General features: G+C 45.2%; 56 protein-coding genes and 1 pseudogene (2 of these 57 cut by a window edge). 23 read left to right on the top strand and 34 right to left on the bottom strand.

From position 1 onward, the window contains the following. Together AELLOGFF_RS04005 and AELLOGFF_RS04000 are read right to left on the bottom strand one after the other, a co-directional pair. On the bottom strand, nt 1-448 hold the 5' portion of the coding sequence (locus AELLOGFF_RS04005; protein WP_159267464.1) for a cytochrome P450. The gene continues 815 nt to the left of window position 1, outside the view; only the first 448 of its 1263 coding nucleotides appear in the window; its start codon is at nt 446-448; the stop codon falls past the left edge of the window. Further along, on the bottom strand, nt 445-1839 hold the full coding sequence (locus AELLOGFF_RS04000) for an aldehyde dehydrogenase family protein (protein ID WP_159267463.1): 1395 nt from the start codon (nt 1837-1839) through the stop codon (nt 445-447). The genes AELLOGFF_RS04005 and AELLOGFF_RS04000 overlap by 4 nt, the downstream gene beginning before the upstream one ends. Nucleotides 1840-2008: 169 nt before the next feature. Between AELLOGFF_RS04000 and AELLOGFF_RS03995 the strand changes: the two genes are divergently transcribed. Both AELLOGFF_RS03995 and AELLOGFF_RS03990 read left to right on the top strand, forming a co-directional pair. Further along, nucleotides 2009-2527, top strand: coding sequence for a winged helix DNA-binding protein (locus tag AELLOGFF_RS03995; protein WP_159267462.1), 519 nt, complete (start codon nt 2009-2011; stop codon nt 2525-2527). Between the two features lie 5 nt (nt 2528-2532). Further along, nucleotides 2533-3204 carry an RluA family pseudouridine synthase gene (locus AELLOGFF_RS03990; RefSeq protein WP_200842597.1) on the top strand — a complete coding sequence of 224 codons (672 nt, stop codon included), beginning with the start codon at nt 2533-2535 and terminating at the stop codon, nt 3202-3204. 33 nt (nt 3205-3237) lie between these two features. Here AELLOGFF_RS03990 and AELLOGFF_RS03985 read toward each other — a convergent pair whose 3' ends face one another. The 6 genes from AELLOGFF_RS03985 to AELLOGFF_RS03960 all read right to left on the bottom strand — a co-directional run bounded on the left by AELLOGFF_RS03985 (nt 3238) and on the right by AELLOGFF_RS03960 (nt 9309). Continuing rightward, nucleotides 3238-3504, bottom strand: coding sequence for an amphi-Trp domain-containing protein (locus AELLOGFF_RS03985; protein ID WP_159267461.1), 267 nt, complete (start codon nt 3502-3504; stop codon nt 3238-3240). Nucleotides 3505-3547: 43 nt separating this feature from the next. Further along, a complete protein-coding gene (locus AELLOGFF_RS03980; protein ID WP_159267460.1) occupies nt 3548-4879 on the bottom strand; it encodes a metallophosphoesterase family protein in 1332 nt (443 codons plus the stop codon). Between the two features lie 99 nt (nt 4880-4978). Then, entirely contained in the window at nt 4979-5677 is a 699-nt protein-coding gene (locus tag AELLOGFF_RS03975; protein WP_159267459.1) for a histidine phosphatase family protein, read from the bottom strand. After that, complete coding sequence (locus AELLOGFF_RS03970) at nt 5665-6786, bottom strand: HprK-related kinase B (protein WP_159267458.1); 1122 nt, start codon at nt 6784-6786, stop codon at nt 5665-5667. The genes AELLOGFF_RS03975 and AELLOGFF_RS03970 overlap by 13 nt, the downstream gene beginning before the upstream one ends. Further along, a complete protein-coding gene (locus AELLOGFF_RS03965) occupies nt 6783-7673 on the bottom strand; it encodes a GAK system ATP-grasp enzyme (protein ID WP_159267457.1) in 891 nt (296 codons plus the stop codon). The genes AELLOGFF_RS03970 and AELLOGFF_RS03965 overlap by 4 nt, the downstream gene beginning before the upstream one ends. Continuing rightward, nucleotides 7666-9309, bottom strand: coding sequence for a PhoU domain-containing protein (locus AELLOGFF_RS03960; protein WP_159267456.1), 1644 nt, complete (start codon nt 9307-9309; stop codon nt 7666-7668). Before AELLOGFF_RS03960 ends, AELLOGFF_RS03965 begins: the two co-directional genes overlap by 8 nt. 239 nt (nt 9310-9548) lie before the next feature. Between AELLOGFF_RS03960 and AELLOGFF_RS03955 the strand changes: the two genes are divergently transcribed. From AELLOGFF_RS03955 to AELLOGFF_RS03945, 3 genes are all read left to right on the top strand, one after another. Beyond that, nucleotides 9549-10742, top strand: coding sequence for a GAK system CofD-like protein (locus tag AELLOGFF_RS03955; protein WP_159267455.1), 1194 nt, complete (start codon nt 9549-9551; stop codon nt 10740-10742). Between the two features lie 159 nt (nt 10743-10901). Further along, a complete protein-coding gene (locus AELLOGFF_RS03950) occupies nt 10902-11654 on the top strand; it encodes a hypothetical protein (protein ID WP_159267454.1) in 753 nt (250 codons plus the stop codon). A 31-nt stretch (nt 11655-11685) separates the two neighbouring features. Further along, the gene (locus tag AELLOGFF_RS03945) at nt 11686-12645 is read left to right on the top strand and encodes a D-2-hydroxyacid dehydrogenase (RefSeq protein ID WP_159267453.1); all 960 of its coding nucleotides are present in this window, start codon (nt 11686-11688) and stop codon (nt 12643-12645) included. Here the strand turns inward: AELLOGFF_RS03945 and AELLOGFF_RS03940 are convergent. Both AELLOGFF_RS03940 and AELLOGFF_RS03935 read right to left on the bottom strand, forming a co-directional pair. After that, complete coding sequence (locus AELLOGFF_RS03940; RefSeq protein ID WP_159267452.1) at nt 12642-13328, bottom strand: hypothetical protein; 687 nt, start codon at nt 13326-13328, stop codon at nt 12642-12644. The genes AELLOGFF_RS03945 and AELLOGFF_RS03940 overlap by 4 nt on opposite strands. After that, on the bottom strand, nt 13325-13780 hold the full coding sequence (locus tag AELLOGFF_RS03935; protein WP_159267451.1) for a VOC family protein: 456 nt from the start codon (nt 13778-13780) through the stop codon (nt 13325-13327). The genes AELLOGFF_RS03940 and AELLOGFF_RS03935 overlap by 4 nt, the downstream gene beginning before the upstream one ends. Nucleotides 13781-13910: 130 nt before the next feature. Between AELLOGFF_RS03935 and AELLOGFF_RS03930 the strand changes: the two genes are divergently transcribed. From AELLOGFF_RS03930 to AELLOGFF_RS03910, 5 genes are read left to right on the top strand one after another with little or no spacing between them, the layout of a single operon-like run. Beyond that, complete coding sequence (locus AELLOGFF_RS03930; protein WP_159267450.1) at nt 13911-14342, top strand: DUF2141 domain-containing protein; 432 nt, start codon at nt 13911-13913, stop codon at nt 14340-14342. Between the two features lie 44 nt (nt 14343-14386). Continuing rightward, complete coding sequence (locus AELLOGFF_RS03925; RefSeq protein ID WP_159267449.1) at nt 14387-15259, top strand: NAD-dependent epimerase/dehydratase family protein; 873 nt, start codon at nt 14387-14389, stop codon at nt 15257-15259. Nucleotides 15260-15263: 4 nt separating this feature from the next. Then, nucleotides 15264-16058, top strand: a complete 795-nt coding sequence (locus AELLOGFF_RS03920; RefSeq protein ID WP_159267448.1) for an SDR family NAD(P)-dependent oxidoreductase — start codon at nt 15264-15266, stop codon at nt 16056-16058. A 30-nt stretch (nt 16059-16088) separates the two neighbouring features. Next, nucleotides 16089-16901, top strand: coding sequence for a hypothetical protein (locus tag AELLOGFF_RS03915; RefSeq protein WP_159267447.1), 813 nt, complete (start codon nt 16089-16091; stop codon nt 16899-16901). Nucleotides 16902-16910: 9 nt separating this feature from the next. After that, entirely contained in the window at nt 16911-18203 is a 1293-nt protein-coding gene (locus AELLOGFF_RS03910; protein ID WP_159267446.1) for an MFS transporter, read from the top strand. Nucleotides 18204-18502: 299 nt separating this feature from the next. Here AELLOGFF_RS03910 and AELLOGFF_RS03905 read toward each other — a convergent pair whose 3' ends face one another. The 3 genes from AELLOGFF_RS03905 to AELLOGFF_RS03895 all read right to left on the bottom strand — a co-directional run bounded on the left by AELLOGFF_RS03905 (nt 18503) and on the right by AELLOGFF_RS03895 (nt 21251). Next, nucleotides 18503-19498: a DUF262 domain-containing protein gene (locus tag AELLOGFF_RS03905; RefSeq protein WP_159267445.1), complete on the bottom strand. Its 996-nt coding sequence runs from the start codon at nt 19496-19498 to the stop codon at nt 18503-18505. Beyond that, nucleotides 19495-20049 (bottom strand): hypothetical protein, encoded by a 555-nt coding sequence (locus AELLOGFF_RS03900; protein WP_159267444.1) that lies wholly within the window; start codon nt 20047-20049, stop codon nt 19495-19497. Before AELLOGFF_RS03900 ends, AELLOGFF_RS03905 begins: the two co-directional genes overlap by 4 nt. A 497-nt stretch (nt 20050-20546) precedes the next feature. After that, entirely contained in the window at nt 20547-21251 is a 705-nt protein-coding gene (locus AELLOGFF_RS03895; RefSeq protein WP_159267443.1) for an SDR family oxidoreductase, read from the bottom strand. A 92-nt stretch (nt 21252-21343) separates the two neighbouring features. Here AELLOGFF_RS03895 and AELLOGFF_RS03890 point away from each other — a divergent pair, with 92 nt between their 5' ends. From AELLOGFF_RS03890 to AELLOGFF_RS18205, 3 genes and pseudogenes are all read left to right on the top strand, one after another. Next, complete coding sequence (locus tag AELLOGFF_RS03890; protein WP_159267442.1) at nt 21344-22102, top strand: arylmalonate decarboxylase; 759 nt, start codon at nt 21344-21346, stop codon at nt 22100-22102. 288 nt (nt 22103-22390) lie between these two features. Further along, entirely contained in the window at nt 22391-22612 is a 222-nt protein-coding gene (locus AELLOGFF_RS03885) for a TA system antitoxin ParD family protein (RefSeq protein WP_159267441.1), read from the top strand. A 72-nt stretch (nt 22613-22684) separates the two neighbouring features. Beyond that, nucleotides 22685-22893: pseudogene (locus tag AELLOGFF_RS18205) on the top strand (type II toxin-antitoxin system RelE/ParE family toxin). A gap of 27 nt (nt 22894-22920) precedes the next feature. Here the strand turns inward: AELLOGFF_RS18205 and AELLOGFF_RS03870 are convergent. The 7 genes from AELLOGFF_RS03870 to AELLOGFF_RS03840 form a co-directional block, all read right to left on the bottom strand. After that, on the bottom strand, nt 22921-23187 hold the full coding sequence (locus AELLOGFF_RS03870) for a hypothetical protein (RefSeq protein ID WP_159267440.1): 267 nt from the start codon (nt 23185-23187) through the stop codon (nt 22921-22923). Nucleotides 23188-23295: 108 nt separating this feature from the next. Next, nucleotides 23296-24633 (bottom strand): tetratricopeptide repeat protein, encoded by a 1338-nt coding sequence (locus AELLOGFF_RS03865; RefSeq protein ID WP_159267439.1) that lies wholly within the window; start codon nt 24631-24633, stop codon nt 23296-23298. Nucleotides 24634-24970: 337 nt separating this feature from the next. Continuing rightward, nucleotides 24971-25288 carry a hypothetical protein gene (locus AELLOGFF_RS03860; protein WP_159267438.1) on the bottom strand — a complete coding sequence of 106 codons (318 nt, stop codon included), beginning with the start codon at nt 25286-25288 and terminating at the stop codon, nt 24971-24973. 91 nt (nt 25289-25379) lie between these two features. Next, on the bottom strand, nt 25380-26414 hold the full coding sequence (locus AELLOGFF_RS03855; RefSeq protein WP_159267437.1) for an alpha/beta hydrolase family protein: 1035 nt from the start codon (nt 26412-26414) through the stop codon (nt 25380-25382). Next, on the bottom strand, nt 26411-27364 hold the full coding sequence (locus tag AELLOGFF_RS03850; RefSeq protein WP_159267436.1) for an alpha/beta fold hydrolase: 954 nt from the start codon (nt 27362-27364) through the stop codon (nt 26411-26413). The genes AELLOGFF_RS03855 and AELLOGFF_RS03850 overlap by 4 nt, the downstream gene beginning before the upstream one ends. A gap of 22 nt (nt 27365-27386) precedes the next feature. Then, a complete protein-coding gene (locus tag AELLOGFF_RS03845) occupies nt 27387-28034 on the bottom strand; it encodes a glutathione S-transferase family protein (RefSeq protein WP_159267435.1) in 648 nt (215 codons plus the stop codon). Nucleotides 28035-28088: 54 nt separating this feature from the next. After that, nucleotides 28089-28748 carry a hypothetical protein gene (locus tag AELLOGFF_RS03840; RefSeq protein ID WP_159267434.1) on the bottom strand — a complete coding sequence of 220 codons (660 nt, stop codon included), beginning with the start codon at nt 28746-28748 and terminating at the stop codon, nt 28089-28091. Nucleotides 28749-28964: 216 nt separating this feature from the next. Between AELLOGFF_RS03840 and AELLOGFF_RS03835 the strand changes: the two genes are divergently transcribed. The 4 genes from AELLOGFF_RS03835 to AELLOGFF_RS03820 all read left to right on the top strand — a co-directional run bounded on the left by AELLOGFF_RS03835 (nt 28965) and on the right by AELLOGFF_RS03820 (nt 34084). Further along, entirely contained in the window at nt 28965-30206 is a 1242-nt protein-coding gene (locus tag AELLOGFF_RS03835) for an efflux RND transporter periplasmic adaptor subunit (RefSeq protein ID WP_159267433.1), read from the top strand. After that, a complete protein-coding gene (locus AELLOGFF_RS03830) occupies nt 30206-33322 on the top strand; it encodes an efflux RND transporter permease subunit (protein ID WP_159267432.1) in 3117 nt (1038 codons plus the stop codon). Before AELLOGFF_RS03835 ends, AELLOGFF_RS03830 begins: the two co-directional genes overlap by 1 nt. Nucleotides 33323-33527: 205 nt before the next feature. Then, nucleotides 33528-33770: a type II toxin-antitoxin system CcdA family antitoxin gene (locus AELLOGFF_RS03825; RefSeq protein ID WP_159267431.1), complete on the top strand. Its 243-nt coding sequence runs from the start codon at nt 33528-33530 to the stop codon at nt 33768-33770. Beyond that, on the top strand, nt 33770-34084 hold the full coding sequence (locus AELLOGFF_RS03820; protein WP_159267430.1) for a CcdB family protein: 315 nt from the start codon (nt 33770-33772) through the stop codon (nt 34082-34084). The genes AELLOGFF_RS03825 and AELLOGFF_RS03820 overlap by 1 nt, the downstream gene beginning before the upstream one ends. Before the next feature lie 110 nt (nt 34085-34194). On the opposite strand, the gene AELLOGFF_RS03815 is transcribed toward AELLOGFF_RS03820, so the two are convergent. The 6 genes from AELLOGFF_RS03815 to AELLOGFF_RS03790 all read right to left on the bottom strand — a co-directional run bounded on the left by AELLOGFF_RS03815 (nt 34195) and on the right by AELLOGFF_RS03790 (nt 40155). Next, nucleotides 34195-35043 carry a hypothetical protein gene (locus tag AELLOGFF_RS03815; RefSeq protein ID WP_159267429.1) on the bottom strand — a complete coding sequence of 283 codons (849 nt, stop codon included), beginning with the start codon at nt 35041-35043 and terminating at the stop codon, nt 34195-34197. Between the two features lie 412 nt (nt 35044-35455). Next, nucleotides 35456-36382 carry a polysaccharide deacetylase family protein gene (locus AELLOGFF_RS03810; RefSeq protein WP_159267428.1) on the bottom strand — a complete coding sequence of 309 codons (927 nt, stop codon included), beginning with the start codon at nt 36380-36382 and terminating at the stop codon, nt 35456-35458. A gap of 2 nt (nt 36383-36384) precedes the next feature. Beyond that, nucleotides 36385-37326: a polysaccharide deacetylase family protein gene (locus tag AELLOGFF_RS03805; RefSeq protein WP_159267427.1), complete on the bottom strand. Its 942-nt coding sequence runs from the start codon at nt 37324-37326 to the stop codon at nt 36385-36387. A 12-nt stretch (nt 37327-37338) separates the two neighbouring features. Continuing rightward, nucleotides 37339-38010 (bottom strand): isochorismatase family protein, encoded by a 672-nt coding sequence (locus AELLOGFF_RS03800; RefSeq protein ID WP_159267426.1) that lies wholly within the window; start codon nt 38008-38010, stop codon nt 37339-37341. Nucleotides 38011-38047: 37 nt separating this feature from the next. After that, nucleotides 38048-38956 (bottom strand): hydroxymethylglutaryl-CoA lyase, encoded by a 909-nt coding sequence (locus tag AELLOGFF_RS03795; RefSeq protein WP_159267425.1) that lies wholly within the window; start codon nt 38954-38956, stop codon nt 38048-38050. Then, complete coding sequence (locus AELLOGFF_RS03790) at nt 38956-40155, bottom strand: CaiB/BaiF CoA transferase family protein (RefSeq protein WP_159267424.1); 1200 nt, start codon at nt 40153-40155, stop codon at nt 38956-38958. Before AELLOGFF_RS03790 ends, AELLOGFF_RS03795 begins: the two co-directional genes overlap by 1 nt. Nucleotides 40156-40311: 156 nt before the next feature. Here AELLOGFF_RS03790 and AELLOGFF_RS03785 point away from each other — a divergent pair, with 156 nt between their 5' ends. The 4 genes from AELLOGFF_RS03785 (at nt 40312) to AELLOGFF_RS03770 (ending at nt 45059) form a co-directional block, all read left to right on the top strand. After that, the gene (locus AELLOGFF_RS03785) at nt 40312-41727 is read left to right on the top strand and encodes a 3-isopropylmalate dehydratase large subunit (protein ID WP_159267423.1); all 1416 of its coding nucleotides are present in this window, start codon (nt 40312-40314) and stop codon (nt 41725-41727) included. After that, nucleotides 41727-42395 carry a 3-isopropylmalate dehydratase small subunit gene (gene leuD / locus AELLOGFF_RS03780; protein WP_159267422.1) on the top strand — a complete coding sequence of 223 codons (669 nt, stop codon included), beginning with the start codon at nt 41727-41729 and terminating at the stop codon, nt 42393-42395. The genes AELLOGFF_RS03785 and leuD overlap by 1 nt, the downstream gene beginning before the upstream one ends. A gap of 84 nt (nt 42396-42479) precedes the next feature. Continuing rightward, complete coding sequence (locus tag AELLOGFF_RS03775) at nt 42480-43370, top strand: DUF4437 domain-containing protein (protein WP_159267421.1); 891 nt, start codon at nt 42480-42482, stop codon at nt 43368-43370. A 132-nt stretch (nt 43371-43502) separates the two neighbouring features. Further along, nucleotides 43503-45059 carry an FG-GAP repeat domain-containing protein gene (locus tag AELLOGFF_RS03770; RefSeq protein ID WP_159267420.1) on the top strand — a complete coding sequence of 519 codons (1557 nt, stop codon included), beginning with the start codon at nt 43503-43505 and terminating at the stop codon, nt 45057-45059. 1009 nt (nt 45060-46068) lie between these two features. On the opposite strand, the gene AELLOGFF_RS03765 is transcribed toward AELLOGFF_RS03770, so the two are convergent. The 7 genes from AELLOGFF_RS03765 to AELLOGFF_RS03735 all read right to left on the bottom strand — a co-directional run bounded on the left by AELLOGFF_RS03765 (nt 46069) and on the right by AELLOGFF_RS03735 (nt 54575). Then, nucleotides 46069-46989 carry a carbohydrate kinase family protein gene (locus AELLOGFF_RS03765; RefSeq protein ID WP_159267419.1) on the bottom strand — a complete coding sequence of 307 codons (921 nt, stop codon included), beginning with the start codon at nt 46987-46989 and terminating at the stop codon, nt 46069-46071. Continuing rightward, nucleotides 46989-48530 (bottom strand): mannitol dehydrogenase family protein, encoded by a 1542-nt coding sequence (locus tag AELLOGFF_RS03760; RefSeq protein ID WP_159267418.1) that lies wholly within the window; start codon nt 48528-48530, stop codon nt 46989-46991. The genes AELLOGFF_RS03765 and AELLOGFF_RS03760 overlap by 1 nt, the downstream gene beginning before the upstream one ends. A 71-nt stretch (nt 48531-48601) precedes the next feature. Then, nucleotides 48602-50317 carry a purine-cytosine permease family protein gene (locus AELLOGFF_RS03755; protein WP_159267417.1) on the bottom strand — a complete coding sequence of 572 codons (1716 nt, stop codon included), beginning with the start codon at nt 50315-50317 and terminating at the stop codon, nt 48602-48604. A 135-nt stretch (nt 50318-50452) separates the two neighbouring features. Then, a complete protein-coding gene (locus tag AELLOGFF_RS03750) occupies nt 50453-51424 on the bottom strand; it encodes a sugar-binding transcriptional regulator (protein WP_159267416.1) in 972 nt (323 codons plus the stop codon). 53 nt (nt 51425-51477) lie between these two features. Beyond that, complete coding sequence (locus AELLOGFF_RS03745; RefSeq protein WP_159267415.1) at nt 51478-52152, bottom strand: HAD family hydrolase; 675 nt, start codon at nt 52150-52152, stop codon at nt 51478-51480. Between the two features lie 615 nt (nt 52153-52767). Next, on the bottom strand, nt 52768-53298 hold the full coding sequence (locus tag AELLOGFF_RS03740; RefSeq protein ID WP_327785474.1) for a lipocalin family protein: 531 nt from the start codon (nt 53296-53298) through the stop codon (nt 52768-52770). 80 nt (nt 53299-53378) lie between these two features. Further along, entirely contained in the window at nt 53379-54575 is a 1197-nt protein-coding gene (locus AELLOGFF_RS03735) for a CaiB/BaiF CoA transferase family protein (RefSeq protein ID WP_159267414.1), read from the bottom strand. Nucleotides 54576-54705: 130 nt separating this feature from the next. Between AELLOGFF_RS03735 and AELLOGFF_RS03730 the strand changes: the two genes are divergently transcribed. Continuing rightward, on the top strand, nt 54706-55635 hold the full coding sequence (locus AELLOGFF_RS03730; protein WP_159267413.1) for a hydroxymethylglutaryl-CoA lyase: 930 nt from the start codon (nt 54706-54708) through the stop codon (nt 55633-55635). Between the two features lie 110 nt (nt 55636-55745). After that, nucleotides 55746-55970, top strand: coding sequence for a hypothetical protein (locus tag AELLOGFF_RS03725; protein ID WP_159267412.1), 225 nt, complete (start codon nt 55746-55748; stop codon nt 55968-55970). Nucleotides 55971-56110: 140 nt separating this feature from the next. Here the strand turns inward: AELLOGFF_RS03725 and AELLOGFF_RS03720 are convergent, their stop codons facing one another. Continuing rightward, nucleotides 56111-57671: the 3' portion of a TonB-dependent receptor gene (locus AELLOGFF_RS03720; RefSeq protein WP_159267411.1), read on the bottom strand. The gene runs 1382 nt beyond the window's last position; only the last 1561 of its 2943 coding nucleotides appear in the window; its start codon lies off the right edge, out of view; it ends in the stop codon at nt 56111-56113.

Here is a 57671-nt window from a genome sequence, read left to right as displayed (position 1 = left end):
CCATAAAATCCATTTCAGCATTTAACGAGCGATCTACAATCTCATTCACATCAATTCGCAAGCGATCAACGATATCATCGTGAATTCGCTTGGGAGTGAAAGCCATTTTTGCCAGATTTCTCAATGAGGTATGACGAGGCTTATCGTGATTCACCAACATTAGGCTTGGCGCACTAGAGTTAGCCTGCATCGGATCTTCTGAAGAAAATATCTCTGGGTTGCGCAATACATAATCAACATCTTCGTATCGTGTTACCACCCATGCAGGGTACGGCGTATCTACACCCGGTACTGTGCCTGGCGGATAATCCAACAAACCATTTACTGGTGGCTGGGTACGTAGCTGCTTATAAACTGGATACGGATTGCTAATACACTCCGGCGATAACATATTCTTAATGAGGTTATCGATATCTATGTCTGCAGTATTCATCGCGTTATTATTCATATTTTCCTCATTAATTTATTAACCATTCTGAACACATCTGTATAAGGAGGTGTTACAAAGCCAGACACATCGATAAATCCAGATTTGTACACTGCCCTACTGTTTGAAAATTCTTTAAATCCATATTCACCGCGATATTTGCCCATACCGCTACCGCCAACACCGCCAAAGGGTAAATCATCATTGGCGTATTGAAAGATAACGTCATTTTTCACCAAGCCACCGGAGCTTGTCTCACAAGCAACACGTCGGAACTCCGCTTCGCTGCGGCCAAAGTAATAAATAACGAGGGGATGTGATGATTTATTGATATAAGCAATTTGCTCAGAGAGGCCACCCATTGTTTTAATCAACAATACTGGCCCAAATATCTCTGAGGTATTAATTCCTGCCTCATCCGCGGGATCGATGACAACCGTTAGTTCATAAGCAGATTGATTGTTCCCGGATAGCTTAATAACACGACCGCTTTTACTTTCACCTTCAGAGACCAAATTTTCCAAGCGCTGACGATGACGATTATTAACAATAGATACCGAATCAGCCGACCCTTGGGAAGAATCTGTATTTTCAACAGCACTTTTAAGCTCACTCAAGAATGGCTCTAAACGCTCAGCATCAATTAGCAAGTAATCTGGTGCGATACAGATTTGGCCAGCATTAAAATACTTACCAAAAGCCACCCGCTTAGCTGTCATCGCTAAATCCGCAGAGGAACTTACGATGACCGGTGATTTACCACCTAACTCCAGTGTTAATGGCACAAGGTTTTCAGCCGCGTCTCGCATAATATGACGCGCTACTGTTTCACCGCCGGTATAAATAATATGATCAAAGGGTAGCTTCACAAATGCCTGGGCAACATCCACATCACCACACGCCACCGCAACCTCATCTTCAGAAAAATAGTCTGAAATCAACTTTTCTAACAACGCAGACGTTGCAGGTGTGGCTTCTGAAGGCTTGATATAAGCGCGGTTGCCCGCGGCCAACACAGAAACCAGCGGTGATATTGCTAAGTTAATTGGGAAGTTCCAAGGGCTAACAATACCCACAACCCCTTTTGGAAAGGCTTCCACATAGGTCTTAGCACCACTCATTCGTAAACTGAGATCCGGCGTTCTGCGCTCAGCCTTCATCCAAAATTTCAAATTCTTTAAGGCGTGATTGACCGATTTAATACTGGTGGTGATATCGGCAAACGAACTTTGATCTGCTGAGCGATATCCAAAATCTTCTGACAGCGCCTCACACCACGCCGACTCATTTTCAATAAGCATGGCGCGTATACGACGCAAACGGTCTAAACGGGTCGCCAGCGATGGAAAACGCTCTAAATGATAAGCACAGCGCAGGGTGGTGAACTGTGTTTCTAAATTGGTGATACTCACATCAGTAACCTGTATCTTCACATTATTGTTTCAGCAAAGATTACAAGCCAAAAGAAACAGTGTCAACAGGACACTATTTCTTTTGCGTACAATGTCTCATTTCAAATATCTTGACATGACGCCAAATCAACCCTAAATTTATATATAAATCAGTATTTTGGATAGAAAATTGAGAAGTAACTGGAAAAAACACGACGACGTACCCGTCACCAAAGAAACTGCACCCAATATGTTTTTGGACTATTTCTACCCTATTCACTTCTCTATTGGGATGAAAATAGAAGCAGGACTTATGGAGTGCGGACGGCTTGATCGTCACCAAACAGTCATTATGTGGATATTGCGATCGGAATCTCTTCGCAATGAAGGCTCAACGGCTATCAGCCGCAAAGATATCGTAAGAATGATGACCAACTGGTATGACATTACCAGCAGTAGCGTCTCCAAGGCTCTTCGCGCGCTCTCAAAAGCCCCATTAAATTATATAGAGCTGGAAGAAGACCCCAACTCTGGAAGAGAGAAGCTCATCACCTTAACACCTGCCGGTGAACAACATTGTGAAGAAATGATTGCAAGCGCATGCAATGTCATTAAACGCATAACCGAAAACTTCTCTGACGAAGAGAACAAAATGGGTGTGTACATGTTTATGCGCATGGACGATGAATTTTCTAAAATCAGAAGCTGACATCATTGACTAAGCAAGGCGACAACTTCATTGCGCCTCCCTGTAAAGAGGATATTCGTATTCTCTTTCAGGACGATGATATTTTGCTACTCAACAAACCCAGCGGGTTGTTGAGCTTATCGGGCAAGAACCCGCTAAATCAAGACTCCGTTCACTTCCGAATGCGCAAGGCCTTTCCTCAAATCACCATGGTTCACCGCCTAGACTTTGGCACCTCGGGTATTATGATATTGGCTTTAAATAAAGCGGCTAATGCTAACCTAGGCAGACAATTTCAAGAGCGGAAAGTCAAAAAGACCTATACCAGTGAGCTAATGGGACATATCGACGAGGACGAAGGCATTATCAATGCAGGCATTGCCAAAGACCCCGAGCAGTTTCCGAAACTAAAAATATGCAACACCCTAGGTAAGCCAGCACAAAGTCACTTTAAGGTAATCTCTCGCTTACACGCCCCCACAAGAACCCGAGTCCTTTTTACACCGCTAACAGGAAGAACCCACCAATTACGCCTACACAGTCACTTAATAGGCCACCCCATATTGGGCTGTGATTTGTATTATTCTGAAAATTCAAACACGCTCGCATCAAGGTTATGCCTTCATGCCAGTTCCTTAGACTTCAATCATCCCGTCACTCATGAGCCCTTGTCCATTCACTGCCCATGCCCGTTTTAGATCGATATAACTGAGTATTTTGGTATTTAACCATTAGGAAATGGTCAGCGTCTTTTTATCAATTTCACCGTCATCAACCTGCCAGCTAATTCGCAAATCAATAACATGCTTGGCCTCATCTTGGCTCGCTGTTAATTTCACATTCAACAAGCCCTCAGGTTTCATAACAATTTTACCGTCTTCATCACTAAACTGTAGCGAGCCCTTATTTAACCCCTTAGATATCGCTTTCAAAAAATCCTGTATCGACTTACTGTCTTGCAGCGACTCGTGACGAAAACTGGTTTTGGCTTGACGCATAAATGGCTTATTCCTAATTCTTTTTAACTGCAAGACACAGCAATTACTGTAAATACCGTGCTGGTGAAAACACCTTAATGGCAGGGTAATCATTGCTAATACCCAATACCCAGCCCTGAGGTTCTATAATCGTAGCACCAATACCAATTCCACTCAGCCCTTCTTTTATACGAGAATTGCGGTCCATGGTGATATCGCCTTCAATATGCAACATCCCCTGCCTAAGCATTAAGCGCTGCCCTTCAAGACGATTTCTGTGCCCATGCACGACGGCATGAATACCTTCACGAAATGCTGACTTAACAGCCTCTTTCGTCAATGGCATATCAACATCACGATATTTGGTCCGCATCGTATTGGCGACCGAACCGTAATAAAAGTCGAATAGATTTTTCTCAATCTGCTTTTTATAAATTTTATTCACTTTTTTTACGCCATCGCTTTCGATGATGCTAATAACCTCATCATCCAAACCGGCGTGAATAAACAAAAATGAACCACTACGGTATGCCAACTGCATGGTTTTAAAGAACCACGAAAACTCACCTTTTCGTTTTAAAAATAGCTTTTGACAGACCTTAGCCGTGGCATACACCTCACGTATATTCATACCTGCGTCTAAAAATGCGTTTTCTAGGCCCGCAATTTTTTTACGCATCCGCGCCAATTCACGCTGCAAGTTATCAGCAGACATTCGCCCCTGCGCAGAAGCTGAGAATCTTTCAGCCCATGCTTCGGCAGGCATTAGATGTTGTCGACATATTTCGGCAGAAGGCACACCTTTCAATGCTGATTTCTTTCCCTGAACATACTCTTGGTAAATTTCTAATAAGAGCGGGATCACCTTTGGCGACATACGCGCAAACATATGCTCCGTGTCACAGTGCTTTGGCAAACTCAATGCTCGCAAACCCACCAATAAGCGGACATCATGATTTCCCGCTAACAACTTTACCTTAGCGCGACAATCTATCAGCATTTTTATACGCCGCAACAGCGCGAGATTACTCGGACCTTTATCCAGACAATCGCCACCAATCACAAAAACGGCTTTACGCCCCAAAGCGGTAAGGATAAAGCCGCCTCGCCGATTCAGGCGTACGCCTCCCGATGCAAGAAGCGACTCAGAAAAGGCCTCCGCGTCGGCATGGGCGTCCGAGACAAAAATAATAGGTTGTTTAGGCCACTGCCAAGGATGTTCCGCAACGGCAGTTTCTAAGGTCTCCCTCATTAACACGCGGCGCTTAGCTAGCTTAAGCGGGTCACTTCCGCTTCCCAACTCCCAAGGTTCATAGGCAATTTCGTGCGAGTCTAAATTGTAGCTATCACTATTCATCGCAGATTGTTGAATGTTCTGTGCGGCGGTTATGGCCATGATATTTACACCCTTCATCTTCAGCCTACAGTTATATTTCAGCACTGTGACATTTCAATGAATCGCGGTGAAATTTATTGATTTTCTTTGTCAGGCAATTCAATCCAAAGGCGTATCATTACCCTGCCGATGCTTCCATTCACCACCAATATGCTGCCAAACACCTTCTATCAATTCGATATAAACCGGCTTAGCGTGGTGCATACTCAATGCCGCAATGTCTTCAAATTTCAGCACACCTAACTGACAGGCAGCATGACGAAAAGCCGCACCGTGGCCGACAAAAATCTTTAGAATATCCTGCTGACCACCCTCACACTCACGCATTCTAACGCTAATATGATCGGCAACACGCTGTCCTGCATCCATCAGAGATTCCGATCCCACCAAGGGCAAACGATAATGGCTGTCCGACTTCCAATTTGGAGGAAGCTCAGCAAAGCGTGGATCATCTCTTATAACTTGATTAATCTCATTTAAACTTAAATTTGCCGCGCTACCCACACTGCGCTCACACAAACTATCAAAACTATCTACATCAGTAAAAACTGAAAGACGAGCATCTATTTTCTCTCGATAGTATTGAGCCGTTTGCCAAGCTCTAAGCAAGGAAGAACAATCGATGCTATTACAAATCGTTAGGCCGTGACTGCTAGCAAACTGCAACAACTCATCAGCTGCCAACCTAGCTTGCTGCCGCCCGTTTGCGCTTAAGGGAAAGGGTTGTAGAGCACTTGGTGTACTCTCGCGCTGCTTATAATCACCGTGTCGAACAAGCGCAGCGACTAAGCGTGGCATACAAGATCTGCTTCTAGCTGCTCATTGATAAGCATTACACCCTGCTCAATATCTACTTTTCCAGACAACTCCCACACCTGAATTCGCTTGAGTGCAGCCAAGTACGGCGTGCTATCAATACGGAGTTCATCGCTTAGAAACCGCCCATCAGTACTTTGATAAAATGGCCCTGGCGACTTTTGTACAGCACTTATCAGCTCCTGACGCTCAGTAATATCAACGGGATTAATTGCGGTTGCTTGCTCACTATCATGGCGCCAATTCAAAATCACAATGGCCGATAATGGCGCAGCAGCAAGAATCCGCTTAGGGCCATAAAGTGCAGCAATAGGAACATCGTATTTCTGCTCGACATCCCATAACTCAGGCATGGACATCTCGGCAAAATAGCGGCATTCATCGTCCGTCATCAATCCACGTAAGCGAGGATTATTCAATAGCGTACCCGGATTTACCCGTGGTAATTTAGGCACACCCACGGCCTGTACACCGTCACCATCTTCTCGCAAGAACAAGCGGTCATTGCTGATAAACTTACTGTCTGAGTGCTCCATAAGTTTCAACATTAAAGTGGACTTTCCACCACCAGAGAAACCCGCAAAGGCGACCCCACAACCGTTGATATACGCCGCGGCGGCGTGGCCAATAAGGTAATTTTGCTGCTGTAGATGATTCATTATCTGGGAATTGATAAAGTTGACTACCTGGTTGCTATTGGCAATACAGGGACCTGCCGCCAGCAAGACACTTTGGCTTTGTAAAAACACCATACCAGTGCGAACTTTTCGCAATAATCTACCGTCATCCAGCGCGAAAAAGCTATCTTTACGCCCTTTTTTACCAGGCTCACGTTGCCAGTCTTCAAATGTAACGGGAAGCTCTGGCGCCGCCATTTCAAGCGCCACAAGATTAATGACTTTTGACGCGTTTGAAATTTCTGCAGCAGACGCAAGGCAAAATGAAAAATAGTCCCTTAAACCGGTTAGAAGGTCAGCAGAATTAGTCTGTACATTGACGGTGATATCAGCCCACGCCAATGTCAAAACAACCTCTTCAAGCTCCACATTATTAAGAAAATAATGGTACATCTCTTCACTAGATTTAATCATATCTGAATCTTCTCAATGGCATATTTACTATAAAGTGTTGCGGCATCAATACCCGCTCCATCCAGCGCGCCGCGAAAGCCGCCAAAAGCAGACACTTCAAAGACAATCGGACCATTATCGGTATCGGCTACATCCACCGTGGTAAAATCTAGATCAAAAGCGGCTTGTGCGCGCTGCGCCATCGCAATCGTGGTAGCCGGTGGCTCAGCAAGAGCATAGCGCCCACCGCTATTAATGGTGGTATTCCAGCTGTCACTTTGCGATACCCGTGCGTAACTGCCCAGATACTCTCCCCCCAAGAACACCATGCCCATATCCCGCCCCGGTAATTCAATTTTGCGCTGCAGATACATAACAGGATTAAGCGCTTGAAACGCCCTTAGCTCGGCGGCCAAGGCTTCGTCACTCTGATTAGCATCAATAACGCACATGCCCCGCGCCTTTGTAGAAAATAATGGCTTACATACCGCTTCGGAAAAGGAGCGAACCGCAAACATGGCCTCATCAATATCTTCTGTCACCACCGTATCAGGCATAGGGATATCGTGCTGGCGTAACGTCACCGTACAACTTAAGCGGTTTATTAAACCCAGCATACTTGAGGCAGGGCTAAATACCCTTACCCCTTTAGCCTCTGCAAAACGCAGCATTTCCAATCTATTTAAGGTATCTGGGTTATATTCAGCACTGATCTTTTTCACCACAATGCCATCTAAATCACAGAGGTTAGCCCCGCGATACATTAGTGCTCCAAGACTCAAGTCCAAGCTCACTTCTGCCATATCGACCACTAAGCGAAAACCCGTTTGCGCCTCTAGGGCATCTGCCAATACTTCCGTCGACCACTTTCCGGGAATGCCGACCACGGCAATTTTTAACTCAGGCAATGAAAATCTCCTTAATGGGTACTTTAAATGACGCCACATCTTTAATGGGGGTATTCAGTACCAACTCAATCAAATAACACGAGCGCTGAAACATACTCCGCGCCTGTGACTTATCTAGCGTAAATCGGGTAGATGTAATAAATGAACGTGCCAACCCCAAGGCCAGCCGAATTTCAAAACTGTCATCACCCTGCTGAACAGCAAAACGACGCGCTGATTCACAAAACTCTCGGGCCACAGCCATAATTCGCTGACGTACTTTGTGATCTAAAATCTGTAGGCGATAATTAGACACCATGAACACAGATACATCTTGAACATAATCCATATACCGTGAGCGGTGTAAATCGATAAAATTGATACGCTCTTCGGCGGGGTCATAAATAATATTATCGACATTAAAATCGCCGTGAATGTATACCGAAAAAGGCGCTTTTAGTTCTTTTTCATAGGCATCCGCGCTTGCTAACAAATCAGCAAATGACGGTTTTTTTAAACCGCAGATCTCACTTGCACTCTGCTGAAACTCCGGGTGAATTTTATAAATTTCTGGGAGTCGCTTGCGGGTTTGGGCAATAAATCCGGCCGCAACAGGCTTTTTATTACGGGTTTCGGTCCACACTGACTGCAGGGTTTCATTGAGCCTTTCAAGACAAGCCGCAAGTTGCCGTCGGTTACCATTCAATAAGATTTGTTCAAAAGTTAAGCCAGGTAAATGCTCAATAAGAAGCGCGGCAGACTGGCCACGTTTTTTGTAACTCAAAATTCTAGGTGCTAAGCCAGGGTAAATCTCGTGCCAGCTTTCTACACCCTGTCGCTCTTCTTTTAACTTGCTCTTTTGACCTTCTTTGAAGATGGCAACCGTTTCTCGATCACGACCCGAGCCAGCATGAACCCCAGATATCGCACTGCCAGAACGGGTTTCAGCAATCGGCACCACCTTTAATGGCCCTTTTAACACTGCTGTTTCTAAGTGCTCCACTGACTCTTGCAAGGCGTGATAGCGTTCAAAATTAACTGGCTGACCAATATTGGCAGAGATAATCGTTTCACTCATATTGCGCAGCGCATCGCCCATCTGCTCAATATTATGAGCAATAAAGAGGGCTGTCACCAAGCTTTCAGTACGTTTATGCTTTGCATTCAAGGCAGTGATATAACGCTTATACAGGGCGTGATACGCTCTATCAACCTGGGGTTCTAGCTGACCAATTTGAAGTGCCTGCCGGCTATCGCTAGCCCGCGCTGCGCCGCCTATCATCGCAATACCTTCACGAATTAAGGCCAGCATCGGTGGATAAGCCTCTGGGTGTAACTGCCGGATATCTTCAAGGTAGTTAATTTGTTTTACACTCTCACGGCACAGCTCTGCAATACGCTCTAGATCCGTGGCAATAAACTCGGCGCCACGCAAACTCATAATACTGGCATCACCGGTGTTTAACCCTGATAGCTCAGTCAATGAGGCATTGTGTATACGCACTTTCAAGTTATATGCATAGCCGCCTCTATCGAGAATACGCCGCCCCTGCACTGCAACGTCGCCAAGAAAACACGACTCCAAACTTTCTAAGAGCGAATCAATTTCGATACATAAAAATCGCAAATTATCGCGTATATTCTTGGGGAGCTTCATAAACTTGTGTCATCACGCTTACATATCAAAAGGGCTATTGGGGATTTCACTACGTTATTTTCACATTTGTTACACAATGAGTGAAACGAATAGTTGAGCGTTTACAGGTGATCAACACAGAAAACCGTCATAATATAGCGATATCATGTGCCAATTCTGACCGATAGAACACCTATTGTCTGTTACAGAAATAAGACAACCGTCATATTATCAGCCACAAACACAATGAATTTATTGCTATGACCAGTATTCGCGTTACCCGCAGCCTCACCATTCCAGACGCCCTACGCATCAGCCGCTATAAAAAAATACCTGAGCTTGGTCCTCGTGTTTTATTTTTTAGTGGCGGGTCTGCTCTCAATAGCCTGTGTAAAACGCTCAAGAACTACACACATAATTCCGTACACCTCATAACGCCCTTTGATTCTGGCGGCAGCTCAGCTGAATTACGCAAAGCTTTTGACATGCCATCAATAGGAGATCTTCGCAGCCGTTTAATGGCCCTGGCTGACGAATCGGTATTAGGTCACCCTGAGGTGGTCGCGCTATTTAATCACCGGCTCGACAAACACTTATCCCAAGAGACCTTAAAAGCAGAGCTAGCCGAACTGATCCGTGGTAAATCACCGCTGATTAATGACATTGCCAACCCCATGCGAAAATTAATTTGCAATCAACTGGGGTACTTCTTTAATGCGATGCCAAAAAACTTTGACTTGCGCGGTGCAAGTATTGGCAACCTTATTTTAACGGGAGGCTATTTAAATAATCACCGCCATTTAGACCCCATTATTTTTCTGTTCTCAAAGCTCGTCAATGTACAGGGTACGGTAAGGGCCATTGTTAATGATGACCTGCATCTGGGGGCCGATCTTGAAGATGGCAGTGAATTAATAGGCCAACATTTACTAACCGGTAAAGAAGTGCCGCCATTAAACTCTGCCATCAATCAGATTTTTTTATCTGAACACCCAGACATTAAGTCGATTAAATCAACCGCAATACGCAAGAAAACCCGCAAGCTCATCGAGTCAGCCGAATTAATTTGCTATCCACCCGGCAGCTTTTTTTCATCACTATTAGCAAACTTAATCCCAGAGGGTGTAGGTAAAGCCATTGCTGAGAACGACTGTCCAAAAGTATATATCCCCAACTTAGGCAGCGACCCAGAGCAATTCAATATGGACTTAACCAGTTCAGTAGAACGCTTACTAGCTCAACTTCACGCGGGTTGCGATCCCGATACAAGTAATCAGCAGTTGTTAAATTTTGTCTTGCTCGACAGCCGCAATGGCATCTACCCCTCTCGATTATCAACCGCGGTACTTAAGTCCTTAAATGTCGAACTTATTGATACCCGCCTTGTTAGCAAACAAAGTGCACCCTACTACGATAATGAACTGTTGGTCTCGGCATTAATGTCACTGACGTAAGCTCACCGCAAATTTATCTCAACATGATCAAGTTTGAATTAAACGAGACCTTAGTAACACGGCAGTGATTTATAAACGAAGCGCGCGCCATCATTACCGCCTTGACAGAAGATGATGAGCAGTTAACACTCTGTGGCATGTACAAAGTGTGAGCTTGCTGTGTCTACCTTCCCCTTCTTTACCCCGCCTGTATTCTCCTTAGATAGTTGGCACACCCTATACACGCTTATATTGGTGATAACCGCTGCTATTAGCTTTATTGGTTTAAGAAATAACCGTGGCGATATAAATCACTATTTGCCGAGCAATGCATGGCGAAGAGCCATTATCTATTTCTGCGTTTGTTCATTGCTTAGTGTATTTACCGGTGTCACTGATGCTTTATTACTTCGCCCAGTTGCCAGCACAGAAAATATTAACGATCCACTTTGGCTATGTTCATTTCTCGTATGCACTGGGTTTATTATTTTTGCGTATGGCTATATTTGGGCCAGAGGCACTTATACAGCGGGTCGGCCATGGCACCCTGTTAGCTGTTCGCTATTTGGAATTATGTGGGGATTAAGTCAGGGCCAACTCTTTTTGAGCTTTTGGGCGCTATGTGAAATCTTCAATATGAGTTTATTGCTTACCGCTTTACTCACAGCCGTGACGATCTCCATTTACAATGGACTTTGGCAGCAACATTACTGGGATCACTATGTATCGCCTGACCACAACATTGCAGAATGGAATCTGCGCAAAGTACTTTTATGCCACGTTCCTAACTTAATTTTGACGCTTTCTTTCTTGAGTGTTTACGGTAACATCCAGTTGTATCTATTTTTGCAAACCACTGCACTGCTTATTTCAAGTCATCGCATGCACTTTCCTCATTGGGCAGATCGCAGCGTTTCACTTAGCAAGACCTAAAGCCAAGTAATTCACCTAAGGTAAAACAACTATGCACGGCGTTTTTTTAGATACCGACAGCTTTTCACCGTCGGATATTCATTGGCAAGGCTTAAAAGACAGCATAGAAAGCTCAGAGATATATGCACATACATTGGCAACAGAGACAGCGGCCAGAATCGCAAACGCCGATATTATCTTCACCAATAAAGTACACATCAACCGTGATCATTTTGCACACGCTAAGAATCTGAAATTGATTGTTGTGCTAGCCACCGGCACCAACAATATCGACCTCGTCGCAGCCGCAGAACATAAGGTGACGGTATGCAATAACATTGCTTATTCAACGACCGCGCTTGTAGAGCATAGCGCCATGTTAATGCTCGCGCTTATGCGCCAACTAAGCAGCTATCACCACAGCGTACAACAGGGAAAATGGCAGCAGCATGATCAGTTTTGCATGCTAAACCCACCCATACGGGAATTGCGTGGCAAGACCTTGGGCATTATAGGCTATGGCGCATCCGGCAAAGGTGTCGCTGATTTTGGCCGCGCGATGGGCATGAATATTCTTGCATGGCAATCCTGCCGCAGCCAAGCAAGTCATCAACAACCGCCTCGTTTACCACTCACTGAACTGCTACCACAGTGCGATATTGTCAGCATCCACTGCCCGCTTACTTCAGAAACAAAACACCTTATCGATTATGCCGCCTTAACCTTAATGAAACCCAGCGCAATGTTGATCAACACGGCGCGGGGTGGGATTGTTCACGAACATGATTTAGCACACGCCTTGAATCAAGGTCTCTTAGCTGGGGCTGCTGTAGATGTATTAAGTGAGGAACCGCCGCGCAACGGCAATCCACTGCTAGATTGCCATCACCCAAATTTAATTATCACCCCTCACAATGCATGGGCAAGCTGCGAATCTCGGCAAGTACTGATCGATCAATCTATCGAGATTGTAAAGGCCTTTCGAGCGGGAAAACCCATCAATCAAGTTTAGGTTTTACTTCCGCTTATTGAATGACGCAATTCTACCCGCCACTGGGACTGACTATCTTGCTGCCAACAATAGCGCGCTAATATGCCAGCACGGTTGATATAAAACAGATCACCGCTGCTGTATTGGTCGCCCTTAAACGTCCAACGTTCACATGGTATTTCCATTGTCTCAGTGCTAATAACTTCGTCCCCCAAATATTCACACTGTCTAGACGTTAGCAAAGGTAATAACTTTTCCTGCGCTGAACTAGCCGGCCGAATGTCTGGAATAACGACCTGAGTATTGCCACCACATTTTGCAATGTGTTGAATTAACGCAGCGGTATAAATGCGCATCAAAGGGTAAATTGGCCCCGCAGGAAGAACTGTTTCCGGTTGCTCTTGGCCATCAATTTGGCGATAACACACACCGGCTTCATTGTCATAGAACACATCAACATCTTGCTCGGCTCGCCATTGAATACGAACTTGCTTGAACATCCCTTCGCTTAAAATAGCCTGACTACGCAACTCAAATACATCGGTGAGTGCTCGACTACTTTCAATTAACTCAATGCCACCATCTTGCTCATAACGGCACCACTGTTCTTTAATTGCTTGCAACTCGTCATTGAGATAATAGACGTATTCACCCGCTGCCAATGCTTTTCCGCCGCCAACAAAGGTGTAATCAACGCTACTCATTCTGCAATTTCTATCAATTCAATCAAATGCCCACCCGTGGTTTTTGGGTCTAAATACACCAGAGTTTTATTGCCAAATGTGACCGGGCCAGCGGGGGTCACATGGCCCGGCACAATCCCTTTGTCGGCGAGTAGCGACATAACCTTGTCCAGTTCTCTAACCCGCCAAGCGGTGTGGTTAATGCCCCCCGCGCCTGAGGGATAGGTCTCGATTAACGCCTTCAAATCAGGATCACAAGCCTCAATCAACTCAAATTCAGTACCCGCAACGCTGAAAAAAGCAAAGCGGCTAGGACTGTCCACCCCAGCCTCTGGCTCCAAGCGCACTGACGTTAGGTCCACACCATAAATCTGTGCGAATTCGGCCAATGATGTTTCAAGGTCATCGACAACATAGCCAATATGCTGAAGACCAAGAAAGTAGTCCTGTATGGTTGCCGCGATATTTCTCATATTTTTCCAATGACACGCTAGATATCAAACCAATAATGTATTAATGTTATATCATTAAGCGAAGAAAGTAACACGAAAACATCGTTTCAACTCATATTATCGGCATGTCACTTATTGAGAGAGTAATTACATGATCACCCGCGCTATTACCCTGCTTGCCCTCAATCTCTTTTTTGCTTCTCCCTCTGAAGCCGACAGCGTGAATCTAAACGTGCTAGTTGACGGTATAAAACAAGAGACTGGCACCATAGTGGTTAGGGTATACAACAAAGACAATTGGCTAAGTGATGCCCCCCTTCAAACTGCAAGCCTAGCGCTGCCAGCTGATTACAGCGGAAGCGCCGTCACCATCCCTATGGACATTGCATTGGGCAATTACGCTTTTACCGCTTATCACGATCTCGACGACAACGGCCAAATGAATAAAACCGTGATTGGTCTGCCTGCTGAGCCAGTCGGATTATCCAATGATCATAAACCCCGTTTTGGTCCTCCACGCTACCGCAAAGCTGAAATCACCATTGGCAGCGACACTAGCGAAATACGTATTAGCTTAGATTAATCATGTTTCGATTTTTACGCTCAAGAACAAAAGGCAACGTTAAGATGAAAGTTTTCATACTCGGCATGGGTCATGCTGGAAAAGCATTGGCAAATCGCTTACGCAGCGATGGCCATCAAATTATTGGTAGCACCACCACCCCCGAAAAAGTAAATGATCTCTATAATTATGCCGACGAAGTCGTGCTGCTCAAAGGCAGTGACACGGCAAAAGTCGCGGCTGCCGCCACCGGCTGCGATGCGATTATTGTCACCGTTGCCCCCAATATTCGCAAAACGCGAACCCGAGAAGAGCGCGAAACTGAATACCATGAAACGCTGGAAAAAAGCTGTATTAACGCAGCAAAAGCCTCGCCGCGAGTGATTTTCTTATCCTCATTTTCTGTTTACGGTAACGGTGGTAGTGGCACTGATCCCATTGACGAACAAACCCCAACCGCTAATCACGAAGAACCCTCGTCGCGCTACTATCAGGCTGCAGAGCAAGCCGTTCTCGGTTCATCTACAGGATGTGTACTGCGCTTTCCCGATATGTATGGCGCTCCTGGGGATATGAGTTTTCCCGATCGCGTAAAAATGGCTCATAATTTTTTTGGTGGCAAAGTTGTTTTTGGCCCTAATGCACCGCTCTACTGCATTCACTTTGAAGACGTCATAGAAGCCGTTAAGCACGCCGTTGATAACACCCTTTGCGGTGTATACAACGTCTGCGACAACGACAACCTACCGTATACAAACAAACAGGTATTCGATGCGATTACCGACGCCCAAGGCCTCAGCCGCTTAGAGTATTTAGACCAAATTCAAGCGCCAAACCGCAAAATTTCGGCACAGAAAATTTACAACACAGGCTACCGGGTGAAGCATCCAGACCCCAATGCCCTGCTGGTCGAAACACACACCACGCAAGAGGCCTAAGACGATGGCCAATATCGTTATCACCGGCAGCACAAAAGGTATTGGCTTGGGACTGGCCCGTGAATTTGCTAGAGGCGATCATCAGGTTCTTATCGCGGGGAGTCATCAAGCCAGCATAGACGATGCCCTGCACACACTAAAAAACTGCGGCACCGTTTACGGCAAGGTTGCTGATGTCCGCGATTTTCAACAGGTGCAAGCCCTGTGGGATGAAGCCCAACACTTATTTGGCAGCGTAGACATCTGGATTAACAATGCCGGGCTAGCCCGTACAGTGTGGTCCATCGTCGACACCCCACACGACGAAGTACAAGCCATGATTACCACCAATATGCTCGGCACCATTAATGGCAGCAAAGTAGCGGCCTCTGGCATGTTGCAACAAGGCCACGGCAAAATATTCAATATGCTTGGCGGCGGTAGCGATGGCGAAACCTTTCCTGGCATGGGGATTTATGGCAGCACCAAGCGCGGTCTGGATTACTTTACCAATGCATTGGTAAAAGAACTAAAAGACACACCCGTCATCGTCGCCAAAATTCGCCCCGGAATGATTATTACCGAGGGGGTTATTCGCGAAGCCAAAGCTGATTTTGACAACTTTCAAAAATCCCGAAAAATGATGAACAACTTAGTCGACACCGTCGAAACCGTCGCGCCTTGGTTGGTAGAACAAATTCTTGCCACCACAAAATCGGGTCATAAAATTCGCTGGCTCAACGGAAAAAAAATCGCAATACGAATGTTAAAAAGCCGTATCAAAGCGCGGCAAGATCAGTTCGAAGCCTTCGGACTTTAATTTTTCTAAGCAACCACTTTTGAGGCACTCATGACCGCCGATACCAAAACCATTGACCAGTTTCTTGCAGAAAATCCAGACGTTGATGTCAGTAAAGCGTGGGAGCGCAGCTTCCATATTCTAACCGACATCAAAAATCGTATTGCCGAACGTTTTTCCGATTTCCAATTAGACCCAAACTGCGAGGGGCGTGAATATTACACCTCTCCCAACGGCGAATTTGAAGGCTCTATGCAGGCATGGTCTGGCAAGGGTGTTGAGTGGCTAGTCAATTCTTGGCTGGGCAATCGCAAGGCCAGTATTCTTGATATGAACGCCACCGCCTTTCTTGGCCAAGAAACCGATGTGCCGCATTTCATTATGGTTTTTGGCACCATTCCAAAACTGTTTTTCTATTTTGATTTTACTCCCCGCAGTGATATTCGCATTGACGAAGAGTATCTCAACAAATATTACGGCGACGAAGCCAACGCCGACTTCCTCGAATTGCGCGGCCATCCAAACTTCCAATGGTCTGTAAGCCACGGCCCGTATATGCGCGCATTGTTATCACCCTCTGCACTCAGTTTAAGCGCGGAGCTGACTGACGAAAACATCGATATTCTAGAAGATTTTGCCTACCGTTTTTTAAATCGCTGGCTTGGCTGGTTAGATAACGCCACCCCCGTGCCAGAAGAAAAACGAGCCGAGCTACAACGCTATGACCACAAAGTGCGTGAACTCGGTTATCGACTAGATCCCATGAACAAACTGGCCGCCCAAGTCTTTGGCGAAGATCAGGTTGAACACATGATCGACGTGCGTATGGGCAAAGATCAAATGCAAAAAAGTAAAACCTATTGAGGAAACACCATGCGAGCCCTTGGCATAGAATTATCTGAGGGCATTCGCCCACGACACCTCACCGCCTATTTAATTGCCGCCTTTATTTCATCAGGCTACGCGGGTGCATTGGCCGTACTGCAACCCGGCCTATTAGCCACTCTGGGCTACGCCACGGCTGACCAAGCTCATATCACAGGGCTTCTCGGCGCGGCTCAAGAGGCGGTTTTAATTCTTACCATGGGCCTATTTGGCGTATTCGCCGACCGCATAGGCCGGCGCTCGGTTTATGCCTTTGGACTTAGCTTCACCGCCCTTGGTTTTATTATTTATCCCTACGCCCAAAATCTTCCCCAGCTCATTGCGTTTCGCTTAGTTATCGCCCTTGGTGGAGCGGCAATGATCGGCATGATGGTAACGGTGATTGCCGACTACAGCAGCGACAAAGACCGTGGCAAAGCCAATGGCTTGCAAGGGCTCATTGCCACGTTTGGTGCATTCATTCCACCGATACTGGGTATTTTACCCGGCATCTTTGTCAGCAAAGGATTCACTGAGCTTGAGGCCCAACAAGCGAGCTTTGGAATTGGTGGCGCCATGGGGATTGTTGGCACCGCCGTTGTCCTCATTGGCTTGGCACCCAAAACAACAGTCTTGGTAAAACAAGCGCAAGAGCCACTATCCACCATGCTCAAAAAAGGTTTGGCCGCCGCCAAAGACCCCGGCGTGGCTCTGAGCTATGGCGCTGCATTTATTTCCCGAGGCGATCTTGCTGTTACGGGAGCCTTTATGGGTTTATGGCTGGTGCAGTTTGGCACTCAAAACTTGGGCATGGCACCCAGTCAAGCCATGCAAGAACTTGCGGTGCCACGCATTTTAACCACGGTAACGGGCGCGATGATTGGCGCCATTGCCATGGGATTTATCGCCGACAAAATTCGCCGTAGCACCGCGGTAACATTAGCAGCTGGACTCGCTGGCTGTGTATACCTCAGCGTCGGCCTTGTCGATGACCCAACCTCACCCTGGGTCTTTGCCTTACTGGGAATAATGGGTGTGGCCGAAATCAGTGCCTTTGTATCTAGCCAAGCACTAGTAGGACAGCAAGCACCACGTGCTCGCCGGGGAGCCGTCATCGGATTTTTCGGCGTTGCCGGTGCCGTTGGTATCCTCGTCGGCACCGCCGGTGGTGGCTGGTTATTTGCGGCATTTAGCCCCAGCGCACCCTTTGTACTTTTTGGGGTTTTAAATATGCTTGTTTTCATCAGCTCGCTAATAATTAGGTCAAAAATTATCAACCCAAATTCAGCTGAGCCTGGCTAATCATTACATTGCGTTGATTCACCCGTAAGGTGTCTGCGTTTGCTACCTTATGGTGAAAATGGCCCGAGGCCAACTTATGGTAAACGCTGTTATCGTGCGCCATAAACGAGGATTAAGGTAAATTAGTGGGGAGGTGCCAAAGTAAATTGAAGGAAGCAATCCATCGTAAGCGGACACTGAGCGGAGTAATTCTACAGCCTCAACACCTTGCTCTTCCGCATTTTTGAAATGGAGAATTTTGTGCTATTTAAGCACAAAAGGCGCAACGAAAAAAATGTCGACAGGAGCAACTTGTTAGCTTAAACGATTAAATTTTGAATAGCATTCCCTCGTAGAATCCTATTATTTCTATCGTTACTACCCTGAAGAGCAGCTTTATAATAGTCGTTAGCTATTGGGTCTTTCTCTTTATTTTCAGAAGCCTTTTCAACTTTTTCAAAAAATTCATCTATATTCGCCCGGGTTTTCGAGATATCAATTTTTTTCTTGTGAAGATACAAAGCTTTGTAAATTTCAATAAAAATACTATAAAAATCCGCTTTTTTAAATGCTCTGGATGAAGTAGGAAAATTTAGCCTTTCAATGCTGTTAATAACTTTACTAATACGCTCTTCGAATTCTTCAGCCCTATCAAACTCTTCGTTATAACGCTCCAAAAGCGGTTCTATTTCTTTGTCTCGATTAAAATAACCTACGATAATTGCAGACAGCATTCCTAGGCAAAATCGAACATCATTCATTCGCTTGATATCTGTTGGTGTGAAAATTCGATAAGTGCTAAAAAATTCCATCTCAGACATCGTCTCAGCAAACGTCTTGAATCCACCGGCGTACCTTGAGTTGTGGATTTCCATTGTGTTAAGACCATAGCTAGTAGAGTTAATTCTCTGAAATATTTCTTTTACCTCATCGATAGGCTTGCTCCCCAAATCCCTTACTACAACTTCATACTCCAAAAACTCTAATTGTTTTTGCTCATCAAGCTTTGAATATTCGACTAGCTCTGCAGGTAATTTTAAATCCTCTGAACCTTTAAAATATTGGTATAAAGTAGTTATTCTTTGCTGGCCATCGACTAGTAACTCGCACCCCTCCCCAGTTTTCGGGTCGACCTTTCCAGCAGCAATATATATTTCTGGAAACGGAAAACCCTCAAGAACAGTTCGCACAAATGCCACTTTGTCTTTATTTGACCATACTAAACGTCTTTGAAAATCTGGTTGAGGCACAAGGGATTTATTACTTATTGCCGTCAATAAAACACGTAAACGCCGATTGGTTGCGGATGTTCTCATGTCTTCACCTCAGTTAAGCACTGTTCTACGCATATTTTTTGATACTCTTGTAAGAAAAACCACGATTGATACAAACCACCCCTAATTTTGTAAGGACCATATCTTTCAGAGATTGTTAGCTTATTAAAGAAATTCCACCAATCCTCCGTAAAACTAAAGTACTTACTCGATGGTAACTTGTCTGGTCTAATCCAGCCCTCAGAGAGATATTTAAAAAAATCAGCTGATTTTGGCCAATATGCCCCGCTTCTTTGATATAAATATGCCTCTTTCCAAATCTTCTGAAATAGCTCTGTCGAAACGACCGCTATATCAATATCAGATTCGTCATTAAACGCACCGTAACGTCTTTGAGGCTTTATACTAAATCCTAATTTTCCAGATCCAACAACTAGTACATCATTAAACTCAACATCAAAATACTCACATATGTCCTCTTTTAGCTGATAATAATTAGCGTTATCCAGCAAGTGGCATGCACCGTTAAATATATGTTTTCTTACAATCTGAAGACTATTTAAGAGCCTTAAATCGTCTTTGAATTCATTCATATATCCAGCTTCTCAAATAGGAGCTAACAGTTTTATCTAGAAGACTGGGGCCATATATCACTTTGGCTCCCTATCTCTGAACCAGGATTCAGAATGGCGTCAAAAACCATAGCCATATCATGCACTTGATTGTATTTCGTGGAATTGACTATCTGTGTTAGCAAGACTGGCTCCCTCTATTTTTTCTGAAATCCTTTCTCCTGATCATAAACCCATATCTCAAGAAATCAACAACTTAGACAGCTACCCGCAGAATTAGTGAGCCCGCTTCTACTGAACACCCTATTAATAAAGGTGAACGAGATTTAGGTCTGCCGAAGAATAGGTCTAATTTAACGCTCACTTACTGACTTTAAATCCCATCACAAGAGTCAGCTCGCAGCCAAATTCTGGGTAGCCCTGAACGGCATATTTGAATTTCAACTATCCAAGAATCACAACTTTGTCATTTTATGGCTCAACCTTACGCCAGCTTTGAGGTGAATCGACAATGGTCTTCACCAAGGCCAAATTTTTCGTTCTCGGTATAAACCACCGCTTTGGCCTGATGCCAAGGTTGCCAGCCACACCGTGGTATCCGCGCCTTCCGCAACACTCAATGGGGCATCATCGCCCCCTAACGCGGTTTTAACCCAGCCAGGACAGCTGGCATTAACCAAAATATCGGGATACACCTTTAGCTCACAGGCTAATAATGCGGTAAGGGAATTCAATGCTGTCTTCGACGACCGATAGGCCAAAGTCGATCCTAGCTGCACATCCTGTAACGATCCCAATTCGCTAGACACATTAACAATACGGCCGCTGCCATCCGCGATCATGGCGGGAATAAAGGCTTGGCAGAGTCGCAGCGCGCCGTAAAGATTGACCTCCATGGTTTGCCGCCATAGATCGATATCTAACTCAAGGGCAGGCACCCACTGATCTAAGGCAACCCCCGCATTATTAATTAAGATATCTATTTTGACGTGTTCAGATAACAATCTAGCGGCGAGGGTATCTACACTTTCCTGCGAGCACACATCCAATTGCACCACTGTTACCGAAAGCCCCTGCTCTATCAGTTTATGTAGTTGCTCAGCAGAGCTTAGTGATCTCACCGTTGCAAAAACATGAATCCCTTTTATAGCCAACTGGCGCACTGTTTCTAAACCAATGCCGCGATTTGCCCCCGTCACTAGCGCCGTTTTAAATTTCGTCATTTTTTCCTCGCCAAGCTGCTATTACATTGATAATATTATATTGATATATCAATATATTTAATAGTGTTTTACGAGCAACACCGGAGCGCACAATGGTCGATTATTATGGCTACCGTAAAAAATTTGCGGTACTTGTCCCATCCACAAATACGGCAGTAGAAACCGAGTATCACAAGATGTGCCCCGAAGGCGTGGTACTGGCAACGCGGGCCTGTGTTATTCCACCCATGTCGGTCACCGACGAAGACAGCTTTGTGGCACTGGTTAAAGCTATTGGCAACGCTACTGAACAAGGTTTGCGGGACGCCCTGACGGTATTACCTGACCATGTTATTTTTGGATATTCCGCTGAAACCTTCTGGGATGGCAAAGATCGCTCCGACCGAGAATTTGAACGTTACAACAGCATTGCCCAAGCCGAAGGCGGCTGTAATATTACCTTTGGCGCCCAAGCCATTATGGATGCCTTAAAATGCTATCCCGGCGTAAAGCGCATTGGTGTCATCACCCCATATATGCCTGTTGGTGACGGCATGGTGGTAAAATTTTTAGCCGATATCGGTTATGAAGTCGTGCGTATAGAAGGCCACAAATCTGACAGCCCTGTCAGCATTGCCTATGAAACGTCTGGCGATAACCGCGCACTGGTCAAAAAGGTAGATGGTGACGATATAGATTTGATTTTACAGGCCGGTACGAATTTGCACTTTGTTGAATTAGCCGCGCAGCTAGAACAAGAATTAGGAAAACCCGTTTTAGCCATTAACGCCATCACCTTTTGGCATGCGCTCCGCAATAATGGCATCCCCGACCGCATTAAAGGATTTGGCTCGTTGTTAGCAGAGAACTAATACCCCCTAGTCGGCTTTCAATTCACCAATGCTCCCCGCTTGGCCACCGTCTGCTAAAAATCAGACACAGCCAAAAGAAAACAGAAGCCGACTAAAGCTCACCTTTTAGTCTTAGTTACTGCCATCTACAAAATTAATGATAAGAAAATTCCGCTTTATCAGCAGCATAATTTGCGGAGGCATTGGCCCGCAACCGGAAAAAAGCCATCAAGACAAGGCTGATGCAACTTGCCACATTTGTAGCGAGAAGATACATTTTACTAATACCAACCTACAGAGGATATCGCTATGGCTACATCAAGCATACGATTAGACCAAGACCTAATTGATAAAGCCACAATCATGGCAAAAGCGCTGAATAGAACACCGCCAAAACAGATTGAACACTGGGCTAAAATTGGTGAAATGATGGAGGATAATCCAGATTTACCTTATGAATTTGTAAAGCAAGCGATAATAGCAAAAGCTGAAAAAGAGGAGGGGAAATTAGAGGAATACGACTTTGGCTAAGGTTGCCAGCGTACTTCAAACCCCTACTTTAAAAAAAACAGTAAAAAACTCAGCTCAACTCAAAAGAATGATTTGGACGCTGCAATTAAGGCGCTAATGAAAGACTCAATACTAGGTGAACAAAAAAAGGCGACCTAGGATTTTTACGTGTCCATAAATTCAAAATGAACAAGCAACAGACCTTACTTGGCTATAGCTATGACGAAGGAAAACTGATTTTAGAATTACTGGCACTTGGTTCACACGAAAATTTCTATCGTGATGTTAAACGCAACAGATAGCGTCATCATGCAGCGTTTAAAGCGGTATTACGTTTTCGCCTGATACAGGGTGAAACTAGGCTGGTCGTCTGTCTTTATCATTAGCTGGGCTTGCTCAGGTTTATCCCACGCCACCTGATAAAATAATGCAATAAACTCATCTACATTTAAGTAATCTATTGCCGCAATAAACACATTACAACTTAAAGATTTATTCCCACCTGAATGGGCATCCACACATTGAAGCCTAGAACCCTGGTAATGCGTATATAAGTAGTCATTTAATGTATCGACGCTTCCGTAATCGCTATTCATCCACGCGCCATCATGTATAGCCGTCGTCAATATTATATTAGTAATACAGGTCATGTTATTTCCAAGTACAAATATCCCGCCGCTTACGGCAGTTTTTTACATACAAAATCAGTACGGGACAGATTTAAGCATATATTCTTTGTTCTGCAACTTACCAACATACGAGGTTGGTATTTCAGCGCAATACGCCCCATTGACTATTCTAGAATGGTAAGTGCATATAGTTGTATTGTTTTTATCTAATATCGACCATTTCACTTTTTCACAAGCAGTCTTTTCTCCCAACTTAACATTTAGGGTGGCCGCGCCTTCATTCATACCGATGTGATGGTTTTTAATAATCATTGCATTTTCAGGAAAATCGACACTTCCACAATCACTACTATGAAAACAACTGTCATGAATCATAACGTCAGTTTTTATTGACGGCCAAACATATTGGGCTAGAAAATCCTGGTCCAAATGCGTTCTTGATGTGTGTATATTCTTATGAAATGAATCAATCATCTTTTCAACATCACTGAACACACCCGACACGCCACCAAACATACCGGCTAATATCAACGTTGCATGCGTATAATAATCTCTCAAGATATGAAAAGACTTATTTGACTCAATCCAATCATCAACAGCAACCGCTTCTTTTAAATTAACAACCGAGTCACAATCTCTAACAATATACCGATCTATCGTTTTGTCGCTCATAACCAAAAATCGCCAAAAGAGCATATCCTTGGGGTCTTTTGATGTCTTTTTAAAAATCACCTCAGCACCATTGTTTTTTAATCTTTCAATGACGTCTACCGGAACATTGTCACTACAATAAAACCGGCACGTCCAGTGAGGATATATTTCTGGTGCTTTAATTGAATTTATAACTGCATTTTCACAATATCTTGGGCTGTCACCAAATAATGAAAACGAGATAATATTTTTTGACTTATCATTTTTATTTAGTGATTTTACGGAAACATCAGCTTCTCTATGCGAAGGGTATGAGTCTACTTCTTTCTCTTTTAATAATAATGACTTGATACCAGAAGCCCTAGCGTTTTCAAAATCTGAAATGAGCATATAGTTTTCTGACAAGATGTCGTATACCTCATAATTAGCATCATCTGATCTCTCTGCTAATAAAGCGTATTTTATTGCTTGCTCTGGAGATTTAACAAAATGAAAGCCTTTTGACAAAGTAATGATTGAATCAACATCATTGGGCTTTAGAGAAAAAATATTCTTGGCATACTGCAGTGCATCATTGTGCAGTCCAAGATAATTAGACATGCTGAACATGCCATGCAAGTCATTAACCTTATCTTTTACATTGCATAGTTTTTCATAAAATGGATTTTTAACCATTTTATGATAGACCTTGAGTGCTTCCCCCACTCTGCCATTAAGATATAACTCTTCGCCATTCTTCCTCAATTTTTGAATTTTGTTCAAAGTATTAACCCTTGTACAACCATGAATAGAATGACACTGCTAATGTATATGTCTATATGCAAATTTATTCGTACTCAACATTATCACCAATATGGTCAGACTATCGCCAACCATCTTAAATATCAATGAGTTACAGATCTAGCTCACTAGGCAAGAGGGATGATTGTGTTACAGGTGATGGCGGAACGCTTAGAAGATATTAATAGCTAGCAAACACCGTCTTAATCGATGCCGGCTTATAAGATAAAGCTTAATCACAGCAGGAGGGCCGGATTAAGCTATACGCAGAAAGGGTTAACTTCGGTAACGAATTGGGCAAGAACCCACACCACTCACCTTATGGATTAGTGGCGACGCGCTGGCTCAGCTCAGCTGGCTTATCTGCCCCTACTATGTATTTACCCAAGCGACAGGCTTTGCTAGCCGCCCGCATTTTTTTAGTTTCGCACTGTGAGGCATCAGCTCCACCAATACACCACTTACGGTCTTCACGGATTAACTCATACTGCAGACCATTAGCGCAGCTTACATCGTAGTGAACAACATTATCAGCGGCGTAATAGCTGAGTTTGACAGGCTTGTTAAACGCATCAGCATTAACACTGCTAGATACGCCTAGCGCAAGAATCATAAAAGCAAATAGTGTTTTCATCATTACCCCCATTATTAAATATTGAGGGGTGTACGCAGATAAAAACTGATTGGATTACCCAAACAGCCTTAAATAATGCAAATTTTATATTTGATTAATGGGTATGCAATTCGGCAAAGCCACCGCTGGTCGCACTTAACTCTAATTGATCAAGCCACTCCATGGCCTGAAGATCACCATTCACATAGGCAAGAAGAAAGAGTGTCGATACCGCATTTACGACATTAAGGGCATCGTGTTGCGGCTCTGCATCTCGATCTGGCCGGCATATTAGGTTGCCCAGATAGTGATCCGCACCCTGCACGACAAGTGCATATTGATGGCCATCTGGCGCAGTATCAAAACTCATTTTATGGTCGCGCCAATCCGGCCAGAACTGCGCGTTTACATCGTGCGTTCCCGTTGACATCAAGACTGGACCGTGCATCTGCGTCCAACTCTCTGCGGTAATTTCATCAAACATTGGACCAGGCGGTGACAGTGCCACCACGGCATTAACGCGACGATCATCAGCAGAAATATCGCCCTTTTCTGTTATCGCCCGCGCACCTGAAAATTGCTGGGCCGTAAAAGCACCAAAACTATGCCCTGCCACCGCAACACGGTTGGCGTCCAAACGCAGCGGTAATAATTCTTGTAGCTCTTCAATATGATCCAGCAGATAATTTATGTCCGCCACTCGCTGGGCAATTAAGCCATCATTGCCATGACGCAGGGCATTGAAAATACCTCTGGCCATATTTTTGCCATCTAAGTGAGTGCCAGCAATCACCACAAAACCGTAACTTGCCCAGTGCGATAAAATGTTGTCGTAACGGTCTTTATCCGACCAATTGCCATGAGAAAAAATAATGACGGGGGCTGGCTCTTCGCTAAAGGGATACCACACTCGCAGATCGATCATGCCGCCCTGCTCGGCTTTAAGACCAACCCGTTCGATCAGCTGATACTCATAAGAACCTTGGGGATAGCCGGGGATGCTCTCTAATGCTGCTCGCTCAGCGCCTAGCGGCGTGGCCTCTTCTAATACCAGTGGCTCACCGCATGCCGAGAGCAGTAAACACAACAATAACACCGCCCAACAAGGATTTATTTTAAGGCTAAAAAAATCACCGCGATCCACAATCATAAACTGCCCCTAAAACGATCGAGCAGTGTCGCCGTTATTTCTGGCCGCTCGACAGGCAGTAAATGCCCTGTCCCATCAACAATCTCAGAGGTAATCGATTCGGTATTTGTCATCAAATTTTCAAACTGGGTCATAAGTGCTACCGGGAGTTGGGGGTTTTTCCGCCCCCAAATAATTAAGCTAGGCGCCCGTATTGCCCCTAGCACTTCACTCGGCTCACCGGCATCAAAGCTCGCCATGCGCTGCATTTCTGCTTGCCGATTACCCTTATGCCTAAACATATCGTGAAAACGTTCAACCAGACTCTCACTCACTACCGTCTTGTCTACCACCATCCACTCTATAAATTTGCGATAAGCGATGGTGGGTATAAAATAAAAAACGCGATAAAACCACGGTGGAATGCCGGCAGCGCTGCGACGGCTACTCTGCTGGCGTTTAATACCGCCAGAATTAATCAGCACCAAGCCCGCTGTGCGCTCAGGAAATTTGGCGGCATAATGAAAAGCAATATTGCCACCTAATGACGAACCCACCACCAAGGCAGATTTAACATTTAACTTATTTAACAGCGCATCCAGAATCGCCACATCGCGGTCCATACTATAATTCGATTGCGCATCTGGACCGCTAAGGCCATGAGATGTCATGTCATAACGAATCACTGCATGACCTGGGGCCAAGTGGCTTATTACATCGTCCCACATTAGCGAATCAAAATAATGAGAGTGTAATAAGACCCAAGGCGGCCCTGCGTTTAGATCACCACTGACTCGATAAGCAATCGGCGTACCTTCTAAGTCAGCAAACTGCGCACCCTGACCGTAGCGAGCAACAAGCTCGGCAGTGGGTATATCGCGATAAGCCAGCAAACTCCATGCGATATACGCCGCAATAACAAGCAACAAGGTCGCAACGCCGAGCAACAGCACTTTTAAGAATTTAGCCAACTGCTATCTTCTCCACGTTCAATTAATTCGCCGGTGACATCATGGCTTTTAAGCCGGCAGCCATCTCACCCAACACCCGCTTGGATGCCGCCTGCTCTTGCGCCCATGCCCAGCGTTCGGCCAGTACAGGGGTTGCCAATAGCGGTTCATTTTCGCCAAAAAAGGGCGACAAACTCACCACATAAAACAACACCGGCATCACCACACAATCCGCCAAACTAAGGCTAGAGGAAGGAGCTAATTCCGGTAATTCATACCATGCCTGTAGCCGTTTAAGTTCTGCACTCAGGTTTACCAAGGCGGCATCAACAACTTGCTGATCTCGTGGCGAGGCTTTCATTTGTTGAAAAAGAGGGAACAACGCTTGGGCAAAATACAAATCGACATAGCGAATCATGGCGCTTTGCTGACTGCGCTGCCATGCATCTTCTGGTGTTAGCTTGCCATCGGGATATAGCGCCTCTAAGTATTCCATAATCGCGGTAGATTCAGACAAATAGCGATCGCCATGCTTTAACACCGGCACCTTGCCCATCACCGTTAAACTGCGGTATTCCTCACTTCCCATACCACCCGGCGGGTCGCAAAGATCGACGGCTAAATCGCGCTCATAAATTAACATTCGTACCCGAGCGGCATAGGGTGAATGTGGCAAATTGTATAATTCCATTACTGCGTCTACCTCTAAGATTCTTGTTTAAGCAAGGGCTTACTTAGCACCTAGTTACAGCAAATGCACACCCAGTGCGGCACTCACAAACAGCCCCAACCAAATAATTGCGACAAAGGGACGGCTACGACTGACCGCTGACTCTAAAATGTCATTAACTTCATCGCTAGGGCCGTCCTGCATCAACTTGGTAAAGGCGGGAACAAAGGGTTTTAGCTGAATACGAATACCCACTCCACAGGCCACTAGCAAGGCAAAGATAAACAGCTTCCAAGCCACCCAATCGGCGGTGATCAAGCCTGATATGAATTGCGCAGCCACTAAAAACACTAAAATTGCCAGCAGCACCGCCACGCGAAATCCAAAATCAAATTTCGCCAGCATGGCGGTAAAGGGCTTGCCCTCAAAGCTATATAGAATCAGAACATTAGCCAGCCACACCAAACCAATCAGCCAAGTGGCTAACAAACCAACACCATTAAGCGGGACAACGCCAAGGATGGTGGCCAGATGAACACCCAGCGAAAACATCAGCGGCATCGCCAATTTTGGTCCCTGATCACAGGCAAGCATGATTTTGGTCGCCACTAACCTGGCTTCATTACTCAACTCACGATTAACCAAATACCGACTTGATAAAAATGTACCCAAATCACCGCCCAACCAGTACACAAAACCAAGAATATGTAGGTATTTCAGTAAAATATATTCCATTACACCGCCTAAATAGGGAGAAAATTGTCACCCGCCGCCTATATAAATATTGCAGCAGAGGTCGACAGATGCACAAATGTATTAATATAATAACATTATATCTTTTGTAAGTTTAGCCAGTTTCTCCACACAAGGTCAACTGACAACATCGGCAACAAAGCCCGCCGTGGCAAGACAGCTAAAACTGAGCGGTCGCAGCGCATAAAAGGAATACCCATGCCAAAATTACTACGCCAACTCTTGCCACTGGTTATTCTCGTTATCGGGGTTCTTACTGCTCGCACCTTACTCAGCGGCCCGAGCTCGCCACCGCCCACAGTGCAAACAGCGCCACCCCCGCAGGATGCTATTTTTCAACTCGTTGAGCCACAACTGTTACCCATCAAGGTTGCCGCCAATGGAAAAATTAGCAGCCGTAGAACAGTCGATATCGCAAGTGAAGTCGCTGGTAAGGTTATTAAAACCTACGATATTTACAAAGTCGGTAATTCAGTTGCCGACCAACAGCCTTTACTTCGTATAGACGGTATCGAAGTTAAAACTGAGCTCAGCCGTGCCCAAGCCAAGCTAGCCGAAGCCAAAGAACAACTGGCCAGTGAACAGGGACGAGTCGCACAAACAAAAAGAGAATGGCGTGATTTAGGCTCAGATGAGGCCAACGCCCTCTTCCTTCGCAAGCCTCAATTACACAAAGCAGAACGCGCCGTCGACGCCGCCGAAGCCGAGCTAAAACTCGCGCAGCGCAATGTAGACCGACTTGAACTACGGGCCCCCTTCCCCGCCGTCATAGATCATATTGATGCCGAATTAGGCCAATACCTTAGCAAAGGCGCCACTGTCGCCACCTTAATTGATATAAACGCGCTGGAAATCGCCTTAGAAATAAGCCCCAAGCAATATCGTTTATTAAATTTTAATGCCACGGATTATGACCAAGGTATTCCGGTAACACTCCACAATAACGGTGTTTCTTTAACGGCAACCATCCGCCGCGCTGCCGCTAGTTTGAACACGGATAGCCGGCTTTACACCTTGTACGCTGAGCTGGACGATGGCCAACTTGCCTTCACCCAAAACCAGCTCAGAATAGGCACGTTTTTAGAGGCAGACATCCACGCAACACAGCCAAGCCTGTTACTTGCCGTACCCTCTGATGCTCTTTATGAGCAGCGCTTTCTGCGTATTATCGATGCCCAAAATGCCCTGCAACTGATGCCAGTCACCGTTGCCTTTACCAATGACGACACCAGTTATATCATCACCACAGATCAACAAGCCCAGCGTGTCGTACTCTCTGACTTGGCCAGCAATACCGAGGGCACAGCGCTACTGCCAATTGCTAATACACCAAGCAGCACCTCTGCCCCCAATAACACAGCACCGTCACCGCAGCCTATCAAACCCAGTACTAGCAAGCCCACAAATACTGAACCCAGTGAAGAAGCGGGTAATCAATAATGAATCACATCATTCATTGGTTTATCCGCAACCCCATCGCCGCCAACCTCCTGATGGCGCTTATTTTCATTGGCGGCGTGTCCACCTTTGGTCACGTCGATAAGAATTTTTTCCCTGAGCGTATCGTCAACAAAGTTCAAATTGATGTTGTCTACCCAGGCGCCTCACCACGTCAGTCAGAAGAACAAATTTTAAATCGAATAGAAGACGCCATTCGAGATGTTAATGGCATCGACAAAATAGAATCTAAAGCCTTGGAAAACGGCGTTTCCGTCACCGTTGACGCCCTAGCAGATTACAACACCCAAACATTACTTAACGACATTAAGGCAAAAGTAAACGCATTGTCCGAGTTACCCAGCGATGCCGAAAGCCCACAAATTTATGAACAGCAATTTCGCAGCATGGTAATTAGCATTGCCATTAGTGGCGATATTAGTGAAGCGGAATTAAAAACATTAAGCGAACATTTACAGCGACAACTATTAGAAAAAGCGTGGATACCCATTGTTGAGCTCCGCCAACCACGAGACTACGAGGTAAGCATTGAAGTTGCCGCCAGCACCTTGGATGAATACGACCTCAGCTTTACCGAGTTAGCGCAAATATTACGGCGCGCCTCCCTGAATGTTTCTGCGGGTGATATTCAAAGCGTAAGCGGCGACATCCAAATTCAAGCCCGTATGCAATCTTACCAAGGCCGCGATTTTGCGAATATCCCCGTCATTAGCACCGCCACAGGTGGCCAAGTTAAATTGGGTGATATCGCAACAATCAAAGATGGTTTTATCGAAGACGGGCTATACAGCCAATTTGACGGTTTACCCTCGCTATCCCTCGACATCTACGTCGCCGAGAATGCCGACATTCTTAAAACCAGTGCCGCCGCTCACAACTTCATTGAAGAAATGCAAAGCCAACTGCCAAACGGCGTTAGTCTTAGCTTATGGCGCGACCAATCAAAAGAATTTCGCGGTCGATTAAACACCCTCATTAACAATGGCTTTGGCGGCCTGATCCTGATCTTTGTTATTCTCTTATTATTTTTGCGTCCCATGCTGGCATTTTGGGTCTGCTCTGGCATCGCCATTTCTCTATTAGGCGCAATCTGGCTTCTGCCCACAGCAGGCATCAGCCTGAATATGGTCTCGCTATTCGCCTTTATTATGATATTGGGTATTGTCGTTGACGACGCCATTATTGTCGGTGAATCCGTATACAGCCACCACAGCAAAGAGGGACCGGGCGCCGCCTCAACCTATCGCGGAACTGCCTCGGTAAGTAAACCGGTGATCTTTGCCGTTATTACCACCATGATATTTTTTATTCCTTTTTTAAACTTACCGCCGGAGTTCGCTGAACCCTATAATCTTGGTGTGGTTGTGTTGGTTGCACTGAGTTTTTCGCTATTAGATTCGCTCTTTATCTTGCCCGCCCACTTGGCACATATGAAGCCCGAAACACCTAGTAAAAACCCTGTACTAAGTGCGCTCGAGAAACTAAGACATAAGGTAGCTCAGGGTTTAGACTATCTTACTCAATCAATATACCGGCCTATATTACTTCGCTGTTTACACTATCGCGGCATTACCGTGGCGACCTTTATTGCCTTATTTTTAATTGTAAGTTCACTGTTATTTGGCGGTTGGTTACGCAGTAGCTTTTTTCCTATTGTCCCTTTAGATCTCGTCGAAGCCCGTTTCACCCTTCGCGATGGAACCCCTTTTCATCAAGCCGAAGAATTTGGCAAACGCGTTGAGAATGCCGCATTACAGTTAAAATTAGATATTAACAAGCAGTATCAAAAACCCTTCATCGGTCACATAGAAACAGCCATATATGGTGAAACCGTTAGGGTTTCAATGGAGCTTCTCAATGTGGAGGAGCGCCCCTTTGACACGGAGCGGTTAAAGCAGCAATGGCTAGAAAATAGCGGCTCAATTGCCCTAGTTCGAGATTACATTATTCAATCCACCTTAGCGCCAACCGCTAAACCCATAGAATTACAAATTAGCGCCCTAGACACTCAACAATTACAGCAACTCTCCAAAAAACTGGAACAGCGCTTAGCCGAAATGAGTGGCGTTTATGATATTCGCAGCAAGCTTAATGAAGCCCTGCCGGAGTTGCGTGTACACCTAAAACCCATGGCCGAAACGCTGGGCATTACCGCAGAAGATGTGATCGGTCAGCTGCGCCAAGGTTATTACGGTGAAGAAGTACAACGCATTCCCCGCGCTCAAGAAGATGTCAAAGTGATGCTGCGCTACCCTCAAACCGAAAGGCAGCAACTGGCGCAATTACTAGAACATAAAATTCGCAATAACACCGGAAATGACATCCCACTTGATATGGTTGCCGATCTTGAATTTGTGGACGCCTTAAAAGAAATCCGCCATATCGATGGACTGGTTGCCACCACTATCACCGCGGAAGTTGAAGACGGATTCAACGCCAAGCAAATTACCAGCAGTATCTTGACCAATGATGCGGTGGAATGGGCGGCTATTTTTCCGGGCAGCAAAGTTCGCCGTGAAGGGGCACAAGAGTCTCAGGAAACCTTCATTTCTGAACTGTTTCAAATGGGCCTGCTGTCGATCATTCTAATTTATGGTCTATTCGCGATTGTCTTTCGCTCATACTGGCAACCATTGCTGGTACTGTCAGCCATCCCTTTCGGCTTGATGGGCGCCATACTTGGTCACATTCTCTTTGGCCGCGAAATCAGCATGTTCTCCATACTCGGCGTTGTCGCTGTTGCCGGCGTCGTCGTTAATGACAACTTGGTGATGCTAGACCGAATAAATCAATTACTGGCAGAAAAAGTAGAGATTCAACGCGCCATTATTCAAGGTGCAAGTGATCGCTTTAGGCCAATCATACTCACCTCGCTAACCACCTTCACCGGCATGATGCCGATTATGTTAGAGGGCAGTATTCAAGCCCGCTTCTTAATTCCCATGGTGTTATCGCTCGCCTTTGGCGTACTCCTTGCCACCACCGTAACCTTATTATTTGTTCCCGCCCTCACCTCGATCATGATGAGCTTAACAAAGCCACATAAGAACACGGAGACAAACAATAGTATTGAGGTAGACACCAGAACACCCAGCTAGGCATTCCTAGCTGGGTTGGCGTAAAAGAGACTAAAACGAAACACTAGGGCAAAAGAAGTGGACCCACGCACGGGAAAAGAAAAGCTCTAAGCCTCTAGACCTATAAGCACAGCCGCGCTTGTCATCTACCTTCCTTGTCTTGGTAAATGCCTTACTGCTAAGATGCGCATTACTTATACGCATTAGCTATGCGAGAGGTTTTAGAATGCGTGAAATATTTGACAAAAAGGCCCCAAAAAAGGCCACAAACCTGAGTATAAACAGCAGCTTACTTGCGGAAGCTAAAAGTTTAAAGGTAAACCTTTCTGCTACCCTTGAGCGCGCACTAGAGGAAGAACTCCGGGAAAATAAACGCAAACAATGGCGCGAAGACAACAAGCAGGCCATCGAAAACTGCAACCGCCTTGCAGACAATGGACTCTTTGCTGACAAACACCGGGGCTTCTAATGAAGCAATTTGATCTGTATGTGAACACAGATTCTGATAGCCACGCAACATACCCCTTCTTCGTGGATGTACAATCCAACTTACTGGATGGTCTAAATAGCCGCGTAGTTATACCGATTGCTTCAGCACAGGATGCAAAAGCATTTCCCAAAAACCTGTGCCCACTTGTAGAGATTGGCGGTTGGAAATATGCCCTTCTTACCCATCAAATCACGACCGTGTCAGTTTCTTTTCTCACCCAAAAAGAAGGCTCATTGCTACTGAATCGAACAGACATTATTTCAGCACTCGATTTTCTTCTGACGGGTATTTAATGCTGTTATAACCTGATTTTTTTTGAAGTGTAGTGTTATGTTACAGAATGAAGCGTAGTCTGAGATGTCAGGTTGATAACTTTGTTACCTATGCTTGACGTGAAAGACGACTAAAATGGTTTATCTTCATCGCTTAGGTTGTTTATCTCTATACTAACCTGATCTACCAGCCCAATCGCTGATCGCTTCAGCTTATCAATAGTATCTATATCAATATCAATTTTCACACCGTCCGCTGTTTTTCCGTTCCGATGAACAAGGTCATGACGCTTTACTATATATTTTTGCATATCAGCTATAGGTGGAAACGTTATGCCAAATGTGTCTTGATACATCTGCCTTACTGTTGGCAACTTATGATAAATCGTTCCCAGCATGATCGTTTTTGCCTTCTCTTCAATCTTTAGTGATTCATAAAAAATCTCACTCAGGCTAATTTTTTGTTTCTTAAATTCTGGATGCGTAGCTACAAATCTTTCCAAATAGTATTGTTTTGATAGTACTTCGTTTATAAATGCATCCGATAAATAAGTTTCAACGGCTCCAATTATGCTTATAAAAATCTGGCGTAAAAGTATTCTATGCAAGTTATTATCTGTAACATCCAGCCCCAGCAACCCATTAAGATCCTGCAACTCATTTATAAAACTTAACCTATAATCGGTATTTCTCGCGATTGCACCAAGTTCGTACTCATCCTCTTCGTTTCTCTCAAGTTCCCAAGGAGCTATCTCAACGTTCCAATCTTCGCTTAAACCTTTTATTTTTTTAACAACATACGAATCATTTTCTTGGCTAAATGTTAGATTGTGACTATATAAATTGCCATCCTTGGACACCCTTGCATTAATTTCATAATCCAACCCTTGTAGCTCTTGCCAAGAAATTCCCAAGATTTCAGCTAATCGAATATAACGACTCTCTTCGTTTTCTAAGTAATACTCTTTAATGCTACTCATGATTTACCTCGAGACACATAACATTCGTATTTTCTGCGCTGATTCATACATCCTCCGGTGGTTCTTTTTTACCATACGGAGTGTCTATAGTCTTGGGGGGTTATTCATGCCGATTTCCTTCATATTTTTCGATTCCCGCTTCTATACGCTTTTACTCATTACCTTGCCTTGATCATAAACCCGTTTAAATAAATCAACAACTTATGTGTGAGCCTCAGTGTTAGCGAGCCTACTTCTATTGAACCGGTGACTGACTCGCTGCCATAAACGAAATACTGCATAGATAATCAGCATCAAGGGAGTAGGTGATAGTTTGTATTAAGGTACTGAAAGCAAAGAAGGACGGGCTTCTCAGCAGTGAAGCCCGCCTATGTGATAGGGAAAATATAGTACTTGCGTAATGCCAGCCGGCTTATGACTGCTGTGATGCCCACGTGTCCAAGATAGTACTGGGGGCCGCACTCCACACCGCAGGGTTAGCCGCTAAAGTACTTAACACCGCTTCAAAAAACTGAATGCGATGGGGTTGGCCAAGCAACCAAGGATGAATATTTAAACTCAAGATACGCCCGCCAGAACGGTGCGCTTCGTCTAGCAAAAATGCTGCAGCGTCTTCTACCTGCTGAGCCCAGCTAGCTTCTGAATGCTGATTATTGACGATCACAAAACGGTCTTCAATTTCATTGCTCAATGGCATGGCGATCAAGGGCTTTGAGCTAGTTGAAAATTCATAGGGCATGTCATCGTTCACCCAATCTGAAAAATACCGCACTCCGTTTTCTGCCAATAGATCGGGGGTATTTTCAGATTCACTTCTCACCGGCGACAACCAACCGTCTACTGGCTGGCCCGTCAAATCTCTAAGCACGGATACGCATTCAACAATTTGTGACGACTCTTCTGCTTCACTCTGGCCGCCATAGTGCAAGGCATCCATGTGAACACCGTGGCCCAAAATATCATCGCCGCGTTCGCGTAATAAACCCGCTAAATACGGTATGCGTTGTAATAAGCGTGAGTTCACTGCAAAACTTGCGGTGATGTTGTTCGCATCTAAGGCTTTTAAAATACGGAACAAGCCCACGCGGTTACCGTAGTCGCGCAGCGAATAGTGGCGTAGATCGGGGTATGGCATTGTCATGCCACCAGGCACCGCAAACGGTACACCCTGTTGGTTAAGCGGGTAATACTGTAAATTCACATTGACCCAAAGTGCGAGCAACTTGCCATCTGGCCAGGTTACGGGCTTGCGATTTTCAAGCATTGACCAGCTATAACGATCATGGTCCATGCCGTAGCTGCGTTGCGGGTATTGTAAATAATCGTTCGGTAAGCTCATGCTCACAAGCCTCCTTGCACGTTTAGAATGGCGTCTTTGCTCGATGCTAAATAGTGCTCACGATAATACTCTGCAATCTCACGGCCAGTGGTCACCCACACATCACTGTGACCAGTGATGTATTCCAGCGCCTCTTCAAACGCTTTCATTCTGTGCGGGCAACTTACTTGATAATTATGGGTTGGAATGCACATGACCGTGCCACTCTCACTGCCTTCTGCGTATAAGCGATCAAAACAATCTTTTAGTTGCTGACCATAACGCCGTGGTTCAATTTTATTGACGACATAGGCGATGGTGTCATTCATTTCTAAGGAATAAGGAACCGAGACAAACTCTTTGCCAGAGCGAGTATGTATTGGCGTTGGCTGATCATCGTGAAATAAATCACAGGTATAAAAGCCGGCGTCGTCACCAAACAATTCACTGCCTACCTCGGCAAAAAGGTCGATGGTATTGTCGGAGTGAGACAGCGCGGGGGCGAGATAACCGGCACATTTTTGCCCAGTATGGCGGTGTATCGTGTCGATAGAGTCGCGAATCATTTCGCGTTCCTGAGCTTCACTCATGCCGTAGGTATAGCGGGTATTATAAATACCGTGGCTAAAAAACTCCCAGTTACGCTCGCTGCACTGGCTGATGATCTCGGGATGATGATCGCACAGCGCGGTGGACAGAGAAATAGAACCACGAATACCGTATTTATCTAATAATGCCATTTGGCGCTGATGGCCAACCCGATTGCCGTAGTCACGGATACTATAGCCTGCCACCGCAGGCGTCGCTTGCGGCCAGGGTTTACGCTGAGGATTGGGCGGCGGATTCAGCTCGTAAAATTCAATATTGGGTGCAAGCCAAAATGCCAATTTTGCGCCATTGGGCCAAGTTATTTTGGGACGTTTAAAGTAGGGCCAATAGTCGTAATATCCGGGATCTTCTTTCATGCCGCCCTCACCTTATTCCGAATCTTGTGTTGCCAACCAATCAAACACTTCTTGCACATCAACCACGTCGGCATACTTTAAAGCCAAGTCGGTAAGGTTGGCGAAGTGGTAACTTTCGTGTTTATCGGCCACACACTCTTCAGGAACAATGGTGCGGTAACCACGAGACAAAGAGTCTACCGCCGTTGCGCGAATACAACCTGAGGTGGAGCCGCCGGTGAGTATCACCGTGTCTACCTGATGCCAAACACACAATGACTGCAAATGAGTTTCAAAAAAAGCTGACGGCATTTTTTTTAAATAAATAACATCTTTAGCTTGATCAATCTCTAAGCGCTCATCAAATTGTGAGCGGTCGCTATCAAATTTAATGTTCTGCAAACTATCTGGGGTGTTAGTGCGCGTCCCCCAAATACCCGCATCGTCGGCAGAGTCCATATAAGCAACATGGGTCCACACTACCGGCCAATCCAAAGCGCGAAAAACCTTGGCAAGATTGTTAACATACTCAAGCTGACGCGGGTCAGTTTCATACGCCGTTTTATATAAATCCGTTCGCGTGTAGGCTTTTTGTGGATCAATATTGACCAAAACAGCCTTACGACCAAAACCAAATCTTTTTCTTGCCGGATTCGCTTTTATTTCTGCGTAAAGTTCACGTGCCGTTTTATCACTCTTTTCCATGCCATCCCCTATCTATTGCTTGCGCTCTAAAAACACCTTACATACGATCCATTTCTACTTGCCGGCGTATCCAGCGGCTTGAATGCCCGCCATCACAGTTGCCGGTTAATTCCGATACTAAGTCTATCGCGGCAAGCAGGCCACGAAAATTCAAACCAGTATCAAAACCCATCTGCTCTAGCATTACGGCAACGTCCTCGGTTGCTACGTTTCCGGTTGCACCCGGCGCAAAAGGACAGCCGCCTAGGCCACCAATAGAGGCATCAAATTTGCGGATACCTTGCTCAACGGCGGCATACACATTAGCCACGCCCATACCTCGCGTATCATGAAAATGACAACTAATGGCTTGCGTGCCGTGGACTGATTCAATGGCCTGCAATAAGTGCTTTACTCCGGCAGGCGAGGCGGCACCAATGGTGTCAGCCAGTACAACTTCACTCGCTCCTGCGGCTAGTATTTCGCCAACCAAATCTACCACTTGCTGGGTATCAATGACGCCTTCAAACGGACACTCCCATGCTGTCGCCAAATAAACCTGGCTTCTAATTCCCTCGGTTTTACTTAATGCCAAAACATCACTGCACACCGCCATGGCCTGCGCGGTTGTCATTTTGATGTTTTTTAAATTCATGGTTTCGCTACTCGCCACCACTAAGCCAACGGTATTCACACCCGCAGCCTTGGCAAGCTCGTAACCACGTAAATTAGGAATAAGGGCAGAAAATTCATAATCGCCCTTGGGCAGGCCAGCCACAACTTGATCGGTGCCAGCCATCGCCGGCACTGCCTTGGGCGACACAAATGCACCCACTTCAATATGTTTAGCACCGGCTGCTAAGAGTGATTCAATAATCTGCAGGCGCTGCGCGGGGGTTAATACCTTGGCTTGATTCTGCAAACCATCTCGCGGCCCAACATCATTAATAATGATCTTTTCAGACATTAAGCAATCACCCCTTGCTGTTTTAGCGTGGCCACGTCCTCTGGGCCATAACCCAATACGTCACACATCAACTCATCAGTATGCTGCCCTAGCAACGGCGCGGGTGTAAAGGATTCTTCTGAGGTGCGCGACATCTTAATAGGGCAACCCGGTGCTTTGGTTTTTTTGCCATTTGGATGTTCGCACTCAACCACCATATTACGGAAGTTGACTTGCTCGTCAGCAAATACCTGACTAAATTTATTTACCGGCGCAACAGGAATGCGCTTGGCATTGAGTTTTTCTAACCAATTTTCGCTTGTGTCTTGACTGAATATTTCTGCCAATGTGCCGTCTATAAAGTCTTTGTCTGCCAAGCGTCCCGGTTGAACATCGTATTTGGGATCATCAAATCCAGCACAATTAACCACTTCTTTTAAGTTCTGCCAGAAGTTGTCGGTAATAATCGCAATCACCAAATGGCCGTTCGCCGTTGGATAACTATTGTAAGGCACATGAACAAAGTGGGCATTGCCGATAGGGCTTGGGTCATCACCAGATAGAAAGTGCATTGTGGCCATATAACTTAGCAGCGACACTTGCACATCTAACATTGAGATATCCACATGCTGACCTTTTCCAGACACATTGCGCTCAATAATGGCCGCTAACACACCCATTATGCCAAACATGCCACCACCCAAATCGCCAATAGGGATACCGGCACGCACCGGCTGACTGCTGTCTTCACCGGTAATTGACATACCTCCACCGTAGGCTTGGGCTACTTGGTCAAACGCCGGACGTTTAGCTCCCGGCCCCTCCTCGCCAAACCCCGTTATGGAGCAGGTGATAATTTTAGGATTAACTTCAGACAGATGTGCGTAATCAATTTTTAACTTACTGGGCACACCCGCCGCAAAGTTATTAATTACCACGTCTGACTCTTTTACCAAATCGTAAAATAAGGCTAAGCCACGCTCTGATTTCAAATCAATACTCATGGTGCGCTTATTGCGATTTAGAGTAATAAAGTAGGCACCCATGCCATCTATAGAGTTTTTAGGGTCAGTGGCCAATAGCTTGCGTGTCCCCTCGCCGGTCAGCGGCTCGACCTTAATCATATCGGCGCCGAGGTCTGCCAAGGTCATAGTACAGAACGGCCCAGACAGCATGTGAGTAAGATCTAAAACGCGAATTCCCGCTAATGGCTTATTCATAATTCTTCCTAATTAGACTTTCTACTTGTGGGTAAGAGAGCAATACCCACCATAAAAACGCAGAATATTGTGACTTCAAGTGGATTCTCACATAAATTAAGTTATAATGATATAATGTTAAGCCATTAAGCACAACGAAGCACTGGTCGGTAATGAATGAATAACCTCCATCAACGTTCGCTCTTTGAAAAACTCTGGCAAAGCCACGAGGTCACCTCGCTGGGCGCGCGCCGGAGTTTGATTTACATCGACAGAGTGTTTCTCCATGAGCGCACCGGCAGCATTGCATTGCAAAGTTTATCGGAGCGAAAACGCAAAATTCCACGCCCCGAGCATGTGTTCTGCACCATGGATCATATCATCGACACAACACCGGGCCGCAATGACAATACCTTAATGCCCTCTGGTCATAAATTCATTCAAGCTACCCGTTACGAGGCCATTAAAGCCGGCATCACCCTCTTTGACCTTAACAACCCCGACCAAGGGATTGCTCATGTTATTTCGCCCGAGTTGGGAATAGCACTTCCCGGCTCTACCTTAGTGTGCCCAGACAGCCACACCTGCACACTCGGCGCAATTGGCGCCCTAGCGTGGGGAATAGGATCAACCGAGGCTGAGCACGCCATGGCCACGCGAACCCTAGACCTTGAAAAACCACTCTCTATGCGTATTGTCGTCAATGGCACGCTGCGCAGCGGAGTGAGTGCAAAAGACCTTATTTTGCATATTATTGCCGAATACGGCGCACAGGGTGGCAATGGCTATGCGGTTGAATTTGCTGGCTCAGCCATCCGCGATATGCCAATAGAAGAACGCTTCACACTCTGTAATATGGCAGTTGAGTTTTCTGCCTTCACGGGTTTTATCGCACCGGACGAAAAAACCATCGACTGGGTCAAGGGCCGCGACTACGCCCCCAAAGCAGACACCGCCGAACAGGCAGAGGCCTATTGGCTAGCCCTTAACAGTGATGAGGGCGCACATTTTGACAAAGAAATACAGATTGATGCCGATGCTGTTTCGGCAACCGTAAGCTGGGGAACCAACCCGCAACACTCGGTCGCCGTTAACGGCAGCGTTCCCAACCCCATGGCGTGTGACGACCCGCAACAGCGCGACGGCATGGAAAAAGCACTGAATTATATGGACCTAAAAGCCGAGCAGACACTAAACACCGTGGTCATTGACGCGGCCTTTATTGGCTCGTGCACCAATAGCAGGATTGCAGATTTACGCGCTGCAGCTGCCATTTTAAAGAATCGTAAAATTGCCACCAATCTACGTGCTGTCTGCGTGCCCGGCTCCGGCAGAGTAAAACGCCAAGCAGAAGCCGAAGGCTTAGATCTCATTTTTACAGCCGCCGGATTTGAATGGCGGGAGCCAGGATGCTCCATGTGTTTTTACGCTGGCGGTGAAACCTTTGGGGCCGGCAAGCGCGTTATCTCAAGTACCAATCGAAATTTTGAAGGCCGCCAAGGTCCTGCTGTTAAAACCCATATTGCCAGTCCGGTGACTGTTGCCGCATCAGCGTTATTAGGTCGTATTGGCAGTGCGGAGGAAATTATCTAATGGGAATCTTTGAAACCTTTTCGGGTGTTGCTGCCCCCTTATTACGACCAAATATAGACACGGATGCCATCATTCCGAGTCGAGAAATGAAATTAGTGTCCAAAGTTGGGCTTGGTGAAGGCTTGTTTGCAAGCTGGCGATACACCCTACCCGGAGGCAGAGAGGCGAACAATAATTTCGTCTTAAATCTTCCTGAATATCAGCATTGCAGCGTCATTCTCGCCGGTAATAATTTCGGCTGCGGCTCATCCCGCGAACACGCCGTATGGGCGCTGGCCGAATATGGCATAAAGTGCATAGTCGCCCCCAGTTTTGGCAGTATCTTTTTTAACAATTGCATTGCCAACGGCTTGCTCCCCGTTGAGCTGCCAGAACAAGAGATAGAACGCATTGCCGCATGGGTAGAACAAAACCCCCAGCAGCATAGGGTTACCGTGAATCTTGAAAATCAAACACTGCAATGGGACCAACAGCAAGCGCAGTTTGATATCGACGAAAATGCAAAAAAAATGTTGTTACAAGGCCTAGATCCTATCGACTTAACCCTTAGTATGAATAGTGAAATCGATAGATTCGAACAAGCGGATCGCCTAGCAAGACCGTGGATATATTTACCCAAGAAAGTAAAAGAACCGAAAAGAAACCCTGAAACTGCCGGCATAAGCTAAAGACACCGTTAATTTTATGCTGTTATTTAATTTATTTTGACCGCACCATTGAACAACACATGATTAATGTGACCAGGAGACGAAATGCGCCCACATGTAGAGCTGATCGATGCAAAAGATTTAATTTGGCATATTGCTGAGTTTGAACACGCCACCGGTACCGCACAACAACAGAACTTGTGCTACGACGAAGAAGACGGATCAGTATCGGCAAAAGTTAAATTTACCAGTGACTGGCAGCGACCTTCTGGCGTTCATAACGCCTTAACCGAGTGGTATATTTTAGAAGGTGAAGTCAGCCTCGGCGATCAAGTTTTAGTTGCCGGTGACTATTGGGCCGCACCAAAGGGCGTTGTGGCTCCGAACATTCAGGTTAAAAAAGACACCGTTATTTTACTCTTCCGTGAATACGGCGACTGGCAGTTTGAACCCTGTGAGCAAGATAAAGACTATGTTCGAGAAGACCAGAAATTGGTCGTCGCTCACAGCAGTAAAATGGATTGGATTGACGTTGAAAGCGGCAGCCCCATGCGCTTCGACTTAGGTGGCACCCCCGTTCCCGGTCTCTACATTAAAATGCTATACCGCGATGAAAAAACCGGCTTTTACACTCGCTTAATTAAAGCCAAGCCCGGCTGGAGAGAGCACCCTTTAGCTCATCACCCCGTATTTGAAGAAGCCTACTGCCTTGAGGGAAGTTTTCACTATAACTACGGTGAAATGTGGCCAGGCACCTACTTCTTCCGCCCTGCACTGGTACGTCACGGCGATTTTACCGCCGGTGATGAAGGCACTGTTTGGTTGCTCCGCTGCGATGGCGACTTGGTAGACTGGTATACCGACAATGCGTCGGTAGAAATGAAAGGCGATGCCGTAAACTGGGGACCAGAGTATCCCCACACTCTAAAACCCGTCTTACTTCAGCCTGTACGCTCGCGCTCTATAGGCCCAATGGATGATCCGTCTTACCAATAAGACGCATGATTAATTAGCGTCACTGCAACCGGCAATCCCCCCTGCCGGTTGCCAAACAATACCACCCGAAAATTGAAAGGATTTACCCCACGACTTCCTCTAAACCATCAATCAAACCGAGGCGCCCATGCTATGACTAGCCATTCGCTCTACTCCCGCATTTACCAAACAGTGCCGCTGACACTGCTTAGTGTATTCATTGCCTCCTGTAACAACAGCAGTTCCTCTGGTACATCATCTGGTAGCGGTTCCAGCGCCAACCCAATCGTGTATTCTGAGCATCCAATTAGAAGCGAACAACAATCGGCAGGCTTTATCGGCATAGGCGACCTTGATGGCAACTCAGACAACGGGCTAGAAATACTGCTCTCGACACTCGTAGAGCAAACGCCACCTGGCCCACCAAACGCTCTATCTCGGGGCGCACTGCGAATATTCAACACCTCTGGCTGCGACAGCAAAGACGGTAGCTGCCTTGATGGGCCTTGGGAAGAAAACATCTTGATTAATACCACTGACCTGCAAGGTTATCCCTTTATTAACACCCCGCAAATCTTTGATGTAAATGATGACGGTCAACTAGACATTGTGGTTCAAACCGGCTTCTTATCCACCTTGGGTGGCGCGCATTTCTGGCTAGACGGCAACGACTTAGATGGCCCGCTGCCACCAACTCAGAACTTCTTCTCACTTGCTAACACCACACCATTAACTAACAATTTATTTTTTTGGCATGAAACAGACCAAGCTGATATTGATGGCGACGGCTTGCTCGACATTGTAACCACCTCGGCCAAAACCCAAGGATTAGACAACCCCTTAGGATCAGCCAATGGCGAAGAGGAAATGAAGGTCCAGCTGTATACCAACAACGGCGGCACAGACCCCAGCTCCATGTTCGACTACAGTGAAATTGTTGCCATCGACACCAGCGGCAATGAAATTAGTAATATGGGCGGCGTCTTCATAAAGCTCTATGATATTGATAACGACGGCGACGAGGATATCGTCCTCAGCCAGTTTTTTGGGCATCCCACACCCACACCAGAAATACCCAACCCCGCCGTAATTTGGCTTGAAAATGACCTTTCAGTAAGTGGTGAATGGGTATACCGCATCATCGATAACAGCATTGGGCTCGGCTACCACATGGAATTTGCCGACATCGACAACGACGGGCAAGATGAGCTGATCGTTGGTGCCCACAACAACGACGGCGACCCGCGTTTTCAGGATGACGAAGGCAACCTCATCGTGCCTCCCGGTTTATATTGGTTTGAAATACCGAATGACCCGCTGGACGAAGCCAAATGGGAAAAGCACATCATATCCACCGACTTCCGAGTAACCCTGTACTATAGCAGCCCTGCCAGCCAAGGTGTGCCAGGTATCTTTAATGTGGGCGACATCAACAACGATGGCTTATTAGATGTCGCCGTGCCGGGAGACGGTAACGACAAGCTATTTGCCTTTATTCAACAAAGCGATGGCAGCTTCAGAGAAGACATTGTCGCAACTGGGAAAATGTTTGGTATGGCCATGGTAGCCGATATAGATGGCGATGGTAAAAATGAAATCGTTGCCGCGCAGCACAACTCCTTGGATATGGACCCTGCCGACACTGATAGCTTAGATGATCTCACCCTGCCCCCAGGTAGATTGTCTATCTTTCGTTACCCGCAGGACTAAACCACCCTTCTAAAAATTTGCAGGTAGCGGCAAAGTGGCTATCTGCAACTCTCCTCCTGTGGGATTATCATGTCGACGAGCTATCATCAAAATCATGATTTATCCTTGGCGCACTAAGTTATCCCTTAGGATTAAGCACACTTTAATATACCGTTAGAGATCAGCCTTACCCGCTTACCATGCGCCACAGCAGCAATTTCACCAAAAATAAATCCCGCCAAGATCTAAATTAAACAATAATCCGTAATGAAATATGAGCAATCAATAAGAGAGCGCATATTATGAAAAATCATGCCTTAAAACTATATGAATTCTATAAATACATCTTTGACTCAGAGAAAAATCCGCTTAGACACATACCTGACCCTGTCAGTCGATTTTATATTATGACGATATTGGCAGGCATGTGGAGTTTATCATTTGGACTTTATTTAGGAAGTATCATTTACTTTGGAATAAGCTTAGCCGCTCATGTCATACTGCTACTGATGTTTTTCTTCACGATGGCAGTGTTTTATGATGCAGAAAAGAATCAGTCCTCTTGGCTACTTAAATTACGCAGAGACAGAAATCACTTGTAATAAACAACACCTAAATTTCTGAACATGTCGTTATATTTAGGTTTTAATTTATGAGAACAGTAAAAATTAGAGAATTGAATGGCGTAAAGTCATCTAGGCTGTCTTGACGTCATTCACTTATCATTACTATCTAGCACGCATAGCAAAACCTGCATCACCTAAAATTGTAATAAAAAATTGTTGTGATTATATTATCGATAAATCCTACTACTAAAGCATTTGTAACCATCACGTATTCTAATTACAGACGAGCAGACAACCAAAACAGGAATATTCGGCTTAACATAAAAAGGCTTGTACGGTTTATTTAAATAAGCGATAAGGTGTCGAGCTCAACGACACCGGGTGAAATTCAGTCAGTACACCCATGAAGTGTTACTAAATTTAAGAATAATGAAGCTCTTTAACGCTAATCTACTTGAACGTGTTCAAGCTGGACTCATAAAGTTAGCAATATCATCCAGCCCTAGCACCGGCGTGGCACCTTGGTGCTCGGCAACCATCGCACCCACTGCGCATGCAAAATCAACTGCATATTGAGGATCAGTATCACAACAAAGTTGATAAATCAGCGAACCCAAAAAGGCATCGCCAGCGCCAACAGTATCAACAACATTTATTAAATATCCCGAGTTGTAGTACTTTTTATCCCCTATTTTAAGCAAAGCACCATGACGACCTTTGGTCACACAGATAAACTCCGTCGCGGTTTTTTCAGCAATGAACTCTACATTTTGCTCTAATGACTTGAATTTGGAGCCCATCTCCGCAGCAATTTCATACAATTCATCATCATTTAATTTTATACAATGGGCGGCATTCATTAGCTCAATTAGGGTCGCCAAGTTGTAATGTGGCTTTCTCAAATTAACATCAAATATATTGAATTTTGAGACAGCGATTAACGCCCTTAGGGTTGTAAGTGAGGTATCGTTGCGAGCAATTAAACTGCCAAATACAAAAATATCTGACGAAGCTACCTTATCCATTAGCGGCTGTGAAATAACAATATTATCCCACGCCGTATCGGCAACAATTTGGTATGAAGCAGACCCGCTTTCATCTAAAACAACATCCACTAGACTGGTCTTTTTCACTGTATCTACACTGAGATGGTCTACACCCAAACCCCGATCTTTTACCGCATCAATTAGCTCACGACCCAAGGCATCATCACCAACGGCGCTGAGTATATCAGCGTGTATTCCCAGCGAATTAAGGCGAAGACAAACATTGAGTGGCGCGCCACCTAAACGTTTTCCATCTGCAAAATAATCCCAAAGCACTTCACCAAAACAACTGATCACAATACTATCTGGCGCTTTATGCTTAGCAAAAATACTCGTCATTACATACCCTCCGCCACGGTAGTGATCTTTTGCCTCAATGTCGTATTCATAACATCTTTAATCTTAGCCGATGGCAGATATAAGGCCGCGATTGCCTTTGAATACGACGTGGTGAAGGCCGCATCATTGATCAAGTTGCCAAACACAGCAGTTAATTTAAGGAAGGACAGACTATCTTCAGCTGTCTTTTTGGCATGATCAGCAAGCTCTGTATACATGACATCCTGAATATCAATGTCGACACCCAATTCATTACATGATTTATCACAATATAAACACCATGCCGCTATCACTAGGGTAGCCAATGACACATCACGCTGTGCCGCGATATTGTCTTGAATAGTCGCGATTAAAAACTTAGGGAGCTTAGCCGAACTCTCTGAGCAAATACGAACCAAGCTATCTTTTATATTTGGGTTAGAAAAGCGCTCAATTAAGGTATCTTTATAGGCTTCTAGATCTATGCCATTCATGGGCTCCAGCAATGGAGTCACCTCCATATCCATAAATGCACGCAAGTAAGTAGCAAAGTCCTTATCAGAAACCACCTCATCAATGGTGTAATAGCCATGAATGGAGCCCAGCAAGCCCAATACCGAGTGGCCCGCATTAAGCAATCGAATTTTCATTGTCTCGTATGGCGTGACATCCTCGACAAACTGCGCACCAACCGCATCCCAGTTAGGCCGGTCGCAACAAAAATCGTCCTCTATTACCCACTGGCTAAAGGACTCACAAGTAATTGGCCATAAATCACGCACTCCCAAAGTGGTTTGAATATAGTCAATATCGGCTTGGCTTGTTACAGGGGTAATCCGATCGACCATGGCGTTAGGAAAACAAACATTCTCCTCTATCCATTCAGCCATTGAAGTCTGTTGGAGTTTAGCCAAGGACACCAGCATTTTTTTTGTAACGCTTCCGTTATGCTGAATATTATCGCAAGACTGTACCGTAAACGCCGGCAAACCATTGTCTTTACGAATTTTTAAAGCGGCAATAATATAACCAAAGGCCGTTACGGGATCATTGGGATACTGAATATCATGGCGCACATCTGGGTGGCTATCATCAAAGTCACCATTGGCGGGATTAATATTATAGCCCCCCTCCGTGATAGTGAGAGAAACGATTTTAGTATCTGGGTGCGTAAGCTTATTGATAACTTGCTGTTTATTATCAGGCGCTAGAACAAAATCTATCATTGAGCCGACGATTTTATTTTCGACCTTACCCGTAGGATGTCGTACCGTCACAGAATATAAATAATCTTGCGCTTGTAATATATCCCGTAGCTTTCTGTTGCTTTCAAATAGGCCCACACCACAAATGGCCCACTGTTCTGCCCCAGGTGTTTTTAACAACTCATTAATATAGACAGCTTGGTGGGCACGATGAAAGCCACCTACACCAAGGTGAACAATACCTACTTTCAGCTTGCTGCGATCATAAAGTGGGATATCAACGGTATCTGGCAACGTCAACATTGTATGCCGGTTAAGCCGTGGAGATTGGTCTCCCGTCATTATTGCACTATTCATCTAATTGACCTTACCCAAAACAGTTCATATATCAGTAATGGCATGTCGCGCCATTACCAGCTTAGTCGCGTTTATTTATTTACTTTTTTATGACGTTTCAAAGCCCAATATGAGCTAAGGAAATAGCTTATGGTGCAAATAAAGCAGTACAGCTCAAATTGTTTTTTATTGTCAGCATAAACATCAATATCGTCGCTAAAGAACATTACTTGGCATGCAAACCCAAATATAAGAAGCAATGAGATAACTGACACCATATTCAGGATTTTAGTCAATACACTAGTATCAACCACCATGGGCGTAACATCTTCATGTAATGTAGCTTGGTATTCTTCTATCTGTTGTTGCTCTAAAGCTTCTGCAGCGACTTCTTTCTCATAGGGTCGTCCAGCGCCGTAACGCTTAGCAAGCAAGATATAAACAACAATAGAAAACATCCACGTGGGAATAAATAGATAATAGAAAGACATAATATCTAAAGCATTCAATCCAAAACCAAAGACCAAGGCCAATAGCCACGATGCAATGGCCGGAACGCTTCGAGATATATTTTGATATTTTGCCCAGTATCTTGTTAAGCCCAATTTTGGAAATAAAACGTGTTCCGCAAACACAATCCCACCGACAGGCACCACGATGAGCCCTGCATACGTTAACAAAGGCAACATCTGAGTAAAGACAAAGGGAAAGCAGGCAATAATCACCGTCACCATACCAACGATCGCCGTGGTTTTTTCTCTAGAGTGATTCACAAATATTGACTGCGCTGCTAAGCCCGCACGATATAGATTTGCATTAGCCGTTGTCCAACCGGCAACAATAACAATAACAAACCCCGTCATACCCAGTGCGTGGTAGGCCACATCACCCGGATCAAGGTGGCTGATCGTGGTTTTTAGTATGACCGCTGCTCCAGCGCCCATAATACCAGCGGATATCCACGCTAAATAATGGCCGAAAAACATACCCACACCAGAAAACAAACCGTAGCTTTTACGCTTTGCGAATCGAAATATCGCCATATCGATTAAGCCAAAGTGGGTAATTGAGTTAGCCGCCCATGCAAAACCGATAACCTCTAACAAACCGATACCAGGTTCACCGCTGCTCGTGGTGCCAGTCCATATTGAGCTATTACCAATAGTTATAAAGTCTGACCAACTAGACATTGTTGTCACGCCTAGCACGTGATTTGATAATGCCGGAAATAAGTTAAACGACCCCGCAATAAAAATGACAAATAACCACGGGGCACATAATTTTGAAAAGTCTGCCACTGTCGAGAAACCAAACATAGCCACAACAACAACAATTGACCCCACCGCCAAAACGATTGCTACAAACCAGAAACTACTGGGGTACCAATTAAGTTGAGCGGGAATATCAAAAAGAAACCTAACAGCAGTTGAAGAGACGGTAATCATCGCCGCCGAAATCACTGCAAATATGCCGACATTTGCCCAGTTATAGAGCTTGGTCATTGAGTTACCGGCAATTTTATTTAAATAATTATATAAACTTAAACGCGTTTCTACGGCGATTGGCGCGGTTAACAACCACCAAGAACACATCGCTAATAAATTACCGATAAACAAACCCAATAAAATATCTTTGGTAGCAGCGCCTAATGCGACGAAGGTTGCACCTATTACAAATTCCGTTGCCGCAACGTGCTCACCTGCATACAAACCCGCAAAGTGCTTCCAGCCATGTAATTTCGCCTTGGCTACCGGCATTTGCTCTTCGTTTATAGTGCTAAACGCATGATTATTCTGATGCTCTGCCATGGTTTTCGCCTTTATTAGAAGCTGTCACCGCCATAAACCGCGTGGAAGTAAAAGCATTTTTTATGAATATTACTTGCTTTAATAACTTAGCAAGGTCGTTTTAAGTAAACCGTACCTAAAAAAGACACGCTATTTCTAATGACTATTAGCTGAAATTTTAAGGATTTTCCTTGCGGTATGTTCATTCGTAACTAATGAGTTAATTAGCTTGCCGGTTAGGGCTGAGTGAATTGCCAAGACTTTATCGTCACCAGCAGCAATACCGTATATCGGCTTATTAAGCGTTGATTTTAATGGCGCACTCAGTACTCGCTTATTGGTATCATTGCTCAACAACTTACCGTTTATGTCATATAGCCAACTAATGATTTCACCCTTCGCACCCTCATCATTTACAAGGTTTAACTCTTCAGCATTAATAAATCCGTCGAGTAACAAGGGGGATTTCTCACTGATCTGACCTATACCCACAAAGCGGACATCAGCCTGCTCAATCAACTTAAAAATACTTTTTACAGGGCTTAAATTATGCAGGGTTTTCTTTTCTTGAAGTGTAGCGGCGACCACGGGTAGCGGCATAGGATAGTGCCTAGCATTAACTTTATTGGCCATCGTTACTACGATATCGAAGGCAGATGCCGATCCATCTGACATCATATTCCCGACCATTGAAACAATTTTATGCTGTGAGCACTGCATGACGGGAAGTTCATCTACACAGGCTTTTAACGCCCTTCCTGTACCAAATCCAATAATTTTTGGGGTGTCTGACTTTAAATATCGTTCGATTATTCCCGCACCACACTGCGCTAAGCCCGCGCTGCTATTAGGTGTTGCTGGATCACTTGGTACAATTTCACAATCATAAAGATCAAAGCGCGCTGTTAACTGTTGAGCTAACTCCATGCATTCAGTGATGGGGTGTTCCAGCCTTACTCTCAGCAAACCTTCATTAACGGCTAAAGCCACTAAACGTTGCGCAGACTGTCGAGAAACGTGTAATTTTTGTGCAATTTCATCCTGGGTATTTTTTGCTACGTAGTAGAGCCACGCAGCCCTAGCTGCATCCTCCAAACGCTTCAATTCAGAACTGGATTTATTGTCCATTGCACTTTCCTTTACTTATTTTTATGTCGCTAATACGCCAAGTATCGACGATATTATTTTATAAATAATGAGGGCTGGATAAACTCGAAATCCTGCCAACTCTTTATAACTGGCACATCAGGAAAAGCCTTGGTAATCATATCTTCAGACTCTGCGATATGACTCCCACCCTTATAATGAGCAAGCTGCATTCCAGCAGCTTTTGCAGCCGTTACACCGGCCAGACTATCTTCAATAACCAAGCAATTGGCTGGACTTGCCGCCATGCTGTGGGCTGCATGTAAAAACAAATCTGGTGCGGGCTTTCCATTCTTAACTTCTTCTGCTGTAAATATCGTTCCTTCAAAGAAGTCACTTAAACCAGTAATAGCTAATGCTTGCTGAGTTCGCGCCCGACTGCTGCTAGTAGCTAAACAAAAAGGCAGGCTAAGCTGAGCTAATACGTCTTTAACGCCCAGCGTCGCCTGCAAAGTTTTGTTAAATTGCGCCATTAATGCGACTCGATATTCATCTTCAAATTCAGCGCTTAACTGCAGACCGAATGCATTGAGTATTTTTTCTGTGACGCTTTTAAAGCTACATCCTAAATAATGTTTTTGAACATAATCTGTATCAATAACAATACCGATCTCTGACAATTTTTGAATTAATACTTGCGCACTAAGTATTTCGCTATCGATTAATACGCCATCACAATCAAAGATGATTAATGTTATTTTTTTATTCATTGCATTACCTGTTACGGCCCATACAATCATTAAAATTGCTATACCGCGGTGAACAGTGGCTAGATCCCAATGATTATTAAACGAGCGCGACACCATCAAGTTACAAGTCACGCTAAGCAAATTTATAGATACTTGGCTCCACATAAGAACTTATAGCAGTAAAGCCACTAAATGAGCAAATGCTCACTATGTGAGCACAATCCCATAAAAGACTGTTTTTGTCAATATTGTCAGGCTCAAGCCATCCTTAGAAATCTAAAGCCTCACCAAATACAAGCGTTAACTGACTGATATTTAAAACAAAAATAAACGAATGGGTTGAAGGCCCTATTAGCTAGAAAACCGCTGAAAATGACACACAACAACGGACAGGGAAGATAGCGCCCAACGAGGCTTTATAAAAAGGAGGCTAGATCATAGCAACGGTTAATTAATCACAGATCAGGTAAATCGGGACAAGTAAGTCGGCATTGCGCCAATCGGCGTGCCAATACGGTTTATATTTCTTCTTATAGGTTTATTCTTCTCTATACAGTACTCACTGCGAGCATATTGCCATGATCGCGGTGAGCACATTTAAACCTACTGCTATACGTAGACTTCCAGCCAGCGCGCTTATTCCCCTTTCATCGCTTCGCTGTGATCTACCCATATAACACTCTCGGTATCGAATCCCTTGTCAGCAGACATTTCAATAAATTTTTGGCGAACTTCAGCCGAAATTTCAGGCGACCGCGAAAGCAACCAGAGATAATCAGTATTTGCACCAGACACAAAGGCATACTGGTAATTTTCTTCTAATTCATAGACCACATAAGAACTATAAAAAGGGCCAAAAAATGACACCTTTAAATACCCTTCATTCTGCGAGCCAACAAAATAGGCTTTACCCTCTGCCTCCTTCCACTCTTGATTTTCAGCTTTATAACCTTTGTTAAGGACCTTTACCCCGCCATCATCACGCAAAGAATATTCAGCACTTACCTGAGACATACCACGCTCAAAGGAATGATCAAGGCGGGCAATCTCGTACCATTTACCCAAAAACTGATCTATTTCGAAATTTTGCACAGGTGACACGGACTCTGGCATCCCCATGCAACCCACCAATAAAGCACTCAGACTACCAATCAACTTTTTCATCATTATCCTTTCATCCCTTATAACGAGCCGCCAACAAAAAAAATCATATTTAATAGTCTAGCGCTTTATTGCGAATTAACACCTTACCGAATGACACCGTTACGGGACAATTCGGCAATTTTCTCGTCACTATAGCCGATGCTTTGCAGCGCTTGACGACTGTGCTCTCCCTCGCCGGGTAAATCTTGACGCAACCCCAATCTTCTTCCCGCCAAGTCTATTGGCAATCCGGGCAGCCTAGCTTTGCCGCCATTATCAGGCAAACTCACCTCAATCAGCCCTCCACCCGCATTTAAATGGGGATCATCAAATAAGTCTGAAGGTGATGCTATTGGAGCAAAGGGCAATCCAGTTTCCTCTAACTTCGCCATTAACTGTGGTTTAGTCAAAGCCCCCAGCTGCTCACGTATAACCGGAAGTATGCGCTCACGCTGGCTAACCCGATCATTATTTAACGCCAAACCTGGGTCGCTTCCAAAGGATTCTAGATTGAAGGCCTGACAGAATATTTTCCATTGGGTGTCGCTTACAACACCAACAAAGACTTGCTCGCCATCGCAGGTATCAAATATATCGTAAACCGCCCAAGCTGAAGTGCGCACTGACATCGGTTGCAGAGGGTTGCCACTTACTGCCTGTTGCGCCATGTGTTGGCCAACCATAAACGCGGTACTTTCAAACAAGCTACTTTTGACCTGCTGGCCCAAACCGGTACGATGCCGTTCTTCTAATGCCGCCAAGATGGCAATGGCGCCAAACATCCCACCGGTGATATCTATAACACTGGAACCCGCCCGCATTGGCTTGCCAGGCAGACCTGTCATATAAGCCAAACCACCCATCATTTGGGTTACTTCATCTAACGCCGTGCGATGTTGATAGGGGCCATCGAGAAACCCTTTTAAAGAACAGTAAATCAAACGAGGATTCGTTTCCCGCAGTGCTTGATAGGAAAACCCCAATTTATCCATGGCACCGGGGCGAAAATTTTCAATTAAGACATCCGCTTTATCAATTAAGGTTAAGGCAACCTCCTGCCCCTCCTCTGATTTTAAATCTAAGCACAAGCTCTGCTTATTACGGTTATACATGGGAAAGTAACCCGCACCAGAGCCTTTCAAACGCCGTGTATTATCGCCTTTTAATGGCTCAATTTTGATGACTTCTGCGCCAAGGTCTGCCAGCACAAGACCGGCACTCGGCCCCATCACCATATGGGTGAATTCAACCACACGGATGCCGCTAAGCGGTAATGTATCGTTCGGCACTTGCTCTGCCATTATCACTCTCCACCTTATTCTCGCACCTTGGTTCCACGGAGAAGTGGACATCAAACAAGGTAGCATTTACAATTTGACCTTATGTTATAACAATATATCTTTTGTTACCACCTCATGTAGCGAGCAGACGATGAGTACAACCAAAATTGACATAGAAATAAGTGAAGTCGGCCCAAGAGATGGCCTACAAAGCATTCCTCAGATTATGGCCACCGCCGATAAAAAAGCATGGATCTCGGCTGAGGCCAGCGCTGGCGTCAGCGAGATTGAAGTAGGCTCATTTGTCCCAGCCAAAATACTACCGCAGCTCGCGGATACCGCTGAACTAGTCCGCCATGCACGCAGAATAGCGGGCTTGACCGTAGCCGTGCTGGTACCCAATTTGAGAGGTGCGCAGGCAGCCGTTGAGGCTGGCGCTCACAAAATCTCCATCCCATTTTCAGTGAGCGAAACCCACTGCCAACGAAATGTGAATCGCAGCCACCAACAAATGTTTGAAGAAATAGAGCGCATTATCGCTTTAATGAACACCGCAGACGGCCCAAGGCCACATTTTGAGGTAGGTCTTTCCACGGCGTTTGGCTGCTCAATAGAAGGCCCCATAGCAGAAAGCAAAGTCGTGGCTATAGCAGAAAAATTAGTCGCACTAGGTGTAGATGAAGTCGGCCTATCTGACACCACAGGTAGCGGCAACCCGGCTCAGTTGCGCCGATTAGTAAAACAAATATGGGAGCATTGCGGTCGCGATAAGCTCAACGGTGTTCACCTCCACAACACCCGTGGTCAAGGTTTAGCCAATGCCCTCGCCGCCGTTGATCTAGGACTTACGACGATAGATAGCTCACTCGGCGGGATTGGCGGCTGCCCCGCCGCCCCAGGTGCCAGCGGCAATATCGTGACCGAAGACCTTGTGTTTATGCTTGAAGCCATGGGGCTTAACACTGGGATTGATATTGAACAGTTAATATCAGTACGTACACTGGTACAAAATGCGCTTCCCAATGTTGAGCTTTACGGCTTTACTGCCAATGCTGGCCTGCCACTAGGTTTTACATCCTAAAGAAGATGGGAGAGACTGGCAGATTATCTTAGCCATCAAGCCAAGCGACATCATGGATTTAATAGCGTGCTAAGAAATAGCCAAATCCTAGCAGCACAAGAGATGCTCGTATGCCAGTAGAAGAAGCTGTTACCGGAGGAATCATTAGAGTCATAGCCTGGTTTGTTATGGATATTTTCTTTGGCGCTTTATGCTGGGGAATTGGATGGCTTATTCTAAAAGTACTTTCACTTGGCACCTACCCAAGCCAAGATACAAAGTCAGGCCCCATCATTGCAACAGGTCTTTCAGTATTACTTATCGTGATAACCGCCCTTATGATTTATATACTCTAAAACCAACAACGTTATTAGCTTTATGACCTATTAGAAAAAAAGCCTTACAAGTTACACGGGTAACTTATAAGACTCATATCATTGTCGTCTTGTTTGATACCGCAGCTTAAAAATCAGCGATTATTTACAAGTATGACGGCTTATAGCTTCGCGCTCACACCAAAGGTAAAGCGACGATCATTCTCCCGCACTTGCCACGCAGTTCCCGTCACACTACGGTTAATGGTTGGCTCTGCAGTCAGGTTTGTTACGTTAAATACCAGACCGATATTGTCATTAACATCCCAGTTTGCCGACAAGTCCAATTGTGCCAACTCATCGCGGTAAGAATTACCTGTAGTCGGATCATCAACACCGTCGTTATAGCCAACCTGAGTACCTACTCGCTCGGTACGCTTCTGGTAAATATCGTCTAAGAATTCATCACGATAAGTGTAAGCCAATCGCACACCGAATCCTGAATGCTCCCAATACAACTGAACGTTATAGGTGTTTTTGGAGATATCTTCTAATGCAACACCATCAGGGTCTTCGCTGTCTGAGTAAGTGTAGTTAGCATTCATACCCAAACCTGAGAAATAACCAGGAAGAAAATCAAAGGATTGCTGATACCCCAACTCTAAACCTTGCACCTTGCCACTTTCACCATTGCTTGGCAGGGTAGTAAGAACACCGTTGCGCCCTTCAGCAACAGCCGTATCAAACTCGGCTTGTGATGAGGCAAAGGTATACTCAGTGGAGTTAATAAAACGATTATCAAAATCCTTTATACAGATGTTGTCATAAATCGTTTGGTTCTGGGTTGCCATTGCCTCCGGCACATAATCACAACGACTAGTTTCTTTCAGGAACGAAGCTATGTCTTTGTAAAAGATTGCTGCCGACACCATATTACCCGTACCAAAATAATGCTCTATCGCAATATCATATTGGGTAGCGCGATACGGTTCTAAAGCAGGATTACCTTTGGTTGCGGTTATACGATCTGAGTTAAAGATATACGTGGGGCTCAACTCACTGTAGTCAGCACGACGCATTACCTTAGCGGCAGCAAAACGTACAATGGTGTCATCCATTAAGTCATAAGCAACATTAATACTTGGCAGGAAGTCATCGTATGACTGCTTCTCTACCACCAGCTCCAAACCATCTTGATCATACGCCGTAGAACTAATTTCCGTCTCTACATAGCGACCACCAACAATGACATGCCAGCGCGCAAAATCCAGATTAGTCTGTAGATAAAATGCTGTGGTCTCCTCACCAATCAAGGCATAAGAACCTTTTGACTCTACTAAATCATCCGACAGTGAGCCATCGGTACTAATATAGCCATCACTATTACCCGGCGTATTGTAGTTACTACCAGCCAATAATTGCTGAACCATCTTATAAGTTTGGTTGGCATTTTGTAGCCGCTGAGCGTCATACACGGTGAAATTTCTTAGGCCATTTGCGCCAGCAAAACCCGTGTGCTCAAAGGCATCACCACCTACCGACGGAGTGATAATAGCGCCGGGGAAAGCTGCAGCAATATCATCCATCCAAATAATATCTGGATCGCCGTTACTATCTAATAGATTCTTATAAATATCTTTTAAGCGCAGTTCAGACTGAGTCCGCTCATAATCATTTTCAGTATGTCGGATCCCCGTTTTAACGGCTGTTACCCACTCTAAACCGAACGGCTCTGCGTACTCA

It is taken from the genome of Zhongshania aliphaticivorans (assembly GCF_902705875.1).
Lineage (GTDB): Bacteria > Pseudomonadota > Gammaproteobacteria > Pseudomonadales > Spongiibacteraceae > Spongiibacter > Spongiibacter aliphaticivorans_A.
This window is presented reverse-complemented; position numbering and strand designations above follow the sequence as displayed.

Bases quoted from the DNA above. Each gene is read 5' to 3' on its own strand.
- AELLOGFF_RS03985 (WP_159267461.1), bottom strand. From the start codon at position 3,504: ATGCGTCAAGCCAAAACCAGTTTTCGTCACGAGTCGCTGCAAGACAGT.
- AELLOGFF_RS03980 (WP_159267460.1), bottom strand. From the start codon at position 4,879: ATGGCCATAACCGCCGCACAGAACATTCAACAATCTGCGATGAATAGT.
- AELLOGFF_RS03975 (WP_159267459.1), bottom strand. From the start codon at position 5,677: ATGCCACGCTTAGTCGCTGCGCTTGTTCGACACGGTGATTATAAGCAG.
- AELLOGFF_RS03970 (WP_159267458.1), bottom strand. From the start codon at position 6,786: ATGATTAAATCTAGTGAAGAGATGTACCATTATTTTCTTAATAATGTG.
- AELLOGFF_RS03960 (WP_159267456.1), bottom strand. From the start codon at position 9,309: ATGAAGCTCCCCAAGAATATACGCGATAATTTGCGATTTTTATGTATC.
- AELLOGFF_RS03955 (WP_159267455.1), top strand. From the start codon at position 9,549: ATGACCAGTATTCGCGTTACCCGCAGCCTCACCATTCCAGACGCCCTA.
- AELLOGFF_RS03945 (WP_159267453.1), top strand. From the start codon at position 11,686: ATGCACGGCGTTTTTTTAGATACCGACAGCTTTTCACCGTCGGATATT.
- AELLOGFF_RS03940 (WP_159267452.1), bottom strand. From the start codon at position 13,328: ATGAGTAGCGTTGATTACACCTTTGTTGGCGGCGGAAAAGCATTGGCA.
- AELLOGFF_RS03935 (WP_159267451.1), bottom strand. From the start codon at position 13,780: ATGAGAAATATCGCGGCAACCATACAGGACTACTTTCTTGGTCTTCAG.
- AELLOGFF_RS03930 (WP_159267450.1), top strand. From the start codon at position 13,911: ATGATCACCCGCGCTATTACCCTGCTTGCCCTCAATCTCTTTTTTGCT.
- AELLOGFF_RS03925 (WP_159267449.1), top strand. From the start codon at position 14,387: ATGAAAGTTTTCATACTCGGCATGGGTCATGCTGGAAAAGCATTGGCA.
- AELLOGFF_RS03920 (WP_159267448.1), top strand. From the start codon at position 15,264: ATGGCCAATATCGTTATCACCGGCAGCACAAAAGGTATTGGCTTGGGA.
- AELLOGFF_RS03915 (WP_159267447.1), top strand. From the start codon at position 16,089: ATGACCGCCGATACCAAAACCATTGACCAGTTTCTTGCAGAAAATCCA.
- AELLOGFF_RS03910 (WP_159267446.1), top strand. From the start codon at position 16,911: ATGCGAGCCCTTGGCATAGAATTATCTGAGGGCATTCGCCCACGACAC.
- AELLOGFF_RS03905 (WP_159267445.1), bottom strand. From the start codon at position 19,498: ATGAGAACATCCGCAACCAATCGGCGTTTACGTGTTTTATTGACGGCA.
- AELLOGFF_RS03900 (WP_159267444.1), bottom strand. From the start codon at position 20,049: ATGAATGAATTCAAAGACGATTTAAGGCTCTTAAATAGTCTTCAGATT.
- AELLOGFF_RS03895 (WP_159267443.1), bottom strand. From the start codon at position 21,251: ATGACGAAATTTAAAACGGCGCTAGTGACGGGGGCAAATCGCGGCATT.
- AELLOGFF_RS03890 (WP_159267442.1), top strand. From the start codon at position 21,344: ATGGTCGATTATTATGGCTACCGTAAAAAATTTGCGGTACTTGTCCCA.
- AELLOGFF_RS03885 (WP_159267441.1), top strand. From the start codon at position 22,391: ATGGCTACATCAAGCATACGATTAGACCAAGACCTAATTGATAAAGCC.
- AELLOGFF_RS03870 (WP_159267440.1), bottom strand. From the start codon at position 23,187: ATGAATAGCGATTACGGAAGCGTCGATACATTAAATGACTACTTATAT.
- AELLOGFF_RS03860 (WP_159267438.1), bottom strand. From the start codon at position 25,288: ATGATGAAAACACTATTTGCTTTTATGATTCTTGCGCTAGGCGTATCT.
- AELLOGFF_RS03855 (WP_159267437.1), bottom strand. From the start codon at position 26,414: ATGATTGTGGATCGCGGTGATTTTTTTAGCCTTAAAATAAATCCTTGT.
- AELLOGFF_RS03845 (WP_159267435.1), bottom strand. From the start codon at position 28,034: ATGGAATTATACAATTTGCCACATTCACCCTATGCCGCTCGGGTACGA.
- AELLOGFF_RS03840 (WP_159267434.1), bottom strand. From the start codon at position 28,748: ATGGAATATATTTTACTGAAATACCTACATATTCTTGGTTTTGTGTAC.
- AELLOGFF_RS03835 (WP_159267433.1), top strand. From the start codon at position 28,965: ATGCCAAAATTACTACGCCAACTCTTGCCACTGGTTATTCTCGTTATC.
- AELLOGFF_RS03830 (WP_159267432.1), top strand. From the start codon at position 30,206: ATGAATCACATCATTCATTGGTTTATCCGCAACCCCATCGCCGCCAAC.
- AELLOGFF_RS03825 (WP_159267431.1), top strand. From the start codon at position 33,528: ATGCGTGAAATATTTGACAAAAAGGCCCCAAAAAAGGCCACAAACCTG.
- AELLOGFF_RS03820 (WP_159267430.1), top strand. From the start codon at position 33,770: ATGAAGCAATTTGATCTGTATGTGAACACAGATTCTGATAGCCACGCA.
- AELLOGFF_RS03815 (WP_159267429.1), bottom strand. From the start codon at position 35,043: ATGAGTAGCATTAAAGAGTATTACTTAGAAAACGAAGAGAGTCGTTAT.
- AELLOGFF_RS03810 (WP_159267428.1), bottom strand. From the start codon at position 36,382: ATGAGCTTACCGAACGATTATTTACAATACCCGCAACGCAGCTACGGC.
- AELLOGFF_RS03805 (WP_159267427.1), bottom strand. From the start codon at position 37,326: ATGAAAGAAGATCCCGGATATTACGACTATTGGCCCTACTTTAAACGT.
- AELLOGFF_RS03800 (WP_159267426.1), bottom strand. From the start codon at position 38,010: ATGGAAAAGAGTGATAAAACGGCACGTGAACTTTACGCAGAAATAAAA.
- AELLOGFF_RS03795 (WP_159267425.1), bottom strand. From the start codon at position 38,956: ATGTCTGAAAAGATCATTATTAATGATGTTGGGCCGCGAGATGGTTTG.
- AELLOGFF_RS03790 (WP_159267424.1), bottom strand. From the start codon at position 40,155: ATGAATAAGCCATTAGCGGGAATTCGCGTTTTAGATCTTACTCACATG.
- AELLOGFF_RS03785 (WP_159267423.1), top strand. From the start codon at position 40,312: ATGAATAACCTCCATCAACGTTCGCTCTTTGAAAAACTCTGGCAAAGC.
- leuD (WP_159267422.1), top strand. From the start codon at position 41,727: ATGGGAATCTTTGAAACCTTTTCGGGTGTTGCTGCCCCCTTATTACGA.
- AELLOGFF_RS03775 (WP_159267421.1), top strand. From the start codon at position 42,480: ATGCGCCCACATGTAGAGCTGATCGATGCAAAAGATTTAATTTGGCAT.
- AELLOGFF_RS03770 (WP_159267420.1), top strand. From the start codon at position 43,503: ATGACTAGCCATTCGCTCTACTCCCGCATTTACCAAACAGTGCCGCTG.
- AELLOGFF_RS03765 (WP_159267419.1), bottom strand. From the start codon at position 46,989: ATGACGAGTATTTTTGCTAAGCATAAAGCGCCAGATAGTATTGTGATC.
- AELLOGFF_RS03760 (WP_159267418.1), bottom strand. From the start codon at position 48,530: ATGAATAGTGCAATAATGACGGGAGACCAATCTCCACGGCTTAACCGG.
- AELLOGFF_RS03755 (WP_159267417.1), bottom strand. From the start codon at position 50,317: ATGGCAGAGCATCAGAATAATCATGCGTTTAGCACTATAAACGAAGAG.
- AELLOGFF_RS03750 (WP_159267416.1), bottom strand. From the start codon at position 51,424: ATGGACAATAAATCCAGTTCTGAATTGAAGCGTTTGGAGGATGCAGCT.
- AELLOGFF_RS03745 (WP_159267415.1), bottom strand. From the start codon at position 52,152: ATGAATAAAAAAATAACATTAATCATCTTTGATTGTGATGGCGTATTA.
- AELLOGFF_RS03740 (WP_327785474.1), bottom strand. From the start codon at position 53,298: ATGATGAAAAAGTTGATTGGTAGTCTGAGTGCTTTATTGGTGGGTTGC.
- AELLOGFF_RS03735 (WP_159267414.1), bottom strand. From the start codon at position 54,575: ATGGCAGAGCAAGTGCCGAACGATACATTACCGCTTAGCGGCATCCGT.
- AELLOGFF_RS03730 (WP_159267413.1), top strand. From the start codon at position 54,706: ATGAGTACAACCAAAATTGACATAGAAATAAGTGAAGTCGGCCCAAGA.
- AELLOGFF_RS03725 (WP_159267412.1), top strand. From the start codon at position 55,746: ATGCCAGTAGAAGAAGCTGTTACCGGAGGAATCATTAGAGTCATAGCC.